Origin of the sequence: Kluyvera intermedia (genome assembly GCF_034424175.1) — a bacterium.
GTDB lineage: Bacteria > Pseudomonadota > Gammaproteobacteria > Enterobacterales > Enterobacteriaceae > Kluyvera > Kluyvera intermedia.
Map to the genome: position 1 here is coordinate 2241960 of NZ_CP139986.1, position 57671 is coordinate 2299630.

53 protein-coding genes, 1 other RNA gene, 2 pseudogenes and 1 other annotated feature (1 of these 57 only partly in view) are annotated in these 57671 nt (G+C 50.2%); of the genes and pseudogenes, 39 read left to right on the top strand and 17 right to left on the bottom strand.

What is annotated here, in order from left to right; translation table 11 throughout:
- On the top strand, window positions 1-340 hold the 3' portion of the coding sequence (locus U0026_RS10865; RefSeq protein WP_062778983.1) for a DUF481 domain-containing protein. Its footprint begins 419 nt before the window's first position; the window shows 340 of its 759 coding nt (coding positions 420-759); its start codon lies beyond the left edge, outside the window; its stop codon occupies window positions 338-340.
- A 268-nt stretch (window positions 341-608) separates the two neighbouring features.
- On the top strand, window positions 609-854 hold the full coding sequence (locus tag U0026_RS10870) for a YdgH/BhsA/McbA family protein (protein ID WP_062778987.1): 246 nt from the start codon (window positions 609-611) through the stop codon (window positions 852-854).
- 267 nt (window positions 855-1121) lie between these two features.
- Here U0026_RS10870 and yniD read toward each other — a convergent pair whose 3' ends face one another.
- Window positions 1122-1232: a small membrane protein YniD gene (gene yniD / locus U0026_RS10875; protein ID WP_126440732.1), complete on the bottom strand. Its 111-nt coding sequence runs from the start codon at window positions 1230-1232 to the stop codon at window positions 1122-1124.
- A 288-nt stretch (window positions 1233-1520) separates the two neighbouring features.
- Here yniD and thrS point away from each other — a divergent pair, with 288 nt between their 5' ends.
- The 14 genes from thrS to selO all read left to right on the top strand — a co-directional run bounded on the left by thrS (window position 1521) and on the right by selO (window position 14149).
- Window positions 1521-3449: a threonine--tRNA ligase gene (gene thrS / locus U0026_RS10880; RefSeq protein WP_062778993.1), complete on the top strand. Its 1929-nt coding sequence runs from the start codon at window positions 1521-1523 to the stop codon at window positions 3447-3449.
- A gap of 3 nt (window positions 3450-3452) precedes the next feature.
- Entirely contained in the window at window positions 3453-3995 is a 543-nt protein-coding gene (infC, locus tag U0026_RS10885) for a translation initiation factor IF-3 (RefSeq protein ID WP_071830666.1), read from the top strand.
- Between the two features lie 96 nt (window positions 3996-4091).
- Window positions 4092-4289 carry a 50S ribosomal protein L35 gene (gene rpmI / locus U0026_RS10890; protein ID WP_012017121.1) on the top strand — a complete coding sequence of 66 codons (198 nt, stop codon included), beginning with the start codon at window positions 4092-4094 and terminating at the stop codon, window positions 4287-4289.
- Between the two features lie 50 nt (window positions 4290-4339).
- Window positions 4340-4696: a 50S ribosomal protein L20 gene (rplT, locus tag U0026_RS10895; protein WP_052284424.1), complete on the top strand. Its 357-nt coding sequence runs from the start codon at window positions 4340-4342 to the stop codon at window positions 4694-4696.
- 118 nt (window positions 4697-4814) lie between these two features.
- Window positions 4815-4938, top strand: a sequence feature (Phe leader region).
- Entirely contained in the window at window positions 4820-4864 is a 45-nt protein-coding gene (gene pheM / locus U0026_RS10900) for a pheST operon leader peptide PheM (RefSeq protein WP_001386830.1), read from the top strand. Its footprint overlaps the feature before it by 45 nt.
- A 40-nt stretch (window positions 4939-4978) precedes the next feature.
- Window positions 4979-5962 (top strand): phenylalanine--tRNA ligase subunit alpha, encoded by a 984-nt coding sequence (gene pheS / locus U0026_RS10905; RefSeq protein ID WP_062778996.1) that lies wholly within the window; start codon window positions 4979-4981, stop codon window positions 5960-5962.
- A 15-nt stretch (window positions 5963-5977) separates the two neighbouring features.
- Window positions 5978-8365, top strand: a complete 2388-nt coding sequence (pheT, locus tag U0026_RS10910; protein ID WP_062778998.1) for a phenylalanine--tRNA ligase subunit beta — start codon at window positions 5978-5980, stop codon at window positions 8363-8365.
- Window positions 8366-8369: 4 nt separating this feature from the next.
- Window positions 8370-8669: an integration host factor subunit alpha gene (ihfA, locus tag U0026_RS10915; RefSeq protein WP_003030571.1), complete on the top strand. Its 300-nt coding sequence runs from the start codon at window positions 8370-8372 to the stop codon at window positions 8667-8669.
- Between the two features lie 100 nt (window positions 8670-8769).
- On the top strand, window positions 8770-9750 hold the full coding sequence (gene btuC / locus U0026_RS10920; RefSeq protein ID WP_062779000.1) for a vitamin B12 ABC transporter permease BtuC: 981 nt from the start codon (window positions 8770-8772) through the stop codon (window positions 9748-9750).
- A 28-nt stretch (window positions 9751-9778) separates the two neighbouring features.
- Complete coding sequence (locus tag U0026_RS10925; RefSeq protein WP_062779003.1) at window positions 9779-10333, top strand: glutathione peroxidase; 555 nt, start codon at window positions 9779-9781, stop codon at window positions 10331-10333.
- Window positions 10330-11091, top strand: a complete 762-nt coding sequence (gene btuD, locus U0026_RS10930; protein WP_062779004.1) for a vitamin B12 ABC transporter ATP-binding protein BtuD — start codon at window positions 10330-10332, stop codon at window positions 11089-11091. The genes U0026_RS10925 and btuD overlap by 4 nt, the downstream gene beginning before the upstream one ends.
- Before the next feature lie 97 nt (window positions 11092-11188).
- The gene (locus U0026_RS10935; protein ID WP_062779006.1) at window positions 11189-11653 is read left to right on the top strand and encodes a C40 family peptidase; all 465 of its coding nucleotides are present in this window, start codon (window positions 11189-11191) and stop codon (window positions 11651-11653) included.
- A gap of 278 nt (window positions 11654-11931) precedes the next feature.
- On the top strand, window positions 11932-12645 hold the full coding sequence (locus U0026_RS10940; protein ID WP_126440736.1) for an EAL domain-containing protein: 714 nt from the start codon (window positions 11932-11934) through the stop codon (window positions 12643-12645).
- A 61-nt stretch (window positions 12646-12706) separates the two neighbouring features.
- Complete coding sequence (selO, locus tag U0026_RS10945; RefSeq protein WP_062779067.1) at window positions 12707-14149, top strand: protein adenylyltransferase SelO; 1443 nt, start codon at window positions 12707-12709, stop codon at window positions 14147-14149.
- Between the two features lie 36 nt (window positions 14150-14185).
- On the opposite strand, the gene hemP is transcribed toward selO, so the two are convergent.
- The 3 genes from hemP to ppsR all read right to left on the bottom strand — a co-directional run bounded on the left by hemP (window position 14186) and on the right by ppsR (window position 16533).
- Window positions 14186-14410, bottom strand: coding sequence for a hemin uptake protein HemP (gene hemP / locus U0026_RS10950; protein ID WP_062779070.1), 225 nt, complete (start codon window positions 14408-14410; stop codon window positions 14186-14188).
- A gap of 90 nt (window positions 14411-14500) precedes the next feature.
- Entirely contained in the window at window positions 14501-15547 is a 1047-nt protein-coding gene (gene aroH / locus U0026_RS10955) for a 3-deoxy-7-phosphoheptulonate synthase AroH (protein WP_062779073.1), read from the bottom strand.
- A 152-nt stretch (window positions 15548-15699) separates the two neighbouring features.
- Window positions 15700-16533 (bottom strand): posphoenolpyruvate synthetase regulatory kinase/phosphorylase PpsR, encoded by an 834-nt coding sequence (gene ppsR / locus U0026_RS10960; RefSeq protein WP_062779076.1) that lies wholly within the window; start codon window positions 16531-16533, stop codon window positions 15700-15702.
- 329 nt (window positions 16534-16862) lie between these two features.
- On the opposite strand from ppsR, the gene ppsA reads away from it, so the two are divergent.
- Both ppsA and U0026_RS10970 read left to right on the top strand, forming a co-directional pair.
- The gene (gene ppsA / locus U0026_RS10965; RefSeq protein ID WP_062779079.1) at window positions 16863-19241 is read left to right on the top strand and encodes a phosphoenolpyruvate synthase; all 2379 of its coding nucleotides are present in this window, start codon (window positions 16863-16865) and stop codon (window positions 19239-19241) included.
- 224 nt (window positions 19242-19465) lie between these two features.
- Window positions 19466-21835 carry a glycoside hydrolase family 3 N-terminal domain-containing protein gene (locus U0026_RS10970; RefSeq protein WP_062779081.1) on the top strand — a complete coding sequence of 790 codons (2370 nt, stop codon included), beginning with the start codon at window positions 19466-19468 and terminating at the stop codon, window positions 21833-21835.
- Window positions 21836-21894: 59 nt separating this feature from the next.
- On the opposite strand, the gene rprA is transcribed toward U0026_RS10970, so the two are convergent.
- An RNA gene (gene rprA, locus U0026_RS10975) (antisense sRNA RprA) lies at window positions 21895-21994 on the bottom strand.
- Between the two features lie 176 nt (window positions 21995-22170).
- Complete coding sequence (gene ydiK / locus U0026_RS10980; protein ID WP_062779084.1) at window positions 22171-23292, bottom strand: AI-2E family transporter YdiK; 1122 nt, start codon at window positions 23290-23292, stop codon at window positions 22171-22173.
- 259 nt (window positions 23293-23551) lie between these two features.
- Here ydiK and ydiJ point away from each other — a divergent pair, with 259 nt between their 5' ends.
- Together ydiJ and menI are read left to right on the top strand one after the other, a co-directional pair.
- Entirely contained in the window at window positions 23552-26608 is a 3057-nt protein-coding gene (gene ydiJ / locus U0026_RS10985) for a D-2-hydroxyglutarate dehydrogenase YdiJ (RefSeq protein WP_062779087.1), read from the top strand.
- On the top strand, window positions 26605-27018 hold the full coding sequence (gene menI, locus U0026_RS10990; RefSeq protein WP_062779090.1) for a 1,4-dihydroxy-2-naphthoyl-CoA hydrolase: 414 nt from the start codon (window positions 26605-26607) through the stop codon (window positions 27016-27018). The genes ydiJ and menI overlap by 4 nt, the downstream gene beginning before the upstream one ends.
- A 97-nt stretch (window positions 27019-27115) precedes the next feature.
- Here menI and U0026_RS10995 read toward each other — a convergent pair whose 3' ends face one another.
- Window positions 27116-28813 carry a penicillin-binding transpeptidase domain-containing protein gene (locus U0026_RS10995; RefSeq protein WP_370922467.1) on the bottom strand — a complete coding sequence of 566 codons (1698 nt, stop codon included), beginning with the start codon at window positions 28811-28813 and terminating at the stop codon, window positions 27116-27118.
- Window positions 28814-29233: 420 nt separating this feature from the next.
- Between U0026_RS10995 and U0026_RS11000 the strand changes: the two genes are divergently transcribed.
- From U0026_RS11000 to U0026_RS11040, 9 genes and pseudogenes are all read left to right on the top strand, one after another.
- Complete coding sequence (locus U0026_RS11000; protein WP_062779096.1) at window positions 29234-29653, top strand: translesion error-prone DNA polymerase V autoproteolytic subunit; 420 nt, start codon at window positions 29234-29236, stop codon at window positions 29651-29653.
- A 201-nt stretch (window positions 29654-29854) separates the two neighbouring features.
- Window positions 29855-31042 carry an OmpP1/FadL family transporter gene (locus U0026_RS11005; RefSeq protein ID WP_062779099.1) on the top strand — a complete coding sequence of 396 codons (1188 nt, stop codon included), beginning with the start codon at window positions 29855-29857 and terminating at the stop codon, window positions 31040-31042.
- Between the two features lie 364 nt (window positions 31043-31406).
- Window positions 31407-33029, top strand: a pseudogene (locus tag U0026_RS11010) (alkyl/aryl-sulfatase); the annotation flags it as partial.
- A gap of 84 nt (window positions 33030-33113) precedes the next feature.
- Window positions 33114-33983, top strand: a complete 870-nt coding sequence (locus tag U0026_RS11015) for a hypothetical protein (RefSeq protein WP_062779102.1) — start codon at window positions 33114-33116, stop codon at window positions 33981-33983.
- Window positions 33984-34098: 115 nt separating this feature from the next.
- The gene (locus tag U0026_RS11020) at window positions 34099-34728 is read left to right on the top strand and encodes a helix-turn-helix domain-containing protein (RefSeq protein WP_062779105.1); all 630 of its coding nucleotides are present in this window, start codon (window positions 34099-34101) and stop codon (window positions 34726-34728) included.
- A 160-nt stretch (window positions 34729-34888) separates the two neighbouring features.
- A complete protein-coding gene (locus tag U0026_RS11025) occupies window positions 34889-36031 on the top strand; it encodes a BamA/TamA family outer membrane protein (RefSeq protein ID WP_073971233.1) in 1143 nt (380 codons plus the stop codon).
- 32 nt (window positions 36032-36063) lie between these two features.
- A complete protein-coding gene (locus U0026_RS11030; RefSeq protein ID WP_062779133.1) occupies window positions 36064-37002 on the top strand; it encodes a porin family protein in 939 nt (312 codons plus the stop codon).
- Window positions 37003-37043: 41 nt separating this feature from the next.
- Window positions 37044-38132 carry a BamA/TamA family outer membrane protein gene (locus U0026_RS11035; RefSeq protein ID WP_241973991.1) on the top strand — a complete coding sequence of 363 codons (1089 nt, stop codon included), beginning with the start codon at window positions 37044-37046 and terminating at the stop codon, window positions 38130-38132.
- Complete coding sequence (locus tag U0026_RS11040; protein WP_062779110.1) at window positions 38133-39239, top strand: DUF4056 domain-containing protein; 1107 nt, start codon at window positions 38133-38135, stop codon at window positions 39237-39239.
- Window positions 39240-39276: 37 nt separating this feature from the next.
- On the opposite strand, the gene U0026_RS11045 is transcribed toward U0026_RS11040, so the two are convergent.
- The 6 genes from U0026_RS11045 to U0026_RS11070 all read right to left on the bottom strand — a co-directional run bounded on the left by U0026_RS11045 (window position 39277) and on the right by U0026_RS11070 (window position 43571).
- Window positions 39277-40545, bottom strand: a complete 1269-nt coding sequence (locus U0026_RS11045) for a Y-family DNA polymerase (protein ID WP_062779113.1) — start codon at window positions 40543-40545, stop codon at window positions 39277-39279.
- A gap of 222 nt (window positions 40546-40767) precedes the next feature.
- Window positions 40768-40971, bottom strand: coding sequence for a putative selenium delivery protein YdfZ (ydfZ, locus tag U0026_RS11050; RefSeq protein WP_062779116.1), 204 nt, complete (start codon window positions 40969-40971; stop codon window positions 40768-40770).
- A gap of 173 nt (window positions 40972-41144) precedes the next feature.
- Entirely contained in the window at window positions 41145-41486 is a 342-nt protein-coding gene (locus U0026_RS11055) for a hypothetical protein (protein ID WP_062779119.1), read from the bottom strand.
- A gap of 616 nt (window positions 41487-42102) precedes the next feature.
- Window positions 42103-42660, bottom strand: a complete 558-nt coding sequence (locus tag U0026_RS11060) for a LuxR C-terminal-related transcriptional regulator (RefSeq protein WP_062779125.1) — start codon at window positions 42658-42660, stop codon at window positions 42103-42105.
- A gap of 97 nt (window positions 42661-42757) precedes the next feature.
- Window positions 42758-42820, bottom strand: a complete 63-nt coding sequence (locus U0026_RS22770) for a hypothetical protein (RefSeq protein WP_412099046.1) — start codon at window positions 42818-42820, stop codon at window positions 42758-42760.
- Window positions 42821-42873: 53 nt separating this feature from the next.
- Window positions 42874-43571, bottom strand: a protein-coding gene (locus U0026_RS11070) for an IS1-like element IS1B family transposase (RefSeq protein ID WP_241973917.1) whose coding sequence is annotated in 2 segments (ribosomal slippage) — window positions 42874-43322 and window positions 43322-43571 — 699 coding nt in all. Because the reading frame shifts where the segments join, the coding sequence is not laid out codon by codon here.
- Window positions 43572-43780: 209 nt separating this feature from the next.
- Here U0026_RS11070 and U0026_RS11075 point away from each other — a divergent pair.
- The 8 genes from U0026_RS11075 (at window position 43781) to ldtE (ending at window position 52304) form a co-directional block, all read left to right on the top strand.
- Window positions 43781-44928 (top strand): IS3 family transposase gene (locus tag U0026_RS11075; RefSeq protein ID WP_126440740.1). Its coding sequence is split into 2 segments (ribosomal slippage): window positions 43781-44018 and window positions 44018-44928, totalling 1149 coding nucleotides; the frame shifts between segments, so codons are not numbered across the junction.
- 714 nt (window positions 44929-45642) lie between these two features.
- Window positions 45643-46011, top strand: a complete 369-nt coding sequence (gene sufA, locus U0026_RS11080) for a Fe-S cluster assembly scaffold SufA (protein WP_062779545.1) — start codon at window positions 45643-45645, stop codon at window positions 46009-46011.
- Window positions 46012-46021: 10 nt separating this feature from the next.
- Window positions 46022-47509, top strand: a complete 1488-nt coding sequence (gene sufB, locus U0026_RS11085) for a Fe-S cluster assembly protein SufB (RefSeq protein ID WP_062779547.1) — start codon at window positions 46022-46024, stop codon at window positions 47507-47509.
- Between the two features lie 40 nt (window positions 47510-47549).
- Window positions 47550-48296 carry a Fe-S cluster assembly ATPase SufC gene (gene sufC / locus U0026_RS11090; RefSeq protein ID WP_062779549.1) on the top strand — a complete coding sequence of 249 codons (747 nt, stop codon included), beginning with the start codon at window positions 47550-47552 and terminating at the stop codon, window positions 48294-48296.
- Entirely contained in the window at window positions 48271-49542 is a 1272-nt protein-coding gene (gene sufD, locus U0026_RS11095) for a Fe-S cluster assembly protein SufD (RefSeq protein WP_062779551.1), read from the top strand. Before sufC ends, sufD begins: the two co-directional genes overlap by 26 nt.
- A complete protein-coding gene (gene sufS, locus U0026_RS11100; RefSeq protein ID WP_062779553.1) occupies window positions 49542-50762 on the top strand; it encodes a cysteine desulfurase SufS in 1221 nt (406 codons plus the stop codon). The genes sufD and sufS overlap by 1 nt, the downstream gene beginning before the upstream one ends.
- A gap of 13 nt (window positions 50763-50775) precedes the next feature.
- Window positions 50776-51195, top strand: coding sequence for a cysteine desulfuration protein SufE (gene sufE / locus U0026_RS11105; protein WP_062779555.1), 420 nt, complete (start codon window positions 50776-50778; stop codon window positions 51193-51195).
- A gap of 122 nt (window positions 51196-51317) precedes the next feature.
- Window positions 51318-52304 carry a L,D-transpeptidase LdtE gene (ldtE, locus tag U0026_RS11110; protein WP_062779557.1) on the top strand — a complete coding sequence of 329 codons (987 nt, stop codon included), beginning with the start codon at window positions 51318-51320 and terminating at the stop codon, window positions 52302-52304.
- A 65-nt stretch (window positions 52305-52369) separates the two neighbouring features.
- On the opposite strand, the gene lpp is transcribed toward ldtE, so the two are convergent.
- The 3 genes and pseudogenes from lpp to ynhH all read right to left on the bottom strand — a co-directional run bounded on the left by lpp (window position 52370) and on the right by ynhH (window position 54630).
- Complete coding sequence (gene lpp, locus U0026_RS11115; RefSeq protein ID WP_062779559.1) at window positions 52370-52606, bottom strand: murein lipoprotein Lpp; 237 nt, start codon at window positions 52604-52606, stop codon at window positions 52370-52372.
- A gap of 310 nt (window positions 52607-52916) precedes the next feature.
- Window positions 52917-54328, bottom strand: a pseudogene (pykF, locus tag U0026_RS11120) (pyruvate kinase PykF).
- Window positions 54325-54630, bottom strand: a complete 306-nt coding sequence (gene ynhH, locus U0026_RS22835; protein WP_421666529.1) for a protein YnhH — start codon at window positions 54628-54630, stop codon at window positions 54325-54327. The pseudogene pykF and the gene ynhH overlap by 4 nt, the downstream one beginning before the upstream one ends.
- 164 nt (window positions 54631-54794) lie before the next feature.
- On the opposite strand from ynhH, the gene fumD reads away from it, so the two are divergent.
- Window positions 54795-55010 (top strand): fumarate hydratase FumD, encoded by a 216-nt coding sequence (gene fumD / locus U0026_RS11125; RefSeq protein WP_062779561.1) that lies wholly within the window; start codon window positions 54795-54797, stop codon window positions 55008-55010.
- A 20-nt stretch (window positions 55011-55030) separates the two neighbouring features.
- On the opposite strand, the gene U0026_RS11130 is transcribed toward fumD, so the two are convergent.
- Entirely contained in the window at window positions 55031-55669 is a 639-nt protein-coding gene (locus U0026_RS11130) for a TetR family transcriptional regulator (protein ID WP_062779563.1), read from the bottom strand.
- A 133-nt stretch (window positions 55670-55802) separates the two neighbouring features.
- On the opposite strand from U0026_RS11130, the gene U0026_RS11135 reads away from it, so the two are divergent.
- A complete protein-coding gene (locus tag U0026_RS11135) occupies window positions 55803-57653 on the top strand; it encodes a bifunctional sugar phosphate isomerase/epimerase/4-hydroxyphenylpyruvate dioxygenase family protein (RefSeq protein WP_062779585.1) in 1851 nt (616 codons plus the stop codon).
- Window positions 57654-57671 lie beyond the last annotated feature (18 nt).

A 57671-nucleotide genomic window follows, 5' to 3' on the forward strand; every position in this document is an offset into this window, starting at 1 on the left:
CCAGTTCTTGAATGGACCTGTCCACAGCCTCCGTTTTGAATTTGGTCCCGGCGTTCGTTATGACGAGTTCACCGACGGTAATACCGAAACTCAGGCACTGGGCTATGCTTCGGGAGCTTATGCCTGGCAGATGACTGACACCGCGAAATTTACGCAAGGTGTATCGGTACTGGGCGCTGACGACACGACCGTAAACTCAGAAACCGCGTTGAATGTGGCCATCAATGCTCACTTCGGCCTGAAGGTTGCTTATAGCGTTACCTGGAACTCCGAGCCACCGGCATCGGCGCCAGATCATACCGATCGTCGTACCTCGTTGACGTTAGGTTATACCATGTAATTATTTCAGGCCGGGGAATACTCGGCCTGTGTTCTGATATTTATCGTTTGGTGTTATTATTTAATACAACCGCTGTTTTATTTAATTAAAAATACAAGTTCTCCATAATATCTCCACATTCGTGCCTTTATACATATATTCAATAAATTTGACACGAATAGCTAAATATTTTGACTAGCCAAAAGTGTGATCTAGATCTACACTGTGTGCATGGGCAATATGATGCCTTAGCGTTTCAAAGTCTTAATCAAGTTAGAGAATAAACATTATGAAAAATATCAAAATCGCATCTGCAGCTATTTTGCTGTCTGCACTTTCTTTTGGCGTATTTGCCGCTGAACCTGCAACACAGCCAGCCAGTTCCACGACGGTAACAACTGCCCAGCACGTCGGTATCTCCAGTGCTTATGACGTCGAAGCAGGCTCCAACATCGCCCCAGGCTCTCAGTCTACCGGTCAGTCCATGGATGACGCGTTTAACGTGCATACTCTGGTTGCAGGCGGCTGGTCCTAATATTTCTGTGCTGTAATAATTTGATTTTCTATTGATTATTAATTTCGGCAGAGAAAACCGGGTAGAGTAGTACCGGTTTTTCTTGCTGCTATTATCTTTCGTAAGAAAATTAAATTTTTGTATTTTATTTGTCAGTATGAATCGTTTTAATTCGCACGTATTGTCAATTAATATTGGCTCAGCGCATTTTTTGTATATATTTTAATTCCCTGACCGTAACGTAGAAAGGTTTTTAGCGTGAACTGTTTCTGCGGTATCAATCACCGCTTACTCCCCCCAAATCATCGCAGCCCACCGGAGCAACAACATCGCCCCGCAGATGGCTATTAGCACCAGCACCATTTTCCAGTGTTTTTTTGCAAATCGATCAGTAGGCATTGTCAGATCCCTTTTTCTACAACAGTTGACTCAGTGTACCAGAATCGCGGGTAAAAATAGCAATGCGCACAGGGAAGGGCAATTGCGTCTTTTATCACGTACTGATGATGTGTAAACTATCCAACGGTATTATCAACACGCGGATGTAGGTGGCTCTGGGTACATGTACTCGTTGCTCATTTTTCGCAGAGTGAAGCGGAAATCAGTCCTTAACGTGTTGATAAATTTAATCATATAGTTTTGTATGTGCTCTTTCGTGTGGGGCACCACTGCAAATAAGGACATTAAATGCCTGTAATTACTCTTCCTGATGGCAGCCAACGCCATTACGACAACGCTGTTAGCCCAATGGATGTCGCTCTGGACATTGGCCCTGGTCTGGCAAAAGCCACCATCGCTGGGCGTGTTAACGGTGAACTGGTTGATGCTTCCGATTTGATTGAAAACGATGCCAAACTTTCGCTCATCACCGCAAAAGATGAAGAAGGTCTGGAGATCATTCGTCACTCGTGTGCTCACCTGCTTGGTCACGCCATCAAACAGCTTTGGCCAAACACTAAAATGGCCATCGGCCCGGTTATCGACAACGGCTTCTATTATGACGTTGACCTTGATCATACGCTGACCCAGGAAGACATCGACGCGCTCGACAAACGTATGCATGAGCTCGCCGAGACAAACTATGACGTCGTCAAGAATAAAGTCAGCTGGCATGAAGCCCGTGAAACTTTCGTGAAACGTGGTGAAAACTATAAAGTTGCCATTCTTGATGAAAACATTTCGCATGATGACAAGCCTGGCTTGTACCATCACGAAGAATATGTCGACATGTGCCGTGGTCCGCACGTGCCGAATATGCGTTTCTGCCACTACTTCAAGTTGATGAAAACCGCTGGTGCTTACTGGCGCGGCGATAGCAACAACAAGATGCTGCAGCGTATTTATGGTACCGCATGGACGGACAAAAAGGCCCTCAATGCCTACCTGCTGCGCCTTGAAGAAGCGGCGAAGCGCGATCACCGTAAAATTGGTAAGCAGCTCGACCTGTATCATATGCAGGAAGAGGCGCCGGGTATGGTGTTTTGGCATAATGATGGCTGGACAATCTTCCGTGAACTGGAAACCTTTGTGCGCTCTAAGCTCAAAGAATACCAGTATCAGGAAGTGAAAGGCCCGTTCATGATGGACCGTGTGCTGTGGGAAAAAACCGGCCACTGGGACAACTATAAAGATGCGATGTTCACTACCTCTTCTGAGAACCGTGAATACTGCATCAAGCCAATGAACTGCCCGGGGCACGTACAGATCTTTAATCAGGGTCTGAAATCTTACCGCGATCTGCCGCTGCGTATGGCAGAGTTCGGCAGTTGCCACCGTAATGAACCGTCAGGTGCTCTGCATGGCCTGATGCGCGTACGTGGCTTTACTCAGGATGACGCCCACATCTTCTGTACAGAAGAACAGGTGCGTGATGAAGTTAACGCGTGCATTCGTTTAGTCTATGATATGTACAGCACTTTCGGCTTCGAGAAAATCGTCGTCAAACTTTCAACGCGTCCGGAAAAGCGTATCGGTAGCGATGAAACGTGGGATCGTGCGGAAGCGGATCTGGCTGTTGCGTTGGAAGAGAACAACATCCCGTTTGAGTATCAACTGGGTGAGGGTGCATTCTATGGCCCGAAAATTGAATTTACCCTTTATGACTGCCTCGATCGTGCATGGCAGTGCGGTACTGTACAGTTAGACTTCTCTCTGCCGTCTCGTCTAAGCGCCTCATATATTGGCGAAAGCAACGAGCGTCAGGTACCGGTAATGATTCACCGTGCAATTCTGGGTTCACTGGAGCGCTTTATTGGCATCCTGACCGAAGAGTTCGCCGGTTTCTTCCCAACCTGGATTGCACCAGTACAGGTTGTAGTGATGAATATCACCGATTCTCAAGCTGAATATGTCAACGAATTGACCCGTAAATTGCAAAATGCAGGCATTCGTGTAAAAGCAGACTTGAGAAATGAGAAGATTGGCTTTAAAATCCGTGAGCACACTTTACGTCGTGTCCCTTACATGTTGGTCTGTGGCGACAAAGAGGTAGAAGCAGGCAAAGTTGCCGTGCGTACCCGTCGTGGCAAAGACTTGGGCAGCCTGGACGTAAATGAAGTTATCGAGAAGCTGCAACAAGAGATTCGCAGCCGCAGTCTAAAACAACTGGAGGAATAAGGTATTAAAGGCGGAAAACGAGTTCAAACGGCACGTCCGAATCGTATCAATGGCGAGATTCGCGCCCTGGAAGTTCGCTTGACAGGTCTGGAAGGCGAAGCTTTGGGTATTGTGAGTCTGAGAGAAGCTATCGAAAAAGCTGAAGAAGCTGGAGTAGATTTAGTTGAAATCAGCCCTAACGCCGAACCGCCAGTTTGTCGTATCATGGACTACGGCAAGTTCCTTTATGAAAAAAGTAAGTCTTCTAAGGAACAGAAGAAGAAACAAAAAGTTATCCAGGTTAAGGAAATTAAATTCCGTCCTGGTACCGATGATGGCGACTACCAGGTAAAACTCCGCAGCCTGGTTCGCTTTCTCGAAGAGGGTGATAAAGCTAAGATCACACTGCGTTTCCGCGGTCGTGAGATGGCTCACCAGCAGATTGGTATGGAAGTGCTTACGCGCGTCCGTGACGATCTGAGTGAACTGGCAGTGGTCGAATCCTTCCCTACGAAGATCGAAGGCCGCCAGATGATCATGGTGCTCGCCCCTAAGAAGAAACAGTAAGGCCTTCAAGTAGCAACGTTCGTGAAGCCTTTGGGCTTCACGAGTATTGTTCGCCTACGTTTCGTTTATTAACAATGCGAAGTGGAAGTTATTAAAATGCCAAAAATTAAGACCGTACGCGGTGCTGCTAAGCGCTTCAAAAAAACCGGTAAAGGTGGTTTTAAGCACAAACGCGCTAACCTGCGTCACATTCTGACCAAAAAAGCTACCAAGCGTAAACGTCACCTGCGTCCAAAAGCCATGGTTTCTAAAGGCGATCTGGGCCTGGTAATCGCGTGCCTGCCGTACGCATAAGTCGTTAACCCTTTTAACTTTTTAATTAGAATAGATACAGGAGAGCACATATGGCTCGCGTAAAACGTGGTGTAGTTGCCCGTGCACGTCACAAGAAAATTTTGAAACAAGCTAAAGGTTACTACGGTGCGCGTTCTCGCGTATACCGCGTTGCCTTCCAGGCTGTTATCAAAGCAGGTCAGTACGCTTATCGTGACCGTCGTCAGAAAAAGCGTCAGTTCCGTCAACTGTGGATTGCGCGTATCAACGCAGCAGCACGTCAGAACGGTATTTCTTACAGCAAATTCATCAACGGCCTGAAAAAAGCCTCTGTTGAAATCGACCGTAAGATCCTGGCTGACATCGCAGTATTCGACAAAATCGCGTTCACCGCGTTAGTTGAAAAAGCGAAAGCAGCACTGGCGTAAGCCAGTTGGAAGAGGGAGCTTGTCTCCCTCTTTTCATTTTAACTGCTTCAGTGCATTGACATTTATCTCTGTAGCCCTTTCAATAAAGGTTCTACAATTCTTACCACACAAGGTAACGCAAGCATGAATGCTGCTATTTTCCGCTTCTTCTTTTACTTTAGCACCTGAAAACAGGGGGCTTGCGCGTGAAAGAAGAAACGGAAAACAGCGCCAGAAAGCCTCCTGATGGAGGCTTTTTTTGTTTATGCCGCTTATGAATATCGCCACATAACGAGGAAAACCATGTCACATCTCGCAGAGCTGGTTGCCAGTGCAACAGCCGCCATTAATCAGGCTTCAGATGTTGCCGCGTTAGACAATGTCCGCGTCGAATATTTGGGCAAGAAAGGGCACCTGACCCTTCAAATGACTACCCTGCGCGAACTGCCGCCGGAAGAGCGTCCAGCAGCGGGTGCGGTGATTAACGAAGCGAAAGAACAGGTACAGCAGGTGCTGAATGCGCGCAAAGCCGACCTGGAAAGTGCTGCGTTAAATGCTCGCCTGGCCGCGGAGACGATCGATATCTCCCTGCCGGGTCGCCGCATCGAAAATGGTGGTCTGCACCCGGTTACGCGCACCATCGACCGTATTGAAAGTTTCTTCGGTGAGCTCGGTTTTACCGTTGCAACGGGCCCAGAAATTGAAGATGACTACCATAACTTCGATGCGCTGAATATCCCAACGCACCACCCGGCACGCGCTGACCACGACACTTTCTGGTTTGATGCCACTCGTCTGCTGCGTACGCAGACCTCCGGCGTACAGATCCGTACCATGAAGGATCAACAGCCGCCAATTCGTATTATCGCGCCGGGCCGCGTGTATCGTAACGACTACGATCAGACGCACACTCCGATGTTCCATCAGATGGAAGGGTTGATTGTTGATAAAAACATCAACTTCACCAACCTGAAAGGGACGCTGCACGATTTCCTGCGCAACTTCTTTGAAGAAGATTTGCAGATTCGTTTCCGTCCATCTTACTTCCCGTTCACCGAACCTTCCGCTGAAGTGGATGTGATGGGCAAGAACGGCAAATGGCTGGAAGTACTGGGCTGCGGTATGGTGCACCCGAATGTACTGCGTAATGTTGGCATTGATCCGGAAGTCTATTCCGGCTTTGCATTTGGCATGGGTATGGAGCGTTTAACCATGCTGCGTTACGGTGTCACCGATTTGCGTGCGTTCTTCGAAAACGATCTGCGTTTCCTCAAACAGTTTAAATAAGGGCAGGATAAAATAATGAAATTCAGTGAACTGTGGTTACGCGAATGGGTTAACCCGGCCATTGATAGCGAAGCGCTGTCAGGACAAATCACCATGGCTGGCCTGGAAGTTGACGGCGTTGATGCCGTAGCGGGAAGCTTCAATGGTGTTGTGGTGGGCGAAGTGGTGGAATGCGGTCAGCATCCAAACGCCGACAAACTGCGCGTCACAAAAGTGAACGTCGGCGGTGAACGTCTGCTGGACATCGTCTGCGGTGCACCAAACTGCCGTCAGGGGCTAAAAGTTGCCGTGGCGACTATCGGCGCGGTACTGCCGGGTGATTTTAAAATTAAAGCCGCTAAACTGCGCGGTGAGCCATCAGAGGGGATGCTGTGCTCTTTCTCTGAACTGGGTATTTCCGACGATCACGCTGGCATCATCGAACTGCCGGCCGATGCGCCGCTCGGTACAGATATCCGTGAATATCTGAAGCTTGATGACAACACCATCGAAATCAGCGTCACGCCAAACCGTGCTGACTGCTTAGGTATTATTGGTGTCGCGCGCGATGTCGCTGTACTTAACAAGCTGCCACTGAATGCACCAGAAATCGCGCCTGTAGCCGCGACTATTTCTGATGTGCTGTCTATTGACGTTGAAGCCGCTGACGCGTGTCCACGTTACCTGGGCCGTGTGGTTAAAGGAATTAACGTTAAAGCGCCAACCCCGCTGTGGATGAAAGAGAAACTGCGCCGCTGTGGCATCCGCTCTATTGATGCGGTTGTTGATGTGACCAACTATGTCCTGCTGGAACTGGGTCAGCCGATGCATGCGTTCGACAAAGATCGCATCGAAGGTGGGATTAAAGTTCGTATGGCAAAAGAAGGCGAAACGCTGGTACTGCTGGACGGCAATGAAGCGAAGCTTAGCGCGGATACGCTGGTGATTGCTGACCACAACAAAGCGCTAGCGATGGCGGGTATCTTTGGCGGTGAGCACTCTGGTGTGAACGACGAAACCCAAAATGTCCTGCTGGAATCTGCATTCTTTAGCCCACTGTCCATTACCGGACGTGCTCGTCGTAATGGTCTTCATACCGACGCATCTCATCGCTATGAGCGCGGCGTTGATCCGGCGCTGCAACATAAAGCGATGGAGCGTGCGACTCGTCTGCTTATTGATTTGTGTGGCGGTGAAGCCGGCCCGATTGTTGATGTGACCCACGAAGTGGCATTGCCGAAGCGTGCAACCATTACCCTGCGTCGTAGCAAATTAGATCGCCTCATTGGCCATCACATTGCGGATGATCTGGTCACCGATATTCTGACCCGCCTGGGTTGTGAAGTGACCGTAGGGACTGACGAATGGCAGGCCGTTGCTCCGACCTGGCGTTTCGATATGGAAATCGAAGAAGATTTAGTTGAAGAAGTAGCACGTGTCTACGGCTACAACAGCATTCCTAATGAACCGGTTCAGGCTGGTCTGATTATGGGAAGCCATAGAGAAGCGAACCTGTCGCTTAAGCGTGTGAAAACCATGCTGAACGACAAAGGCTATCAGGAAGTGATTACCTATAGCTTTGTTGACCCGAAAGTTCAGCAATGGGTACACCCTGGCGAAGAAGCGCTTATTTTACCAAGCCCAATCTCCAGCGAAATGTCCGCAATGCGCCTGTCTCTGCTGACCGGTTTGTTGTCAACGGTGGTGTATAACCAAAATCGTCAGCAAAATCGTGTGCGTATTTTTGAAGCCGGTTTGCGTTTTGTTCCGGATACTCAGGCCCCATTAGGCATCCGTCAGGATGTGATGCTGGGGGGAGTAATGTGTGGCAACCGCTATGAAGAACATTGGAATCTGGCAAAAGAGTCTGTTGATTTCTATGATTTGAAGGGCGATTTGGAGTCTGTTCTTGAACTGACCGGTAAATTATCTGAAATTCAGTTCAAAGCAGAAGTTAACCCAGCGCTGCATCCGGGGCAGTCTGCGGCGATTTATCTGAAAGGTGAACGCATTGGTTTCATTGGTGTTATCCATCCGGAACTTGAGCGTAAACTGGATCTGAATGGTCGTACATTGGCATTCGAACTGGAATGGAACAAGCTTGCAGACCGCGTCGTTCCTCAGGCTCAGGACGTTTCCCGCTTCCCGGCAAACCGCCGTGATATCGCCGTTGTTGTCGCGGAAAATGTACCTGCTGCTGATATTTTAAACGAATGTAAGAAAGTTGGCGTAAATCAGATAGTTGGCGTAAACTTGTTTGACGTGTACCGTGGTAAGGGTGTTGCGGAGGGCTTCAAGAGCCTTGCTATCAGCCTGATTTTACAAGATACCAGCCGTACACTCGAAGAAGAGGAGATTGCCGCTACCGTCGCCAAATGTGTAGAGGCATTAAAAGAGCGATTCCAGGCATCACTGAGGGATTGAACCTATGGCGCTTACAAAAGCTGAAATGTCAGAATATCTGTTTGATAAGCTTGGGCTTAGCAAGCGGGATGCTAAAGAGCTGGTAGAGCTATTTTTCGAAGAGATCCGTCGTGCTCTGGAAAATGGCGAGCAGGTTAAGCTTTCCGGTTTTGGGAACTTTGATCTGCGTGATAAGAATCAACGCCCGGGACGTAACCCAAAAACGGGTGAAGATATTCCCATTACAGCCCGGCGTGTGGTGACCTTCAGACCAGGACAGAAGTTAAAAAGTCGGGTCGAGAATGCAACACCCAAAGAAGAGTAATCTGAACTAACTAAAAAGGCCGCTTATGCGGCCTTTTTCTTTTCTTTGAAAGCTCTTCCACCGTAAAATCAAATGCTTCTTAGCAAGCTCCTGGAGCATTATGCAGGTCTATGTACATCAACAGCAGCGGCGAAACCGTTGCTGGCTAACCGGGTTGACGCTGGTACTCCTCGTCATGTTGGTTATTGGTCTGTGTGCAGGGGACCAATGGATTTCCCCGGCACAATGGTTCACGCCAAAAGGACAACTCTTCATCTGGCAAATTCGCTTACCGCGCACGTTGGCGGTGTTGCTGGTTGGGGCTGCGCTGGCACTTTCCGGCGCGGTAATGCAGGCTTTGTTCGAAAATCCGCTGGCTGAACCTGGCTTGCTGGGTGTCTCTAATGGTGCGGGCGTTGGCCTTATCGCGGTGATTATGCTCGGTCAGGGCACTTTACCCGGCTGGGTGCCGGGTCTGGCTGCTATTGCTGGCGCACTGCTTATTACCGGGATCCTGATGCGTTTTGCGCGTCGACATTTATCGACCAGCCGCCTGTTACTGGCAGGCGTGGCACTCGGTATTATCTGTAGCGCGTTGATGACCTGGGCGGTCTATTTCTCAACGTCGTTCGACTTGCGGCAGTTAATGTACTGGATGATGGGCGGTTTTGGTGGTGTCGACTGGCAGCAACTGTGGCTCATGATTGCGCTTTTACCGGTGATTTTGTGGGTCTGTTTACAATCGCAGCCACTCAATCTGTTAGCGTTAGGAGATACCTCCGCACGCCAGCTAGGCGTTCCCATCGCGCTGTGGCGAAAGCTGCTGGTGATGGCGACAGGTTGGTTGGTGGGTGTTAGTGTGGCACTGGCCGGTGCTATCGGCTTCGTTGGTCTGGTGGTGCCGCATATGCTGCGTCTGTGTGGTTTAACCGATCATCGCGTGCTGCTGCCCGCTAGCGCCCTGGCAGGGGCAAGCGTGCTGCTGTTTGCTGATATTGTGGCGCGTCTGGCGCTGTCAGCGGCTGAGTTGCCAATAGGCGTTGTCACAGCAACGCTAGGCGCGCCGGTATTTATCTGGTTACTATTGAAGTCCGGGCGTTAGACCCGGCTTAACCTGGAAAGAGGATGCTATGCAAACCACCATTCTGAACACGCCTGTCACAACGATAGATGGCGAAAACACCACCCTGGACGCTTATAAGGGTAAGGTGCTCCTGATTGTTAACGTCGCTTCTAAATGCGGGCTGACGCCACAATACGAGCAGCTGGAAGCATTACAGGAGTCCTTACAAGATCAAGGGTTCACCGTTCTTGGTTTCCCATGCAACCAGTTCCTGGGGCAAGAGCCTGGTAGCGCTGACGAGATTAAAACTTTCTGTAGCATGACCTATGGCGTGACGTTCCCGCTGTTTAGCAAAATTGAGGTGAATGGCGAAAACAGTCACCCCCTCTATAACCAATTGAAACGCATTGCACCAAAGGCTGTTACACCACAAGGGAGCGGTTTCTACGAGCGTATGGAGAGCAAAGGGCGCGCTCCTGGGCATCCAGGCGATATCCTGTGGAACTTTGAAAAATTCCTTATCGGCCGTAACGGTGAAGTGATCAATCGATTTTCACCGGATATGACGCCAGACGCTCCTGAGTTGGTCGCCGCCATTAAACAGGCTCTCGCTCAGTCATGATGCCGTTGATGCAGCTTCAGGATATCAGTGAAAACAACCGGCTTCAGGGCATAAGCGCTGATGTTGGTTACGGCGAGATTATCCATCTGGTTGGGCCGAACGGTGCAGGTAAAAGCACATTGCTGACGAGAATGGCGGGACTGAGCCGGGGGAAAGGCGTCGTCACACTAGACGATCAGCCGTTAGACTCATGGTCGCCTTCTGCGCTTGCACATCATCGAGCCTACCTTTCTCAGCACCAATCGCCGCCTTTTGCCATGCCGGTCTGGCAGTTTCTGACGCTGCATCAACATACTCCTCATTCCTCACCGCTGGCCGTTCATGTGACGGATGCTCTGGGTTTAAACAATAAACTGGGGCGGAACGTCAGCCAGCTGTCGGGGGGCGAATGGCAACGTGTTCGCTTGGCGGCGGTGATATTGCAGATTCATCCCGGAGATAATCCACAGGGCCAGCTGTTGCTGCTCGATGAACCGATGAATAGCCTTGACGTTGCCCAGCAGGCGGCATTGGATAAACTGTTGGCGGAGCTTCGTACGGCAGGTGTCACGATTGTGATGAGCAGTCATGATCTTAACTATACGTTACGCCACGCGGACCGGGTCTGGTTATTATGTGAGGGTAAACTGATTGCCAGCGGTAGAACCGATGCCGTACTGCAGCCGGAAAATTTAGCGGCAGCGTATAATATGACTTTCCAGAAGCTAGAAATAGCCGGTCACCAAATGCTCATTTATGCTGAGGACTGTGAAAAATAATCCATATTCGGTCTTGAGTCGGGGGGCATTGCTTGCCAGCCTATCGCTTATCGATATAATTTGTTAGCAGATTAAAAAAACAGAGGATGCGCTGGATATGCGTTTCTGGGCTATTTTCCTTTTAGCATTCATTTTGGCTGGTTGTAGCAGCCACCGTCCGCCTCCGCCGAATCCTCGGCTTGCGGATTCAATTACCGTGATTGCCAACTTAAACGATCAACTACACCATTGGCACGGCACGCCATATCGCTATGGTGGAATGAGCCGTCGTGGCGTAGATTGCTCGGCGTTTGTTCTGATGACATTCCGCGATAAATTCGAAATGCGTTTACCCAGAGAAACGCGCCAACAGGCTAAATTGGGAACGGAAATAGATAAAGAAGATCTCTTGCCGGGCGATCTGGTGTTCTTCAAGACCGGTTCGGGTGAAAGCGGATTGCATGTCGGAATCTATGACACTGATAATCAGTTTATCCATGCCTCAACAAGCCAGGGGGTCACGCGGTCCTCGTTAAACAACGTTTACTGGCGAAAGAACTTTTGGCAGGCCAGGCGAATTTAAAAAAATAGTAAGGGAGGCGAAATGCCTCCTTTTTTTATCGTATTGATAAAATTTAAATTAAATCGTGAACGATATACTCATTTTGTTAGGCGAGATCATGGAACTTAAGGTGGATTGTGCTAATCCATTAGTTTCGATTACAATCATTACGATCCAGTGACGGACAAAATGAATTAAAAAGGAACCGATGAACGGAATAACCACAGCACCCATTACCGTAGGTTTTCGCTTTGTGACGTCAGGAACCCGGACATGACTTTTAGTGAAGGGCAGTCGCAATGATTATATCGCTGGATAATACGTATTGTTCTCAGTTGTTTTTTCTTCCCGCAAGGAATAGCGAGGAACAGTTGGTGGGCCTAAAAGTGGTCAGTCATTTTAGCGGCGTTAATAATCACGTGCGCATCCCAACCAGTCTGGTTCTGCCGCGTTTGACCCCGCAAGAAGAAATTATTTTATTTCAGGAAAAACTCGCTCTCCTGATGACCTATCAGTTTTTTTTCCTACAGCATGGGCTTAAAGCATGGGTCACCATTCCTCCCGGTGTCGTTGATGCATTACTCACACAAGATGATCTTGCTGCCGATGCACTGCGTTTTCCTTTTCTTGAACTGGCCATCAGCGAAAGTTTCCCCGGACTTGATCAGGTGGATGAACAGCACCCGCTAGCCCAACTGTGTCAACGGTTTCCGCTGGTACTCAGTGATTTTGGTTCTGGAGACGCCTCGACAAAAGCCGTTTTCGCCGGGCTTTTTACTCGCGTGGTGCTTGATAGAAACTTTGTCCAACGCCAGGTCAAATCGGTCTCTTTTGAGCCGTTTATGCGGGCAATTGTCAGCCAGATTCAGCCCTATTGTCAGGCGATTATGATCTCTGGCGTTGATGAAGAATCTACCCGGCAGCGCATTGCATCGTACGGTTTTAGTGGCATGCTGGGTAGCTTGTGGCCGGTCGTGTCTGAGTCATCATTAATAACATTGGTGCAACAATAACCCTGCATTTACCCGGGTGTTTAACCTACAGTAACCCAATACACTACCGACAGGAGGAACCATGAACCTGTCATTTAACACCCGCTGGCGCGATGAGTTGCCAGAGTTTTACACCGCACTTCGGCCAACGCCGTTGCACAATGCCCGTTTGGTCTGGCACAACGAGCCGTTGGCACAGGAATTAGCCATTCCCGATGAACTCTTCACCCCTGAACATGGCGCGGGCGTCTGGGGCGGTGAAGTGTTGCTCCCTGGCATGTCGCCACTGGCACAGGTTTACAGTGGCCATCAATTTGGCAATTGGGCCGGTCAGCTTGGCGATGGCCGTGGAATTTTACTGGGCGAACAGCAATTACCAAACGGTAAGGCGGTAGACTGGCATCTGAAAGGGGCCGGGCTAACGCCTTATTCGCGGATGGGGGATGGTCGCGCAGTTCTGCGTTCAACATTACGGGAAAGCCTGGCATCAGAGGCGATGCATTACCTGGGGATCCCCGGCACGCGCGCGCTGTCTATCGTGGCCAGCGATACGCCAATACAGCGCGAAACCGTTGAGACGGGGGCGATGTTGATGCGCATTGCCGAAAGTCATATTCGCTTTGGCCATTTCGAACATTTCTATTACCGCCATGATATCGACAATGTGCGCAAGCTCGCTGATTACACTATTCGCCACCACTGGTCGCATTTAGTGAATGACGCCAATCGCTACGTGCTGTGGTTTCAGGATGTGGTCACCCGCACGGCACAGATGATTGCCCGTTGGCAGACGGTCGGTTTTGCCCATGGCGTAATGAATACGGACAATATGTCGATTCTTGGCCTGACAATGGATTACGGTCCCTTCGGCTTCCTCGATGATTATAATCCGCAATATATCTGCAACCATTCTGACTATCAGGGGCGCTACCGTTTTGATAATCAACCGGCGGTAGGACTGTGGAATTTGCAGTGTCTGGCACAGGCGCTGTCGCCGCTGATTGCGACTGATGCACTTAATGCCGCGCTGGATAGCTATCAGACAATTTTATTCCGCGAATATGGTCAGCGGATGCGTAAAAAGCTGGGGCTGTTTAGCGAAGAGAATGGCGATAATGACTTGCTGAACGGTCTGTACGCACTGATGGAGCGGGAGAGTTGTGATTACAGCCTCACATTCCGTATGTTAAGTGAGACCGAGCAAAAGAGTCCGGCGTCGCGTCTGCGCGATGAGTTTATCGATCGTGCGGCATTTGATGACTGGTTTACGCAATATCGGACACGACTACAGCATGAACAGGTCGAGGATGCGACACGCCAGCAGGCAATGAAGCTGGCGAATCCGGCGATGGTACTGCGTAATTGGCTGGCACAGCGGGCCATAGAGCAGGCTCAGAAGGGTGACTATTATGAATTACACCGTTTACATGAAGCGCTGCGTGACCCCTGGTCTGATCGTCATGATGATTACGCTCGTCGCCCACCGGACTGGGGTAAGCATCTGGAAGTTAGCTGTTCGAGCTAGTTAATGAGCGATTGCGTCGTCGCACTGGCGACGCATTTACTTCGTTAAAATGAGTTTGCCTGCCTGGGTTTGACGCAGCAGATATTGCTGTTCGCCGTGTTCAATAACCACCCGACCTTCCTGACCTAGCAGCGTCTCGCTGTCGATCCGCCGATCGTTTGAGAGTGGACGAGGGGTATTATCCTTGGGAAATTCCAGTTCTGCGCAGGTATCCATGAGCGTCATTTTTATAATGAAAATCAATGTAACAATGATAACCATTATCAATAATGCGCTGATTAACCGCAAGTATTTTTTGCAATATGTGTGGATTCGGGGAAATAGCCCGCCTTTGCATGGCGGGCGGGGATATTACAGGCGAGTTGCGACGGCTGCTGCCAATTTTTCCAGCAGGAGTTCGGTATCTTCCCAGCTCAGGCAAGGGTCGGTAATAGACTGACCGTAGGTGAGAGGCTGACCCGCGACAATTTTCTGCGTGCCCTCACGCAGGAAGCTTTCCGCCATGATACCGGCAATGGCGGAAGAGCCGTTGCGGATCTGCTGGCAGATATCGTCACACACTTCCAGTTGACGGCGGTGCTGTTTCTGGCAGTTACCGTGGCTGAAGTCGACAACCAGATGCTCAGGCAAATCGAACTCGTGCAGTGTATCGCAGGCGACAGCAATATCATCCGCATGATAGTTCGGTTTCTTGCCACCTCGCATAATGATATGACCATAGGGGTTACCGCTGGTTTGGTAGATGGTCATCTGACCGTTTTTATCCGGCGACAGGAACATATGGCTGGCGCGAGCGGCGCGAATCGCATCGACCGCGATACGTGTATTGCCATCCGTACCGTTTTTAAAACCCACCGGGCAGGAAAGCGCCGAGGCCATTTCACGGTGGATCTGGCTTTCGGTGGTGCGCGCACCAATGGCACCCCAGCTAATCAAATCGGCGATAAATTGACCGGTCACCATATCGAGAAACTCGGTGGCGGTAGGGACGCCTAGGGTGTTGACTTGCAAAAGTAATTTACGCGCCTGTTCAATACCATGATTCACCCGATAGCTACCGTTAAGATCGGGATCAGAGATTAATCCTTTCCAGCCGACCACGGTACGAGGTTTTTCAAAGTAGGTACGCATCACGACTTCCAACTCACCTTGGTGTTTTTCGCGCAGTGCCTGTAAACGGCGGGCGTAATCCATTGCAGCGTCAAGATCGTGAATAGAGCAGGGGCCAACAATCGCCAGCAGTCGACGATCTTCACCGTTGAGAATTTTCTCGATGCGGTGGCGGGAAGCGGTAACATGCGCCGCAACGTCCGGTGATACCGGGTGGCGCTCGGCAAGTTCAGCAGGCGTAATCAGGCTCTCAATTCGGGCCGTACGCAATTCATCGGTCTTATTCATGGGGTTCTCAGAATTTGTTGCTTCGCCAGTCAATATGCTGGGAAGTGATGCACATCACGATAAACCAATCTCCGCTGATTTCAAGCGCGGAGCGTAACGTGCGCTCAATCACACTGCTATGATAAACAAATCCGATGCATTGTACTAGTGTGTTAGTACATTCTGCGGCTTAATCCCATGATGTCCATGATTTTAGTAGCAATTTCTTCAACCGAATAATTAGTGCTGTTGATCCATGGGATCTGGTTTCTGCGGTATAGCGCCTCAACCTCGGCGACTTCCATACGACACTGACGCATGGAGGCATAACGGCTGTTCTCACGTCTTTCCTCACGGATAGCCGCCAGACGCTCTGGGTTAATCGTCAGGCCAAACAGCTTATGTTGTAGTGGTTTAAGCGAGGCGGGGAGAATCAGGTTATCCATATCGTCGGCGATAAACGGGTAGTTTGCAGCACGGATCCCAAACTGCATAGCCAGATAGAGGCTGGTCGGGGTTTTTCCACAACGAGAAACGCCCAGTAAAATGACCTGCGCCTGATCGAGATTGCGCAGTGAAATTCCATCATCGTGTGCCAGGGTGTAATCAATGGCGGCGATTCGAGCATCATATTTAGTGAGATTGCCGGGCGTTAATCCGTGGGTTCGGTGAGCGATAGGAGTAGGGTCGAGTTTGAGTTCTTCTTGTAACGGGGCAACCAATGCTTGCACGATATCCTGACAAAAGCCTTCACATTGCAGAATAATGTGACGAATTTCGGGAATAACGATGGAATAGAAGACTAACGGACGTATACCGGTTTGCTGATAAATCGCGTCGATCTGTTCCTTCACCGCCTTCGCCCGGCTTTCACTTTCAATAAACGGCAGCGTGATGCTATTTATCGCCACCGGGAACTGAGACATCACCGCATGGCCAAGCACCTCTGCCGTAATAGCGGTGCCGTCGGAAATATAAAACACCTGACGATCGACTGCGTTATCCATATTGTATTTCCCCGTTAATTGCCTGAAAGCGTAAATTAAATTTAAACACAAGCCTGTAGCGTTTGTCTTAAAAATAAAAATGAAACGGTATTTTTATTTTTTATGAACTACCCATTTCATTTTCTGAAGACCACCAGTAGACCGGATGTAATTGTGGCTTTTTAGCCTAATCAGTAAGTTATGAATAAACGGGGATCACTCCTAAAAAGTAAAAAAATAATCTGCTTACTCGATTCACCGTTTTTTTTGGCCGTTTAAATATGCGAGGATATTTTAAGTAGTCAGTTGTTACTTATCACTGCTTCTTAAATCAAAAAAGGATTGTCTCGATGTCCAACAATGGCTCGTCACCGCTGGTGCTTTGGTATAACCAACTCGGCATGAATGATGTAGACAGAGTTGGAGGCAAAAATGCCTCCTTGGGTGAAATGATTACGAATCTCTCCGGAATGGGTGTTTCTGTCCCTAACGGATTTGCCACCACCGCCGATGCGTTTAATCAATTCCTCGACCAGAGCGGCGTGAACCAGCAGATTTATCAACTGTTGGATGACACCGATATTGACGATGTTACCGCCCTGGCGAAAGCCGGCGCCCAGATCCGTCAGTGGATTATCGACACTCCTTTCCAGAGCGAACTGGAACAGGCTATTCATGAAGCGTATGACCAGTTGGCTGCGGATAACGCCAATGCCTCTTTTGCCGTGCGCTCATCCGCAACCGCAGAAGATATGCCAGACGCGTCTTTCGCCGGGCAGCAGGAGACCTTCCTCAATGTCCACGGCTTTGACGCCGTACTGGTTGCGGTGAAGCACGTATTTGCTTCATTGTTTAATGACCGCGCTATCTCTTATCGCGTTCACCAGGGCTACGATCACCGTGGCGTCGCGCTCTCTGCGGGCGTACAACTGATGGTCCGTTCTGACCTGGCCTCTTCCGGCGTACTGTTCTCTATCGATACCGAATCTGGCTTCGACCAGGTGGTATTTATCACCTCCGCGTGGGGCTTAGGTGAGATGGTGGTGCAGGGCGCAGTGAACCCTGATGAGTTCTACGTGCACAAACCGACGCTGGCGGCAGGACGTCCGTCCATCGTGCGCCGTACCATGGGTTCGAAAAAAATCCGTATGGTCTATGCGCCGACTCAGGAACACGGGAAGCAGGTACGTATCGAAGATGTGCCGCAAGCACAGCGTGATATCTTCTCGTTGACCGACGACGAAATACAAGAGTTGGCGAAGCAGGCTGTGCAGATTGAAAAACACTACGGTCGTCCGATGGACATCGAGTGGGCGAAAGACGGTCACACCGGCAAACTGTATATCGTCCAGGCGCGCCCGGAAACCGTGCGTTCGCGTGGACAGGTGATGGAGCGTTACACGCTGCATTCACAAGGCCGCATTGTGTCCGAAGGCCGAGCCATCGGTCACCGTATTGGTGCCGGTAGCGTGAAGGTGATTCATGACATCAGTGAAATGAATCGTATCCAGCCGGGCGATGTGCTAGTTACCGACATGACCGACCCGGATTGGGAACCGATCATGAAAAAAGCGGCGGCGATTGTCACCAACCGTGGCGGTCGAACCTGCCATGCGGCGATTATCGCGCGTGAACTGGGCATCCCGGCCGTTGTCGGCTGTGGTGATGCCACTGAGCGTATGAAAGATGACGAAAAAGTCACTGTGTCTTGTGCTGAAGGCGACACTGGCTACGTTTATGCTGACTTGCTGGACTTCAGCGTCAACAGCTCCACCGTGGATACCATGCCGGATCTGCCGCTGAAAATCATGATGAACGTCGGTAACCCTGACCGTGCATTTGATTTTGCCTGCCTACCGAATGAAGGCGTGGGTCTGGCGCGTCTGGAATTTATCATTAACCGTATGATTGGCGTTCACCCGCGTGCGTTGCTGGAATTTGATGACCAGGAACCGAAGCTGCAAAACGAAATCCGTGAAATGATGAAAGGTTTTGACTCGCCGAAAGAGTTTTACGTTGGCCGTCTGACCGAAGGGATCGCGACGCTGGGCGCCGCATTCTATCCAAAACGCGTGATTGTCCGTCTTTCTGACTTTAAATCTAACGAGTATGCCAACCTGGTGGGCGGTACACGTTATGAACCGGAAGAAGAAAACCCAATGCTCGGCTTCCGTGGCGCGGGTCGTTACGTTGCTGACAGTTTCCGCGATTGCTTTGCGCTGGAGTGCGATGCGGTGAAACGCGTTCGTAACGAGATGGGACTGACCAACGTTGAGATCATGGTGCCGTTTGTCCGTACCGTTGAGCAGGCGAAAGCGGTAGTGGATGAACTGGCGCGTCAGGGGCTTAAGCGTGGAGAAAACGGGCTGAAGATCATCATGATGTGTGAGATTCCGTCCAATGCCTTGCTGGCAGAACAGTTCCTTGAACATTTCGATGGTTTCTCTATCGGTTCGAACGATATGACGCAGCTGGCGCTGGGTCTTGATCGAGACTCCGGTGTGGTTTCTGCACTGTTTGATGAACGCAATGAGGCGGTGAAAGCACTGCTGTCCATGGCGATTCGCGCGGCGAAGAAACAGGGTAAATACGTGGGCATTTGTGGTCAGGGACCGTCCGACCATGAAGACTTTGCGGCCTGGTTGATGGAAGAAGGGATCGACAGTCTGTCACTGAACCCGGACACCGTCGTACAAACCTGGCTGAGCCTGGCCGAACTGAATAAATAAGTTGTTATGCTGTTGAAATCCCGGGCCCTGTGCCCGGGATTTTTTTGACCATCGTGGGTTGCGGTCGATCACACTTTGGCAAAGAAACCAAAAATCATAAATCTGCTGGCAATTTCTACAATTGTTCCCCGCCTGGCACTTCTGAATACTGATTTGTAATTGCCACTACCCGTCATCATAACTGAATGATTTCGGTGAGCTATCAGCGACTCAGGAGAACGGCTATGACCCCGATTTACAAAGATCCCCAGCGCCCGATTCAGGAACGCGTAACCGATTTATTGGCGCGCATGACGCCAGAAGAAAAATATGCCCAGATGCACGCCTGGTGGCTGGTGTTATCTGAAGATGGTCAACACCGTGAACGCACGGATATGAGCGATGAATTTGCTGGCGTTAGCGAGCAGGCTGCGCTGAGTGAGCGGTTGAAACTGGGTGTCGGGCAGATTACCCGCCCGCTGGGAACGCATATTGTGGATGCAAAAACGGGTGTGCGCGCGGCTAACCGTCTGCAAAAAATGATGATGGAAGAGACGCGGTTGGGCATCCCGGCGCTGTTCCATGAGGAGTGTCTGGTTGGATTATTGTGTAAAGACGCGACGCTGTTTCCCTCGTCATTGAACTACGGTTCCACCTGGGATCCTGAACTGGTAAAACGTGCGGCGCAGCAAATTGGTGAAGAGGCGCGTTCTACCGGCTGCAAGCAGGGGCTGGCTCCTGTGCTGGATGTCTCCCGCGATGTGCGCTGGGGGCGTACAGAGGAGACGTTTGGCGAAGACCCGTGGCTGGTGGGGGTGATGGCCTGCGCTTATGTCGACGGATTACAAGGTGAGAAGCGTGATGTGCTGGCGACGCTCAAACATTATGTCGGTCATTCCTTTAGCGAAGGTGCGCGCAACCATGCACCGGTGCATCTGGGCTTCCGCGAACTCAATGACACCTTTTTACTGCCGTTTGAAATGGCGGTGAAACGGACGCATGCCGGTTCGGTGATGCCGGCCTATCACGATATTGATAATCAACCTGGACACAGCGACAACTTCTTATTGACCACGGTACTGCGCGAACGCTGGGGCTTTGATGGCATTGTAGTCGCGGATTATGGCGGCGTCAGTCTGCTGCATCAACACCACGGTGTCGCGCAGGATGCAGCGGAGTCGGCGGCGCTGGCCTTTAACGCCGGTCTGGATGTGGAATTGCCAAAAGATGACTGCGCTCGTCATCTGGCCGAAGCGGTTGAACGCGGTCTGATAACACCAGCGAAAATTGATGAAATTGTGGGGCGTACGCTAACAGAGAAATTCCGCCTTGGGCTGTTTGAACATCCTTATACCGATGAGAATGCGATTTCCCTGCAATCCGATACCACTCGCCAGGTGGCACGAGAAGTGGCAACACAGTCGATAACGCTACTGGAAAATCGCGGTGTGCTGCCGCTCGCCGGTAAACCACGCGTAGCAGTGGTGGGCCCTACGGCGGATGATCCTCTGGCGCTATTAAGCGGCTACAGCTTCCCGGTGCATTTGATAATCAGCGATATGCTGGAAAAAACGACCCAGGTGACGACACCGCTTGCGGCACTATGCCATTATCTTGGCGAGAGTCAGGTTCGCTATGCCAAAGGTTGCCATATCATCGAGCAGCGTATGGCAGGGGCACCGGTCTTCCCGGGTGATAGCTCAGGTAAACCGATACAGTCTTCACCGGTATCTCATGATCTCAGTCTGATTCCAGACGCCGTTCTTGCTGCACAAAACAGCGACGTTATTGTGGCCTGTGTGGGCGATCTTGCTGGTTTGTTCCAAAGCGGCACCGTGGGTGAAGGTTCTGATACCGATAGCCTTAATCTTCCGGGCGTACAGCAGCAACTGTTACAAGCGTTGGTGGACACCGGCAAACCGGTCGTGGTCGTGATGACCGGCGGGCGTCCCTATAATCTACAAGGACTTGAGTCCAAAGTGGCGGCGTTGATGCTGGCCTGGGCACCTGGTCAGGAAGGCGGCTGGGCGATTGCCGATGTATTGACCGGTCGCGCTGAACCACAGGGAAGGCTGGTCGTCAGCGTACCGAAGAGCGCAGGTGCAATGCCGTTTTACTACAACCATAAGCTAAAAAGCGGCGGCACGCCGTTTGCCTTCCACTTCGGCGCACTGTACCCGTTTGGCTACGGCAAAGGTTGGGGGGAGTTTAGCTACGATGAGCCGCAGCTCGCGAAGCCTCAGGTGGCTATCGACGGGGACATCACCGTTAGCGTAACGGTTAAAAATACCGGTGAGCACAGCGGTAGTGAAGTGGTGCAGGTTTATGTACGCGATGTCGTGGCTTCCATGGTGCGTCCGTTGCAGGAGCTTAAAGCCTTTGAGCGCGTAACCTTGTCTCCCGGTGAGCAGAAAACGCTGACCTTCACCCTGCCAGTCGATATGCTGAACTTTACCAGCTATGAAGGGCAGCGCATTGTCGAACCCGGTGAATTTGAACTGCAGATAGGTAACTCATCGGCGGATATTCGCGGGCGCGTTACGGTACAGGTGACCGGTGAAACCCGCACGCTGCCGTCAGACTGGCGAATGATGAGTCACTGTGACGTGAAATAACGGAGAGTCCTTACGGTTCTGGCCTGGCGCGCCAGTGCCGGAAGGGCGGCGTGCGATAGACAAAAAAAAGCCCATCGTGGGAGATGGGCAAAGACTACACACAGCAATTCTTTGTTTCACTCAGGGGATATATAAATCAAGGGGTTGATTTACTACCTTGTGACTTATAATAGGTATGTGCCTTTTTTGCGTCGATCGGATTCCTCTCAATAGTTAAATAAATGTGAATAATTTCCGAGGCATGTCGTGAATGGCGGGGGATTTTGTCGATGTGGTGCAAGGGAATGGTCAATTTTTCTTAACTAAAAGGCGGGGAATTCCGCCTTTTGTCTATCTTACTGTTTCGGATAGTTATTCTGTTCCAGCTCGGCAAGTTCCTCCAGAACCTGTTCCGGGTCTGAAGACGGTGGTGGAACTTCATGTAGCCAGGCATCAAACAGACGCCAGGAGACGGCCAGCAATACCGGGCCGATAAACAGACCAATCATCCCGAATGCCACCAGACCACCAATAACACCTGAGAGGATCAGGATCATCGGCAAGTCGGCACCCATACGAATCAACATCGGACGTATTACGTTATCCATCGTACCGACCACCACGCTCCACACCAGCAGCACCGTGCCCCAGGTGGTATCACCCGTCCAGTAGAGCCAGACAATGCAGGGTACCAGCACGATAAGCGGCCCCAGTTGCACCAGGCAGGAGAAGATCATCACCACGGTCAACAGCGTGGCGTAAGGTACGCCTGAAATGCCCAGACCAATCCCGCCGAGCACGGCCTGTACAAGGGCTGTTACTACCACACCCAGCGCCACGGCGCGAATCGCCTGGCCTGCCAGTAGCACCGCGGCATCACCCCGTTTGGCGGCCAGACGGGTGGCGAAGTAACGCATCCCAAAGGCCACTTTCTCACCTTGCCAGTACAGCAGGGCGCTAAAGAGCAGCATCAAACCGCTGTGCAGCAGAAAACGCCCGACGTGTGCAGCCTGACCGACAAACCAGGTGGTCGTGGTGCCAAGATAAGGGCGAACTTTTGCCATTAAGGCGCTGCCGCCCATATCGAGCAGACTGTGCCAGCCGCTGTACAGCTTGGCGCCGGCAAACGGAATACTGTTAAGCCAGGCAAAATCAGGCAGCGTCAACGTTCCGCTGGTAATGGCGTGAACCAGCGGCGTACTGCCATCCACCAGACTATTGACCAGTAGGGCGATAGGAATGACAAACAGTAAAAAAAGCAGAAGCGTCATGACCAGCACGGCAAGTGAGCGGCGGCCAAAAAGGATGCGCTGGAGCCAAATCAACACCGGCCAGGTGGCGATAACGATAGTTGATGCCCAGGCGAAGCCCAGAATAAACGGCTGAACAATCCATAAACAAGCGATGATCATCAGTGCAATAAACAACACTGATAGCAGTATTTGCGGAATATCCCGTGGCTTAAGAACCGTGTTCATAAATAAGCATTACCTTCTGTTGCGCGTCCGAGCGTTGACGTCGCGTAAATCCGTTCATTGATAATAATATCAATAAATTCCCGCGGCTGATTCTGCGGCAAAATCTACCGGGCGCATAAGAAAAAAATGTGATAAAACGATAATGGCACGACGCAAACGATTAATCATTTATACACATCATCTTTGCCGTTTGTCGTATTCATACGAATCGGGAAGATTTTGTGCGTACAACACAACATTCAAGAAAGGGTCAAACCTAATGATCCCACTGATTTCCCAGGCACCCGGCGAAATACCGCTGGTATTGAATTATTTAAAAGCACTGGAGCAACAAGGCTTTACCGGCGATACGGCCACGCGCTATGCCGATAGGCTGACGATGGCGACGGATAACAGTATCTATCAGCTTCTTCCCGATGCGGTAGTCTTTCCACGCTCTACGGCCGATGTCGCGCTGTTGTCGCGTATTGCCACGGAAGAACGCTTCCAGTCCCTGATCTTCACGCCGCGCGGCGGCGGTACTGGCACCAACGGCCAGGCGCTGAATCAGGGCATTATCATTGATATGTCCCGTTATATGAATCGCATCATCGAAATTAACCCGGAAGAGGGTTGGGTGCGCGTTGAAGCGGGCGTTATCAAGGATCAACTGAACCAGTATTTAAAACCCTACGGCTACTTTTTTGCCCCTGAGCTGTCGACCAGTAATCGTGCGACGCTGGGGGGAATGATCAACACCGATGCTTCTGGACAGGGCTCGTTGGTGTATGGCAAAACATCAGACCACGTCCTGGGTGTACGGGCTGTTTTGATGGGGGGCGATATCCTCGATACCCAGCCGGTGCCTGTGACGCTTGCGGAAATGCTGGCTAAAGAACAGTCGGCGGCGGGGCGAATTTACCGTACCGTTTTTGAACGCTGCCGTGACAATCGCCAACTGATAATCGACAAGTTCCCAAAACTTAACCGCTTCCTGACCGGTTATGACCTTCGCCATGTCTTTAATGACGATATGTCCGAGTTTGACCTCACGCGCATTCTGACCGGCTCCGAAGGGACGCTGGCCTTTATCACGGAAGCGCGTCTGGATATCACGCGCTTGCCGAAGGTGCGTCGGTTGGTCAATATCAAATACGACTCCTTTGACTCCGCGCTGCGTAATGCGCCGTTTATGGTCGAAGCGCGCGCGATGTCGGTAGAAACCGTGGATTCGAAGGTGCTGAACCTGGCGCGGGAAGACATTGTCTGGCATTCGGTCAGTGAACTGATTACCGATGTCGCGGATAAAGAGATGCTGGGACTCAATATTGTTGAATTCGCCGGTGACGACGATGCGCTGATTGAGAGTCAGGTTGTGGCGTTGTGTCATCGTCTTGATGAACTGATTGCCGGGCAGGAAGGCGGTGTGATCGGCTGGCAGCGCTGCAATGAACTTGACGGTATCGAACGAATTTATGCGATGCGTAAAAAAGCGGTCGGTCTGTTGGGCAATGCTAAAGGCGCTGCGAAACCGATCCCCTTTGCGGAAGATACCTGCGTGCCGCCGGAGCATCTGGCGGACTACATCGTGGAATTCCGCGCGCTACTTGATAGCCACGGCCTGAGCTACGGAATGTTCGGCCACGTTGATGCGGGCGTGTTGCACGTCCGTCCGGCACTGGATATGTGCGATCCGCAGCAGGAGATTCTGATGAAAAAGATCTCCGACGATGTGGTGGCGCTAACCGCTAAATACGGTGGTCTACTGTGGGGTGAGCACGGCAAAGGTTTCCGCGCCGAGTACAGCCCGGCGTTTTTCGGCGAGCAGTTGTATAGCGAGCTGCGTAAAGTCAAAGCGGCATTCGATCCGAACAACCGCCTGAACCCGGGGAAAATTTGTCCACCGGAAGGCGTCGACGCGCCGATGATGAAGGTGGATGCGGTCAAACGCGGCACCTACGACCGGCAAATTCCTATCGCGGTACGCGCATCCTGGCGCGGAGCGATGGAGTGTAATGGTAACGGTCTGTGCTTTAACTTTGATGTGAAAAGCCCGATGTGCCCGTCGATGAAGATCACCAATAATCGTATGCATTCACCGAAAGGTCGCGCCACGCTGGTGCGTGAATGGCTGCGCCTGCTGGCGGATCGCGGCGTAGATCCAGAGCAACTGGAAAAAGAGTTGCCGGAAAAACGTGCGAGCCTGCGTACGTTGGTGGAACGTACACGCAATAGCTGGCATGCCCGCAAGGGCGAATATGATTTCTCGCATGAAGTCAAAGAGGCGATGTCCGGCTGCCTGGCCTGTAAAGCCTGCTCTACCCAATGCCCGATTAAAATTGATGTGCCGGAATTCCGTTCTCGTTTCTTGCAGCTGTATCACACCCGCTATTTACGCCCCGTGCGCGATCATCTGGTGGCAACGGTCGAGAGCTATGCGCCATTGATGGCGCGAGCGCCTAAGACCTTCAACTTCTTTATGAGCCAACCGTGGGTTCGCAAGCTGTCTGAAAAACACATTGGCATGGTTGATTTACCGATGCTGTCCGCGCCGTCTTTGCAAAAACAGATGGTGACGCACCGCTCGGCAAACCTCACGCTTGAACAGCTGGAAACGCTGACCCCGGAGCAAAAGGCGCAGACTGTGCTGGTGGTGCAGGATCCGTTTACCAGCTATTACGATGCGCAGGTGGTAGCAGATTTTGTCCGTCTTATCGACAAACTGGGTTATCAGCCGGTGCTGTTACCGTTCTCGCCGAACGGCAAAGCGCAGCATATCAAAGGCTTCGTCAATCGTTTTACAAAAACGGCGCAGAAAACGTCAGATTATCTGAACCGGGTGGCTGCGTTAGGAATGCCGATGGTGGGGGTCGATCCGGCGCTGGTGCTGTGTTATCGCGATGAATATAAGCAGGTTCTGGGCGATAAACGTGGCGATTTCAACGTGATGCTGGTTCATGAGTGGTTGCCGCAGGTGCTGGAAAATACACAGGGTTCGCAACCTGCTGGCGAGCCATGGTATCTGTTTGGTCACTGTACGGAGGTGACGGCGCTGCCAACGGCGACAAAACAGTGGGCATCCATTTTTGCCTGCCTTGGGGCAACGCTTGAGAATGTCAGTGTAGGTTGTTGTGGCATGGCCGGTACCTACGGTCATGAAGTGAAAAATCATTCGAATTCGTTGGGAATTTACGAGCTTTCCTGGCATCAGGCGATGCAGCGGTTGCCGCGTAATCGCTGTCTGGCGACGGGCTATTCCTGCCGTAGTCAGGTGAAGCGGGTTGAGGGTAACGGCGTTCGCCATCCATTGCAGGCTTTACTGGAGATGATGGGATGATCTGGAAACGACAAGCGACGCTTGAGGCTCTGAATGCGATGGGTGAAGGCAATATGGTTGGCCTGCTGGATATTCAGTTTGACCGTATTGCCGAGGATTCGCTGGAGGCAACTATGCCGGTCGATAGCCGCACGCATCAACCTTTCGGCCTGCTGCACGGTGGGGCATCGGTGGTGCTGGCGGAGACCCTGGGTTCGGTGGCTGGATATTTGTGTACCGAGGGTGAAGACAGGGTGGTTGGGCTTGAGGTTAACGCGAACCATATCCGCTCTGCACGCAGCGGGCGAGTACGGGGTGTTTGCAAGGCGTTGCACGCCGGGCGTCGGCACCAGGTCTGGCAGATTGAGATCTTCGATGAGCAGGGGCGTTTATGCTGTTCATCGCGGCTTACCACCGCCGTTGTGAGTTAGGAGAGATTACCGGATGGGCGGCTACGCCTTATCCGGCCTACACCAATCGATAGCCCGGCCAAGCGCAGCGCCGCCGGGAACCTCTCTGGCGTCAACGTTATTGCAACGCATCCGGCGCAATATTCATATTTTTCAGTACCGGCCCCATGATATTGCCAAATATCGGTGCCGCTACCGAACCACCAAAGTGCGTGCCTGCCGTCGGGTTATTGACCACGACGACCAGCGCCACTTCTGGATGACTGACCGGAGCAACGCCTGCGGTATAGTTCACATAGCCACCATCATATTTTCCGCTATCGCCAAGCTTCTCCGCCGTACCGGTTTTGGTCGCCAGCCGGTATCCCGGTACCGCTGCTCGCACGCCGCTACCACCGGGGAGAACGTCGCTCTCCATCATTCTCACGACCGTTTTCACCGTATCTGGGTTGGCAATTTGCTGACCCAATACCGGTGGCGTAACCTTGGTTATCGAAAGCGGACGATAAATCCCGTACGACCCCATGGTGGCGTATTCGCGGGCAATTTGCAGCGGCGTCACGCGCAGACCGTAGCCGAAAGAGAAGGTCGCGCGTTCGATGTCAGCCCACTGCTGGCGATGAAGCGGGAAATAACCTACGCTCTCACCGCTCAACCCAAGTTCGGTGGGCTTGCCAAGACCAAACGCCTGATAGGTATCAACCAGCGCCTGTGCGGGCATTGCGAGCGCAATATGGGAAACCCCGATATCGCTCGATTTTTGCAAAATACCGGTAGGCGTCAGCTGAGGCCAATGACCGACATCGCGGATCAAGTGTCCGTTGACGCGATACGGCGTGGTATTCAGCAGTGTATTAGGCTGGATGATATTTCTCTCCAGCCCTTCAATGATCACCAGTGGCTTGACCGTTGATCCGGGTTCAAAGCTGTCATTAATCGCCACGTCGCGCATTTGGGTCTGGGTGGCGTTATCAAAGTTATTGGGGTTATAGGACGGGTAGGACGCCATAGCGAGGATCTCGCCGGTATCAATTTTCACCAGCACCGCTGCGCCAGAATCGGCTTTATTCAGCAGCACGCCATCGCGCAGTTTGCTGTACAGCGTGTACTGGTCGAATTTATCAATACTCAGTTGCACGGTAGGGGCCTGGCGTGGCGCATCGTAATTTAATACGCTGATAATTCCGCCGGAGCCATCTTTACGGTAAATCTCTTTTCCCGGTTCGCCCTGAAGAATATTGTCGTAGCCTTTTTCGACGCCATTCAAGCCGATATTATCGGCACCAACGATGCCAATTAACGGCGCGGCGGATTCCCCCATTGGGTAGTAGCGACTATCGTCATAAACTTCGCTAATTCCTTTCATATGCAGATTTGAAATATCTTTAGCAATGCCGAGTTCAATTTTTCGCCCAAGAAACAGAAAATGGCGATGTCCATTTTCATAGATTTTGTTCGCTATTTGATCGGTGGTGGTGTTGAGCGCAGAAGCCAGATATTGCCATTTAGGATCGTGGAAGTTAGGGCTAGCAGCCACAATTTTCATCGGGTCTGCCACGATATCTCTGGATGGCACACTCATTGCGAGCGCTTCGCCGTTACGGTCGACCAGCGTGCCACGGTTTGTCGGCAGCACCACCGTACGCAACGAGCGCTGATCGGCCTCACGCGCCAGCATCGGGTGGTTCAAAAACTGCAAATCTGCCACCCGAATTAATAAAACAGCAAGGCAAAATAGAATACCCAAACAGAGTATTATGTAACGAGATGTAATAAATGATTCTTTATTTTTCTTTTCTGTTGAGTTTCTTTTCATTTGTAACATTAAACCACGTGAGTATTATTTTTTATTATCAGATACCAGACGACAACGATTAACGATGAGCGTAATGATTCGGTATAAATATCAATTTTCAGGTGAACTGGAGAAACAGTTTACAGATAATGTCATTGATAACAAGCCATTAAGTTGACAGATTATTTCAACTTGATTCATCTATTTAAGAGAGGTTAGCGTGACTGGTTACGTTATGTAATTATTTTGTCCGTTATTATCCTGCGGCGATGTTCGCGGGCACAGACCTGTAAACCCTCACAATATTTTTTATCATCGATAAGCCCTTAAAATGGGGCGATTTTGTGGGTATTTCGGCGTTTTCCGCTCGCGTGGTCACTTGATGGCACCGTACAATGCGTATACTGTATATAAATACAGTATATTGATTTGGCGGTTATCATGCGTTTTTTTACCCTTTCTGATCTGCGTGAAGTGATCGCACTACCGCTGTTTACAACGTCAGTTTCGTGCGGTTTCCCCAGCCCCGCGCAAGACTATGTTGAGCAGCGAATCGACCTCAATGAGTTGCTTGTCCAGCATCCTTCGGCCACCTATTTCGTTAAGGCCTCCGGTGACAGCATGATTGACGGTGGGATTAGCTCCGGCGATTTGCTGGTGGTCGACAGTGCCGTGAAGGCAAAGCAAGGGGACATTGTGATTGCAGCGGTGGATGGAGAGTTTACCGTTAAGCAGCTACAGCTTCGGCCTGTTATTCAGCTTAACCCGATGAATGAGGCCTACAGTCCGATTATTATCGGCAATGAAGGCATCCTCGATATTTTTGGTGTGGTAACGGGAATTATAAAAATCAGACGTTAATTAAAAGTCGTAATATTTATTATTGAATGAACTTGATGCGGACGCCCATCTGCCAGGTTGTTAATATATGCTGAAAATTTAATATCATAATCTTTGCGAAAGAAAAATATAGCCCTATAGTTTTATAGGGCTATCGAGACGTTGTGCCTCACTGTAACTCACCGAAAAGATTACCGATTTTTTGCATATACAGGTAACTCAATGAATAAAAAAATAATACTTCTCTCTGGGCTGTGTTTTTCAACGCTAAGTCATGCCAGCGCACTTTATTTTTATGAGATCGGCACCGAGGATACGGCACTGGCGGGAGCCGGGCAGGCGGCTCGTGCTCAGGATGCCTCTACGCTGCTGACGAACCCGGCAGGGATGACGCGTTTGCCCGATCATATGGTTACCGGCGGATTACAAGCGATGGGGGGAGATATTCCCTATTCACTGGACGATGAATCTTCCGGGCGTCAGAGTCCGGGTAACGTGATGAAGCTCTTTCCCAATGCCAGTATGTTCTACACCCAACGTCTGAGTGATAACGTTTTTGCCGGACTCGGCCTGTATGGCAATTATGGGTTAGGTATCGACTTCGGCAATTGGGCGGGCGATAGACTTATTAAAAAAAGTACGATGGTTGCCATGACGCTGAGCCCCGGCATAGCGTGGAAGCTGAATGATAAAATTTCTATTGGTGCGGCTGCTGGGTTGAATTACGGTTTTCTTTCCCTGACGCGAAACGTTGATGGGAATGATGAAAAACAAAACGATCATGATTGGGCGATGAATTATCGGCTGGGTTTATTGATGGATTTAACCGAGCAGACCCGTGCCGGGATAACCTGGACCAGTAAGACGGACTATCATTTTAATATTGATGGCAAAGCGCGTTTCCCGAACCTTCCCAATGTTGAATATGATCTGCCAATTTCCGCGCAAGTTCGTGCGCCGCAGCAGGTTATGCTGAGTCTGGTGCACGATATGAATAAGCAGTGGTCGGTGATGGGGGATTTGGGCTGGCAAGACTGGAGTCAGTTTGGTAGCCCGCAGATTGTCGTAAATGGCCAAACCAGCGATCGATCAAATCGCCTGAAGGATACCTGGCATACTGCGTTAGGTGTTCAATATCGCCCGGATGAACAGTGGCGAGTGAATGCCGGGGTCGCCTTTGACAGCACCCCGTATAAAACACAAAGCGATGTTGCCCTTTCACTGCCTACTGGCGATGAGTGGCGTTTTGCTACCGGGGCACAGTATCAAATCACCCCCGCCAGCAATATTGGATTTGCCGTAGCGTACTTGCATATGCAGTCTTCGAAGGTCAAAACGGCAGCATTCGAAGGCGAATACACGAATCCCTGGCTGTGGTTTGCGAGCGTGAACTACAGCTATCAGTTCTAATCACGGGCCCTTATCCCATCCATTCTGAATAGTATCCTCGGTAGAATGTTATCGCCGGGGATATTTACCTCCCATATAATTCAAAAAACGTAATTATTAGCGTTAATTGACAATTCGTAAAAACCATCACCATTCGTGCATTAACACCTATTCCATTTCATTTTTTTTGAACCCTGCCATTAAATTCAGCTAGTCGATAAATGCCATGTTGTCAAATGGCCTGAAAGATTAATGCTTTTTATTAATTCCTTTGATTTCAGTGTTTTATGTTTATTTGCTTGCAATTGACGTTAAGAGAAATAAATCCATGTCAATTAAATTAGATTATTTGGATTGTCGATGTTGCAAAATGTAAGGAAAAGGTGATGGGGTATATCAGATTCGTAATCTGGATCTCTCCAATATGACCATTATGGAAGGGAAAGAGGGGATTACGGTTATTGACCCGCTGGTTTCGGCTGAAACGGCTAAAGTGGGGCTGGATCTCTATTATAAGAATCGTGGTAAAAAACCGGTCGTTGCGGTGATCTTTACCCACAGTCATGTTGACCACTATGGTGGTGTGCGTGGGGTGGTAGATGAAGCTGACGTGAAATCCGGGAAAGTGAAAGTGTATGCGCCAGCCGGTTTTATGAAAGAAGCGGTCTCTGAAAATATTATGGCCGGGAACGCGATGAGTCGTCGTGCGAGCTATATGTACGGCAACTTACTTAAACCTGATGCGAAAGGTCATGTTGGCGCAGGTCTGGGCACCACGACTTCTGCGGGCACCGTAACACTAATTGAGCCGACCGATTATATTACGCATACCGGTCAAAAAGAGGTCATTGATGGCCTGACCTATGACTTTATGATGGCCCCAGGCTCGGAAGCACCGTCAGAAATGCTGTGGTATGTCGAAGAGAAGGGAATGATTGAAGCGGCTGAGGACGTGACGCATACCCTGCATAATACCTATTCGCTTCGCGGCGCGAAAATTCGCGATCCTCTGGCATGGTCGAAGTATGTCAACGATGTTATCGATCGTTGGGGTGGCAAAGCAGAGATCATTATTGCTCAACACCACTGGCCAACCTGGGGTAATGAAAATGTGGTCAAGCTGATGAAGAGCCAGCGCGATATGTATCGTTATATTAACGATCAGACTTTGCGTATGGCAAATCAGGGGCTGACCCGCGATGAAATCGCCGCAAACTTCAAGCTGCCATCGGGTCTGGCAAATTCCTGGGCCAGCCGAGGTTACTACGGCTCGGTCAGTCATGATGTGAAAGCGACCTATGTCTTCTATCTCGGGTGGTTTAACGGCAATCCAGCCACACTGGACGAACTGCCTCCGGTGGATGCGGCGAAGAAATATGTTGATTACATGGGGGGCGCGGATGCCATTATGCAAAAGGCAAAAGCGGACTATGCCCAGGGTAATTACCGCTGGGTTGCACAGGTGACCAACAAAATTGTCTTTGCCGACCCCGCGAATAAGGCGGCACGCAGCCTGGAAGCGGATGCACTGGAGCAGTTAGGTTACCAGGCAGAATCTGGCCCATGGCGTAACTTCTACCTGACCGGCGCGCAGGAATTGCGTAATGGCGTGGTGAAAGGCGCTACGCCAAATACCGCCAGCCCAGATACAGTAAAAGCGATGTCGCCGGAAATGTTCTTCGACTATCTGGCTGTACATATTAACGGTGAAAAAGCGGCGCATGCCAAAGCCGTATTTAACGTTGATTTAGGCAGCGATGGTGGCAAGTATAAACTGGAACTGGAAAACGGCGTGCTGAATCACAGTGCAAACGTACAGGCCAGCGATGCTGACGCCTCCATTGTATTGAACCGTGCAACCTTGAATAAAATTATTCTTAAAGAAGAAACATTAAAACAAGCGGAAGCGCAGGGGGATGTTCGCATCACCGGTAATCACGCTAAGCTTGATGAGTTGCTCAGCTATATGGATAAATTTGAGTTCTGGTTTAACATGGTGACGCCTTAATCGATTAAGGTTGGAATAAAAACCGCCGTTGGGCGGTTTTTTACTTCCTTTAAAAATCAACGAATAGAATGTTAGAGAGCAACTATGTTTATAGAATCATGGATTGCAAAATTCAAAAATAAGTTATGGGCATACTTTTTACCGATGTTTGTAGCGGGTGATGCAAAGAGTGGTAAAACGTATAATTATTATGGTGTGTATTTTTCCGATGTTAACCAGGGTAAGTATCAATTAGCCAATGTTATCAACAGAAACGTCATTCTGGAAAAATGGCATCCAGAGCAACATTCCTACATAGAGAAAATTAATTTTCGGATAAATGATATCGAAAGTATGAATGTTGAAATTATTCATTGGCGCAAGCATGGGCCATTACGGTTTGATTCGATTGTATTGTTCGCGGTGAGCTATTTTACACGTTTTGCCTATGTTAAAAACATCATCACCAGAGTGAAAAATAAAGTCTTTTCTCCGTTCTCTCATCATCAGGAGATGAAGGGGCTTGAGCGAATCATGTTGCTGCATATGCTGGTTAATGAATATGTGCAGCAATCCCCAGAAAAAACGCATTCCGGGGTGACGACCGACGAGGTGATTGATCTACTTTACGGAACATTATGGTATCAACATATCAAGAATGAAACGTTTAGAAGAAAAATATTCCTGCTTCTACAGTCGCTTACCATTACTGAAGATTTGAAATTGAGTGAAGGTAAGTACTATATCCAGGGTAAAGCTATATCAACGATTGTCTCATGGGAAGCGGACGAGCGCCGTAACAAACAGCAGCTTAAAACACAGCAAAATATCAACCGCTTGATGTTGATTATCACGGCCTCAACCTTAATGATAACCCTAGCAATACTCGCCCAGGCCGGAATTGTTAATCTGCACCACCTTTGGGCGTACCTATCGCAACTAAAACCTGTGCGCGTATTATTCAAACTATTATAGGGTGATTAATTCCCGTTAATTGCACCCTGGTGATTCAATCAGCAGTCTTTTTTAGGATGAGTTTTTTAAAATGCATGATGGTTAATTTTATTTAACCGTAACTGAGTCTATTGTTATGAACATCCAGCCTCCGGCAAAACCAGAAGAAATTACTCAGCGTCTGATTACCTATTTTACACCAGTCGCTAATACCGTCGATTTGATGCCGCAAGAATGCATCACATTGACCGAACAAAATCAGCAGTCAATCTTTATCTTGATTGAGGGGGAGCTGTCGGTATTAAGAGCCAGCGATGGTTTACTCGTTTCGACGCTCTATACGCCGAACATTGTAGGACTGTCAGAAATGTTGCTTCCTGTCTATGGCTATCTGCTGCGGGCAGAGACAGAAAATAAGATGCTGAGTCTTAACAAGTGCGAGGCGTTAAAAATTATCCAGAAAAATCATCTCTGGCATGATGTGGCAATGGTCCTGGCATATAACTCGGCTTCGCTATTCTACAGAAATACCATGGTCATTCAGCCACGGACTTATTTTGTGGTTCGTAATCATTTGCAGGAGATGATGACATTGTCAGATGATATCCGTATGCGGATTACCATTCTTGATTACATCCAGGAACGCACTCATTTATCGCGCAGCAGTATTTTAAACGTATTGGCGGTACTGAAAAATACCAATCACATCATGTTTAAACGGGGCGGCTATCTGACCCATATTGTTAGCCTACCGGAAAATCTATAGCGAGTAGAACGCCATTTTACCCTGTGTCACGCGATACCAATGGCGCTCACACTGGCTCATCTTGAATTAATATCGAAGTGGTCTAAGCTCAAAAGAGCTTGGGCAATAGAGTGGCTTTTGCGCTGAAAAATAACAATAAAATTATTTTTGGGTGAGTGCGATGAATCGGATTTTTTCCCCATTTTTACCCTGGATACTTCTTTTGCTGGCATCTCCATTGCTTTTCTGGCGCGCAGAGGCTGCCGGCCTACTCGATCCTGAAGATGGCATGCTGGATATGAGTCATTACCTGCAGGAAAACCCTTATGGTTTTTTGCCTGTTCCCGTCGTGATTACTGAACCGGCCGTCGGCTATGGCGGGGGATTATTTGGTCTGTTTTTGCACGGTAAAGGCAAGCGGGGCGAAGGACGTTATATCCCACCGGCCATCAGCGCTTTTGGCGGCGGTGGTACGCAAAACGGCACCTGGTTTGTTGGTGGGGGACACCGACATACCTGGCAAAATGACAATATTCGCTATCTTGTTGCGGCAGGCTATGCCGATGTTAACCTGGATATTTATACCGGTGATGTTATCGGATTCGGCAACAAGGCCATTAATACGCAAACCAAAGGCTATGGCGGGATGCAGAAACTGCTCTTTCGCTTGGGTGATTCGGCGATGTTTCTCGGGGCATCGCAATTCTGGGCAAAAATGGACATCTCGGCCAAAAATAATCAGCTGGTCGACAGTCTCTGGAAACGCGTCCTCGGAGAGAGCAGTACCTCATCGGCCATGGGTATCGTTGCTGAATATGATACGACGGATAATTTCTTCTGGCCGGGGCGCGGCGTTTCACTCAGCGGCGAATACCAGTTTTACGGAAAACAGCTGGGTGGAGATTACCGCTACGATTTACTCACCCTGGATGGCAAAGTCTTTTTACCGCTTAATCCAACATGGACGCTCTCGCTAGCGGGTGATTATCAAACCTTATCCAACCAGGATAAATATCTGCCGCCAATGGCTCGCCCTTATATTGAATTGCGAGGGATCTCGCGCTACCGCTATCAAGGTGATGCGGTCAGTACCGTACAAGCGCAGCTTGCCTGGCAGGTGACACCGCGCTGGATCCTTCAGGGATTTATAGGGGCGGGTAGTGCCGCTGACAATACCTCTGATTTGTACCGTGATGTCCAGGTGGCGTGGGGGAGTGGATTTCGCTATCTCATCGCGCGTGAATATGGATTACGAACGGGTATTGATATCGCTTTTAGCGATAACGAGCAGGCGGTTTATTTTAATGTGGGCTCAGGGTTGTAAATGGGCCGCAGCACCGATGGGAAAAATAGATGATGAGATGGATTAATACCGTCGCGCCGTTGCTGTTATTTTCAGGCGTTGCGCTGGCGGCCGACAGCGACGAACAGACCTTCCCGATTTGGGGGGATGAGGCCAGAGCGAGAGGGTATTCCATACCATTACCTTTCGGCGTTAACGTCAACTATATGAATATGCGGCAGAATATTGACGTCGACAGCATCGGGTTTTCAGGACTGGCGCTGGGAAATCATCCTATTCCTGTTGATATGTTTAATATTGATGCCGGGCATACTCGCGAACAAAGCAAATCAGAAACGCTACGCCTTGATATGTGGGTCTTTCCGTTTCTTAACATCTATGGTCTTGTCGGGCACACGAGGGGCTCTTCGGTATCGAATGTTTCTGTGGATGCCGACCCCTCGCGCTATACCGGTATTGATCGATTAATTGCTAGCTCGGTACATCAGCTTTATGAAAGTGGCGAACTACAGGATATTGATTTCACCCTCGATTTTAAAGGCACCACTTGGGGAACAGGAATCACGCTGGCGGGCGGCTATGAAAACTGGTTTGCGCTGGTGGACACCAACTATACCCGAACCGACTTTGATATTCTCGACGGCAAAATCTCCGCGCTGACCGTTTCTCCACGCGTGGGGTATCGCTTTAATTTTCAGGGTCCGGCAGGCCCCTCGCATTTGAGCGTGTGGCTGGGGAGCATGTACCAGGATGTACAGCAGGAATTTAAAGGCAGTCTGGCCGACCTGCATATGCCGGCATCGTTACAGCCGCTGATCGATACGGTCAATCAAAATGGCGAAGGGCGGTTTGATGTGAAACAGCGTCTGACATCACCCTGGAATATGCTTATTGGCACGCAATATGAAATTACGCCGCATTTCAATGTGCTGACCGAGATAGGATTTAATGAGCGGAATAGCTTCTTTATCGCCGGTGAATATCGCTTCTGATGAAAAACCACCCATTCGCGTTAACAGGGTTAATGATGCTGATGACGTTTCAGTCGAGCGCCGTTTCCCTTGACCAGAAATCGGTGGATGCATTTTTGTCGACGCTCGGGGCGGATAATCAATACGACCCGCAGAAAGGAATGAACTGGAGCGTTTTACCCGGCCCCTTTTATACGCCGGAATTAAAGCTCGGCCTGGGAATGGCCGTTGCGGGAATTTACCGTGTCGATCCCAACGATCGTACCACGCAAAACTCATCTCTCTCTTTTACCGGGTTTGTGAGTGCGAGCGGTGCGCTGGGTATAGGGCTTAGCAATTACACCTTTTTTTCTGACGATCGCTGGCGATTATTTGTTGATGGTTCCATCGCCAAAGTGCCAACCGGCTTCTGGGGCGTGGGTTATGATGCCGCTCAGGATAATGAGCAAAAATACACCAATAATTCGGTGCGTCTGCATCCGGTTTTCTTTCGGGAAATCATTCCTGATCTCTACGTAGGCATTGGCTGGGATTTTTCATCAATGCAGGCGAGCATTGAAGACCCTCACCCCGGAGACACCTTTTCGCGATACAACGCGCAATCTTCACCGTTGTCATCCGGGGCGACGCTTAGCGTGAATTATGACTCCCGTGATGTTGTGACCCGGCCTGAACGGGGACATTTTTTGAAAGCGGAATACACCGTTTTCGATCCCTTAACGGGGTCGGATACGCATTTCACGGCCACCGAGCTGCAATATGATTACTACCATCTGCTCAATGAAAAAAGCGTGCTCGCTTTTGACCTGTGGGGGCGCTTTACCCACGGTGATGTTCCCTGGGACATGCTTTCCATGGCAGGCGACGATCGTCGTTTACGCGGCTATTATCAGGGGCGCTATCGGGATAAAAATGTGATCAGTGGCCAGGTGGAATATCGCCGTAAACTGAACTGGCGACACGGTTATGTCCTTTGGCTGGGTGCCGGGGCCTTGGGTGATAAGGTGAGCGATATGGATAATCATCCGCTGCTGCCTACCGCCGGGATTGGCTACCGGTTTGAAGTTAAACCCGCAATGAATATTCGATTAGATTTAGGATTTGGTAAAGAAAGCGCTGGATTTTACTTCCAGGTCGCGGAGGCATTTTGAATGGGTAAGTGGCTATTATTTCTTATTTTTGCGATGGGTTGTGCTCAGGCGAGCGATCGCCTTTTCCCTATCAATCAAGCCCACCGCGTTTCACCGGTCGCCACCGATCTGAGTGCGCCGGAATCGCTACGCCCATGCTGTGCATTTGGTCATGACCTTCATGTTAAAGCCGCGGGAATTCCGGTTCCTTTATACCAGATTGGCAATGTGCTTACGCTGGAGACATTGGGTCAACATCAATACAACGATAATGCACTGGGCGCGGTTAAAAACATTATTGGACTCAGTCAGGAAGGCGACGGGTTGATTTATACTCATCGCGGCGGCTTTATTGATATTGCCCATGTCCGCGATACGGCAGATAACACCTTCTACCTTTTTTCCCAGCTTTACCCTAAGCTCGGCCAGCGCTGGCGCTATTTTTATAGCAACGAGCTCGGCGTTCGGCGCATGCAGTTCAAGACTTTCACTCCACCGGCATCAATGACTGAACGCTATACCATTGCCGCATGGCTGGCAGGGCATTTAGCCTTTGAGTTGGCCCAATGGCATGAAATTGCCCAGTGGTATGGCTTCCAGTCTGTTCCTGGATTCTCAGAGGAAATTTCGGCGTTTTCCCCCGAGGACCTGTATTCCAACCTTCTGGGCGCACGGTTAGCCGTTACGTTGATTCTTGAGGGGAAGGCCGGTTCGGTTGATGAGTACAATGTCGCCATGACGACGGCATTAAAAGAGGCATTGCTGCGGCTGGATGTTGCGACGCAGACTGAGACGGAAACTAAATTCCGTGAGCTGGATGGCGACTGGTGGAACAGTAAAAGGAGAGTGCCGGATAAGTTTCTGGTCTTAAAGCGAAACTACAACCTGGAGGCCAACCGACTACCGACACCGGTGGCCTATGAGACTGCAGAACCGTATCTGCTGACGTTCCCGGCATGGGTGAAAGGATATCAACTCAGCCGATTGGGAGAGCTGCAAATCTATCCGGGTAATGATATGCAGATGTTACCGGTTCCAGCCTCACACTATAGCCCGCCGCAGTTTAAGGCGCTGGCGGAGACGGCAGAACAAGCGGACAAAAATGTGCTGGCGACCCTACAGAAGTAATCGACGGTCGCCTTTTCACGCGTCAATGACATACGCGCTATGCCTTCACGATCGGGAGATCGGCATATCGCGTGGTATAGCGCGGCGAGAGCATTGCTCGCTTCATCTGCCAGTGCTGCTGGATCCCTTGGCCAGCAAAATAGAGTGTGCCGCGTCCTTCCTGTGAATTGAGTTTATCCAATACAGCCATTAGCTTCTGGCTATTTCTTCGTGGGGAATTTTCATCAAACAGATCGAGCTGGGCGACTCCCTGGCTATAAAAATCGCCCAGCATGACGCCCGCTTTTTGATAGCGATAGCCCTCTTTCCAGATAGCCTCCAGGCAGTGCATGGTGGCGGAGATAATATCTCTGCTGTCCTGCGTGGGAGTGATTAACTTCACGGAGGCACTATTCGCGTAATAGGGGGCATTTGGCGCAAAGGGTGACGTTTTCACAAATGCGGAGACAAAGCGGCAATATTGATGTTCATGACGCAGTTTTTCCGCCGCCCGCGCGGCGTAGCTACAAATGGCTTGTCGCATGGCATTGTATTCGGTGATGCGCTCACCAAAGGAGCGCGAGCAGATAATCTCTTGTTTGAGCGGGGCAAACTCTTCCAGCTCAAGACACGGTTCTCCGCGTAGTTCGCGAACGGTTCTTTCCAGCACCACGCTGAAATGCTTTCTGATAAATCGGATATCGGTCTCTGCCAGCTGTAACACGGTTTTGATCCCCATCGACTCTAGCTTTTTCGCGATCCGCCGACCGATCCCCCATACTTCTTCAACGGGTAGTGCTGCCATAAGCTTTTTTTGCCGTTCGAGATTAGACAGGTCAACCACGCCATCAGTTTGCCGTGGCCAGTGTTTCGCCGCATAGTTCGCAAGCTTGGCCAGGGTTTTCGTTTGTGCGATACCGACACCAACGGTCAGGTGCGTGCGCATGAGGACCTTATCTCTGATTTCGTGACCAAATTCAGTTAAATCGCGGCACTGACGGACGCCGGTAATATCACCAAAAACTTCATCAATAGAATAGATTTCACAACGAGGTAATATCTCCTCGAGCGTAGTCATCACTCGGTTGGACATATCTGCGTAGAGTTCATAATTGCTGCTAAAGCAGACAACGCCACGCTGCCGGAAGAGATCTTTTTGCTGGAAGTAGGGGGCTCCCATTTTCACAAAAGGCTTCGCTTGCGCGTTACGGGAAATGACGCAGCCGTCGTTATTGGACAACACCACCACCGGTCGCTCTTTGAGATCCGGACGAAATACCGTTTCGCAGGATGCGTAAAAGGTGTTCACATCGCAGAGAACAAACATGCAAAGCTCGCAGGCGTTAGGCGTACCGCGCCGAATGTGTAATCTCCGTCGCTGTGACGGGGCTTTGTGGAAAGACAAAACGACATGGTTGCCACCATAAAATAACTGTGTTTATATACAGTATTCCGTGTGTGTCAGGAGATCAAGCGGAAATTGTGGGGATGGCGATGATAAGGACTTATCGCAGTAAGGCCACCGCGGTGGCCTTACGCAGTGTCACGATCAATTAAAACCGAGGCGAACCAGTTCCAGCGGGCAATACACGCCATCACATCCCTCAATTTCAATACAATCAGAACGTCGAAGTTGCTCAGCGGTTTTACCTTCACCGCGGATAGCGCGAATTACGCCCGTTGCGCCATTGCTAGCAATCATGACATGGCTACCAATTGTGATAGCGTTACGGTTACGATCGTAGGTTTTCATCGTTTCCTCCTTTCACTTGTTTGGATTTTTTGGGGTGAATTAATAATACGGTGACAGCCATTATTATTTTTTGAGTTTCATCAAAATGACCATTTTTAAATAGGGGCTGTTACAGGGAATTCAAGAGAGGAAAAGAGCCGATACAAAACTCCCAGCCATTGATGAAAACGTTATTAACCAAAGTTTGGGTAAATAGCTTTTTCATTCAGTTTGATACAATGCTTAACGCGTTCCTCACCATCATAGATGTAGGCGAAAGTATCTGTCGACACGCGATGGAGGAGGGTGTCGCCGTTAGCAAAGGGGATTATTTCAATATCGCCCACACGTTTGTGGCCAGCGCCGGTTTCAAAATTATCACGCCATGCTTCCTGAGTATGCCCATAGACATGCAAAATGACTTCAACCAGCCCACGTTCCGGACAATTTAACTTCAGAATAGTTGATGAGAAATTGAGCGAAAAAGCTTGAGAAGGAATAATAACGAGAAGAAAATATAACTTGAAGAAATTCATAAACGAGATACTTTTATTGAAAACAAAAAATTATTCCCCGATTTTGTTAATCAAGTTTTGTTATTGATCAATATAAGGATTTAAGAAGGCCCTCGGTTGCAATAGTTGGTGTAAAAATATACGATTTAACAGAAGTTTCAAGCTTAAGCCGGACTAAAAATGTTGGAGATTATGATTTCTGATAGGTTATATACCAGAGTATAAACCCTAACACAGCCCCCAAACCGGCCATCGTCAGAAAGAACGGTGTATGAGACGCTAAATATGTCGTTATGGATAAATGACCATTCCAGACGTCTTCCGTCGAGTCACCAATAGCAAGATCAATAAATACCATAAGAAAGAAGACCATCAGCGCATATGAAAGCGTCATGTAGCAAAAAGAGTAAAACTTGAAACGGCTATGGCTCTTCACGGATACGCTCCGGTGTGGTGTGGACAGCTAAGATAGCCTACTGTGAGTCATATGGCTAATGAACAAAACACGCAGATAGAAACCTCTGGAGGAGTAGGACAGAGGGCAGCTCGATGCCAGAATTTTCTCTGGCATCAAAGGATATCATGATTCCCTTCGTTGACGGCCTTCCACGCGGTTAAGCAGTAGACCAAAAAGAAGCTAGTTAATTTGTGTAGGAGTCTGCATTAGCCAGGTCTTAAAAACATCTTTTCTGAGCGTATGCAGGAAATCAATCACCCCCGAGCAACCTAGCTTGCTGATTAAATTTTTTCTAATAAGATATATTGTCTTAAAATGGAGTTGCATCAACTCAGCGATCTCGTTAACTTTCTTTCCTTCGCAGAAGTAATTTAGCAAGGTTTTATCTCGCTCACTAAGGACAACGGTCTGCAAGTCGGCTTTCGGTGCTTTATCATGTCGCTGAGTTGCATTTACTATCACTTTTTCCATCTCAGAAAAAGATGATTTTTTTTGCATCCGATAAATACCCGCATCATCAAGAAAATTATACATGTGCCCTTCAGTGAGTAGGATGAGACGATGCGCAGACGAATTGTAACGTTGTTTTTTGACCTGACTATATTGGTCAATGGTAAAAAAAACCAATCGAATATTGGGATCGAGAACGGATGATTTATTGATTGTCCTTTCCAGTCCTAATTGAAGGAAGCTATCGTCAACCCAAAAGTCAATATTGCCGGTTCGTACTGGTAGCATATCAGTTTTCCTTCTTTTAAAACTTATGAATGCCGTCGGGTGCCAACGGCAAGCTTAGAGGATATAGCCTTAAGACCCCCTTGAGGGCCGGGCGTTTCTAAATATCATCGACGGTATGATTGACAACGATTTCAAGCGTATTACGGACGACATGCGCCATCACGATATCATCAGTGCACTCTAATGTTTGAATCAAGTGGTAATGACTCCAACTTATTGATAGTGTTTTATGTTCAGATAATGCCCGATGACTTTGTCATGCAGCTCCACCGATTTTGAGAACGACAGCGACTTCCGTCCCAGCCGTGCCAGGTGCTGCCTCAGATTCAGGTTATGCCGCTCAATTCGCTGCGTATATCGCTTGCTGATTATGTGCAGCTTTCCCTTCAGGCGGGATTCATACAGCGGCCAGCCATCCGTCATCCATATCACCACGTCAAAGGGTGACAGCAGGCTCATAAGACGCCCCAGCGTCGCCATAGTGCGTTCACCGAATACGTGCGCAACAACCGTCTTCCGGAGCCTGTCATACGCGTAAAACAGCCAGCGCTGGCGCGATTTAGCCCCGACGTATCCCCACTGTTCGTCCATTTCCGCGCAGACGATGACGTCACTGCCCGGCTGTATGCGCGAGGTTACCGACTGCGGCCTGAGTTTTTTAAATGGCGGAAAATCGTGTTGAGGCCAACGCCCATAATGCGGGCAGTTGCCCGGCATCCAACGCCATTCATGGCCATATCAATGATTTTCTGGTGCGTACCGGGTTGAGAAGCGGTGTAAGTGAACTGCAGTTGCCATGTTTTACGGCAGTGAGAGCAGAGATAGCGCTGATGTCCGGCGGTGCTTTTGCCGTTACGCACCACCCCGTCAGTAGCTGAACAGGAGGGACAGCTGATAGAAACAGAAGCCACTGGAGCACCTCAAAAACACCATCATACACTAAATCAGTAAGTTGGCAGCATCACCAGAAAACGTATAAATTACACAGCCAACCTACATATGACAAGGTTGTTGCTTTAAAGATAACTACAGTTGAGCGTGGGTTAATTAATTCTTTTGAATCGCCACGGGTTTAACAGACACCTCAGAGTCATTTAAGATGGCTTAAAGAGAGGTGCCCATGAGCGGTAAGCGTTATCCCGAAGAGTTTAAAACTGAAGCAGTCAAACAGGTTGTTGATCGCGGTTATTCTGTTGCCAGCGTTGCAACACGTCTCGATATCACCACCCACAGCCTTTACGCCTGGATAAAGAAGTACGGTCCGGATTCTTCCGCTAATAAAGAACAGTCAGATGCTCAGGCCGAGATCCGCCGTCTCCAGAAAGAGCTGAAGCGGGTTACCGACGAACGGGACATATTAAAAAAAGCCGCGGCGTACTTCGCAAAGCTGTCCGACTGAGGTACGCCTTTATCCGTGACAACACCTGTTGCTGGCCTGTTCGCCTGCTCTGTCGGGTGCTGGATGTTCATCCCAGTGGTTTTTACGCCTGGCTTCAGCAGCCGCATTCACAACGCCATCAGGCAGACCTGAGACTGACAGGACAGATTAAACAGTTCTGGCTGGAATCGGGATGCGTCTATGGTTATCGCAAAATCCATCTGGATCTGCGGGACAGCGGGCAACAGTGCGGAGTGAACAGAGTCTGGCGACTGATGAAACGTGTCGGGATAAAGGCTCAGGTCGGATACCGGAGCCCGCGGGCACGTAAAGGCGAGCCCAGTATCGTGTCGCCCAACAGGCTCCAGCGACAGTTCAATCCGGATGCTCCGGATAAGCGTTGGGTAACGGACATAACCTACATCAGGACCCACGAAGGCTGGCTGTATCTTGCCGTGGTTGTTGATCTGTTCTCACGCAAAATTATCGGCTGGTCCATGCAATCCCGGATGACAAAGGACATTGTCCTGAACGCACTGCTGATGGCTGTATGGCGCCGTAATCCCCAAAAACAGGTGCTGGTTCATTCGGATCAGGGCAGTCAGTACACAAGCCATGAGTGGCAGTCGTTCCTGAAATCACACGGCCTGGAGGGCAGCATGAGCCGTCGCGGTAACTGCCATGATAATGCGGTTGCAGAAAGCTTTTTCCAGTTGTTGAAACGCGAACGGATAAAGAAAAAGAGCTACGGAACGCGGGAAGAAGCCCGCAGCGATATTTTTGATTACATCGAAATGTTTTATAACAGTAAGCGTCGGCATGGTTCCAGCGATCAGATGTCACCGACAGAATATGAAAACCAGTATTATCAACGGCTAGGAAGTGTCTAGATTATCCGTGGCGATTCATTTCTTATCGGGTTTAGACATCTCGCAGCTCTCAAAGGAAACGGGTAAGGCCGTTAAAACTTTATATGCGATACGTCGGAATATCATGGAAAAAACAGGATTTAGATCAATGATTTTCTTGCAGTATATTTATATCCGAAACTATAATTATATGCAAACAGTAATATATCCTGAAATGAGAGGTCTGATACATTGACCTTACTGCCCCTAGATTTTTAGATAATATTTACTGGTGTAAGATAAAATTTGTGTACCTGCGGATAATCTTACTGTGGGTCACGCTCTGTCATTGCTAAGGTGTCCTGGCGTTGGCAAGTTTACCGGCTCTTTATCTAACTCAATCGCAGAGTCTAAATGAGGCATTCAGTTTGAAAAATGTATCAGCCGATGATGCTGAAAACCAAAGAGCCTTACAGAAAGAGAAAGCCACAAAACCAATCAAATAAATAGGTATTATCTATACATCTTTTGCACAACCGCACCCATCACCTATCACTTCAGATAAATCCATTATTTTTCAAAGCATTGTAAAAATTAATCTATATCAATCACCCCAGACTGCAGGGTCTATGCTTATAAAAAGCCCCAATGACAAAGGCGAGTGCAGAATACCCCCACCCGACAGGGGTTGAAGTGATAATCATTATCACTAACATGGTGTTAACGCTTATGTAGCTTCATCGATGAGGTAGACCTATGGAATTGCATTCTGGAACCTTTGATCCCAATGACGCAGCGTGGCAGGGCGTCACGCTGACGCCCTCCGCAGCAGCGCATATCCGGACGCTGGTAAAGCAGCAGCCGGGGATTCAGGGCGTAAGGCTTGGCGTGAAGCAAACTGGCTGTGCAGGGTTTGGTTACGTGCTGGACGCGGTAAGCGAGCCGGATAAAGACGATCTACTGTTTGAATCCGACGGCGCGAAGCTGTGGGTCCCTTTACGCGCCATGCCGTTTATTGACGGCACCGAAGTGGATTATGTGCGCGAAGGTTTAAATCAGCTGTTTAAATATCATAACCCGAAGGCGCAGAACGAATGTGGCTGCGGCGAAAGCTTCGGGGTATAGGCGGTACATAATGACGCGCAATACTGAAGCAACTGACGATGTCCAGACCTGGGCGGATGGCCCGCTGAACTATAAAGAAGGGTTCTTCACCCAACTGAAAACAGACGAACTGGCACAAGGCATCAACGAAGAGGTGGTGCGGGCGATCTCTGCCCGTCGCAACGAACCCGAATGGATGCTGGAGTTCCGACTCAAGGCTTTCCGAGCCTGGCTTTCAATGGAAGAACCGCACTGGTTAAAAGCACACTACGAGGGGCTTAATTACCAGGATTACAGTTATTACTCCGCGCCATCGTGTGGGAACTGCGATGACAGTTGCGCCTCGGAACCTGGAGCGCAACAGCAAACTGGCCCAGCCAGCTTTTTGACAGATGAGGTTGAAGCGGCATTTAACCAACTTGGCGTACCGGTGCGAGAAGGTAGAGAAGTGGCCGTTGACGCCATTTTTGACTCCGTTTCCGTTGCCACTACCTATCGGGAAAAACTGGCCGAGCAGGGCATTATTTTTTGCTCCTTTGGCGAAGCGATTCACGATCATGCTGAGCTGGTAAAGCGCTACCTCGGCACGGTAGTACCGGAAAACGACAATTTCTTTGCCGCGCTAAACGCGGCGGTGGCATCTGACGGTACCTTTATCTACATCCCGAAAGGCGTGCGCTGCCCGATGGAACTGTCGACCTATTTCCGCATTAATGCGGAAAAAACTGGCCAGTTTGAACGCACGATCCTGATTGCCGATGAAGGCAGTTATGTCAGCTATATCGAAGGATGTTCGGCACCGGTACGCGACAGCTATCAGCTGCATGCTGCGGTCGTCGAGGTGATTATTCACAAGGATGCGGAGGTGAAATATTCCACCGTGCAGAACTGGTTCCCTGGCGATAACAACAGCGGTGGGATCCTGAACTTCGTCACTAAACGTGCGCTGTGCGAAGGTGAAAACAGCAAAATGTCGTGGACGCAATCGGAAACCGGTTCGGCGATTACCTGGAAATACCCAAGCTGCATTCTGCGCGGCGATAACTCGGTCGGTGAGTTCTTCTCGGTGGCGCTGACCAGCGGTCATCAGCAGGCAGATACCGGCACCAAAATGATCCACATTGGTAAAAACACCCGATCGACCATTATCTCTAAAGGGATCTCCGCAGGTCACAGCCAGAACAGCTATCGTGGGTTAGTGAAAATCATGCCGACAGCGACCAATGCGCGCAACTTTACCCAGTGTGATTCCATGTTGATTGGTCCGGACTGTGGGGCGCATACGTTCCCCTACGTGGAGTGTCGGAACAATAGCGCACAGCTAGAGCATGAAGCGACGACCTCACGTATTGGAGAAGATCAGCTGTTTTACTGCCTGCAACGTGGAATCAGTGAAGACGATGCAATCTCCATGATCGTCAACGGCTTTTGTAAGGATGTTTTCTCTGAGCTGCCGCTGGAATTCGCCGTGGAAGCGCAAAAATTGCTGGCTATTAGCCTTGAACACAGCGTCGGTTAAGAGCCTGTCCCATTAGGCTCTAAGTATTAAGGGATAAGATATGTTGAGTATCAAAGATTTGCAGGTCTCGGTTGATGATAAAGCGATTCTGCGCGGGGTCAGCCTTGAGGTGCGCCCTGGCGAAGTTCACGCCATTATGGGGCCAAACGGCTCGGGGAAAAGCACGCTCTCAGCGACGCTTGCAGGACGTGAAGACTATACCGTGACCGGCGGTGAGGTTAACTTCAACGGTAACGATCTGCTGGCAATGTCGCCGGAAGAACGTGCCGGGGAAGGTATTTTTATGGCGTTTCAGTACCCGGTGGAAATCCCAGGCGTCAGCAACCAGTTTTTCCTGCAAACCGCACTGAATGCGGTGCGCGGGCATCGAGGGCAGGAGCCGCTGGATCGTTTTGATTTTCAGGATCTGATGGAAGAAAAAATCGATCTCCTGAAAATGCCCGCCGATCTTCTCACCCGCTCGGTTAACGTTGGCTTCTCCGGTGGTGAGAAAAAACGTAATGATATCCTACAGATGGCAGTGCTTGAACCGTCCTTGTGCATTCTTGATGAAACGGATTCCGGGCTAGATATTGACGCTCTTAAAGTGGTCTCCGACGGTGTGAACTCTCTGCGCGACGGTAAGCGTGCGTTTATTATCGTCACCCACTATCAGCGTATTCTCGACTATATCAAACCGGATGTGGTGCACGTGCTTTATCAAGGACGCATCGTCAAATCGGGTGATTTTACGCTGGTGAAGCAACTGGAGGAGCAGGGCTATGGCTGGCTTAGCGAACAACAGTAGCGCACTGCAACAGTGGCATGAGCTGTTTCAGGCGCGCGGCGGGCAGGCATCACCGCAGGCTCAACAGCATCTTCAGCAGGTTCAACGGCTGGGATTACCATCGCGTAAAGATGAGGACTGGAAATACACCTCGCTGGATAAACTGCTAGCGAGCACATTTGTTGCGCCCGCACTACCGGGCTTAACGGCAGTTGAGCGTGACACACACTCACTAGCGCTGGATGCCTGGCGCCTGGTTTTCGTCGATGGACAGTTTGATGCGAGCCTGAGTGACTCTCTCGCGGACAGCGGCTTTGATGTGACGGTAGATAACCAGCGGCAATCGCTGCCAGAGGCCGTTCACTGCGAGGTTTTTCTGCATCTGACGGAAAGTCTGGCGACCTGCGTGACGCATATTCGGGTTCGGCGTAATCAACATCCGGCCAAACCCTTGTTGCTGCTGCACATCACCCGGGGGCTGGAAACCGATGAAATGAATACCGCGCACTATCGGCACCACATGCAATTGGAAGAAGGGGCGCAGGCAACGGTCATCGAGCAATATGTGAGTCTTAATGAGACGCGCCATTTTACCGGCGCGCGGTTCACCGCCGAGGTGGCCGACAATGCTCAGCTTCAGCATCTCAAACTGGGTTTTGAAAATGCTCAGAGCTATCACTTTGCGCATAACGATCTCAGGCTGGGGCGAGATGCGGCGGCGTTCAGTCACAGTTTTTTACTGGGGGCGGCGGTAACGCGTCACCACACCAGCACGCAGTTAAATGGTGAAAACAGTACCTTGCGGGTTAACAGCCTGTCGATGCCGGTCAATACGGAAGTCTGCGACACTCGTAGCTGGCTTGAGCACAACAAAGGCTACTGTAATAGCCGTCAGCTGCATAAAACTATCGTCAGCGATAAAGGTCGAGCGGTGTTTAACGGCGTGATTACCGTCGCACCGCACGCGATTAAAACCGACGGTCAGATGACCAACAATAATCTCCTGTTGGACCGTCTGGCAGAAGTGGACACCAAGCCGCAACTAGAAATCTACGCTGATGACGTGAAATGCAGCCACGGTGCCACGGTCGGTCGGATTGACGATGAACAACTCTTTTATCTGCGCTCACGCGGTATTTCATCAGATGAGGCCAGAAAGATAATTCTCTATGCCTTCGCCGCAGGGCTTACAGATGCGATAACCCTGGATCCGCTCAAGCAGCACGTTCTGGCGCGTATTGGGCGACGTCTGGCTGGAGGTAAGTAATGACTTTTTCCGTACAACAAGTGCGTGGTGATTTTCCGGTTCTGGCCCGTGAAGTGAACGGTCAGCCGCTGGTCTATCTTGATTCTGCCGCCAGCGCGCAGAAACCTGAGCAAGTGATCCATGCTGAAGCGTCCTTTTATCGTCACGGTTATGCCGCCGTGCATCGCGGAATTCACACGCTCAGTGCCGAAGCCACACAGCGCATGGAAGAGGTGCGGCAGAAAGTCGCCAATTTCCTCCATGCGGCTAGCGCAGAAGAGATTGTATTTGTGCGCGGTACTACCGAGGCGATAAATCTGGTGGCGAATAGCTGGGGTACCAGTAACGTCAAGGCGGGCGATAATATCGTCATTACCGCGATGGAGCATCATGCCAATATTGTTCCCTGGCAAATGCTTTGCGCCAGAAACGGTGCTGAGCTGCGGGTGATCCCGCTCAATGCGGATGGGACTTTGCAAATGGCATCCGCGCCCTCGCTGTTTGATGAACGGACTCGGCTGTTGGCGGTGACACAGGTGTCGAACGTACTGGGCACTGAAAACCCGTTGGCCGAATTGATTACCCTGGCGCATCGGCATGGCGCGAAAACGCTGGTGGATGGCGCGCAGGCGGTGATGCATCATCCGGTAGATGTCCAGGCGCTGGACTGTGATTTTTACGCTTTCTCCGGCCATAAACTCTATGGGCCAACCGGAATTGGTGCGCTGTATGTCAAGGCCGATATTCTAAAGGATATGCCGCCGTGGGAAGGGGGCGGCTCGATGATTGCGACCGTCAGCCTGACGCAGGGCACCACCTGGGCAAATGCGCCGTGGCGGTTTGAGGCAGGTACGCCGAATACCGGTGGCATTATCGGTTTGGGTGCGGCGCTGGATTACGTCAGCGAACTGGGGCTTGTGCAAATCGCTGAATATGAACAGACGCTGATGCGATATGCGCTGGATGCGTTATCCCATGTTCCTGACCTGCATCTCTACGGCCCGGCCGACCGTCTGGGCGTCATCGCCTTTAATCTGGGTAAACACCATGCCTACGATGTGGGCAGCTTTCTTGACAATTACGGGATTGCCGTTCGTACCGGGCATCATTGTGCCATGCCGCTGATGGAGTTCTACCAGGTACCGGCTATGTGTCGGGCGTCGCTGGCCATGTACAACACGGTGGAAGAGGTGGATCGACTGGTGGCGGGTCTCCAGCGTATTCAACGTTTATTGGGATAAAAGGGAACTTACGATGGCCGCTTTACCGGATAAAGATAAATTGCTGCGTAACTTTAACCGTTGCGCGAACTGGGAAGAGAAATATCTCTATATCATTGAGCTTGGCCAGCGCCTCCCACCGCTAAGCCCGGAAGAACACTGTGCGAAAAATAGTATCCAGGGCTGCCAAAGCCAGGTATGGATTGTCATGGGTACCGATGCACAGGGGCGAATGACGCTGCGTGGTGATAGTGATGCCGCAATCGTGAAGGGGTTGATTGCCATCGTATTTATCCTCTACGATGAAATGACCGCCGCGGATGTCGAGGCATTTGACGTTCGTCCCTGGTTTGAAAAGATGGCACTGACGCAGCACCTGACCCCCTCACGAGCTCAGGGGCTGGAAGCCATGATCCGTGCAATTCGCGCGCGTGCAGCGGCGAGGTCTCACTAATTTAGCTACTATAGAAAAGACAGCTTCCAATCTGTTACAAAACAAGGCGGGCTACCTGCCCGCCCACTGGTGGTTCAGCTTTCTGGCAATGTTGTCAGTGAATATGAATAAGGAATCCAGATATGAAGCGCGCGTCTCTTATCACACTCAGCATTTTAAGCGCACTCAGCGCGTTTTCTAGCGCCTGGGGCGTTGACTACCCATTACCCCCAGCCAATAGCCGTTTAATCGGTCACAACCAAACCTACACCGTTCAGGAGGGGGATAAGAACCTCCAGGCTATCGCACGACGTTTTGACACTGCCGCGATGCTCATCCTCGAAGCCAATAACACCATCGCGTCCTCACCTATGGCGGGTACGGTCGTGACGATTCCTTCGCAGATGCTGTTACCGGATGTGCCACGCGAAGGTATTGTGGTCAATCTTGCCGAACTGAGACTGTATTACTTCCCGCCGGGCGAGCAGATGGTGCAGGTGTTCCCTATTGGGATCGGTCAACAGGGTCTTGAGACTCCAGAAATGACGACTCGGGTTGGACAAAAGATCTCCAATCCAACATGGACACCGACGGCAGGCATCCGGGCTCGCTCACTGGAGCGCGGCGTTACGTTACCAGCCGTCATTCCTGCAGGGCCGGGGAACCCGTTGGGTCTGTTTGCCCTGCGTCTGGCATACGGTAACGGCGAGTATCTTATTCACGGAACCAACGCGCCGGATAGCGTAGGGCTGCGCGTGAGCTCCGGCTGTATTCGGATGAACGCGCCAGATATCAAAGCGCTGTTCGCTCAGGTTCGCAGTGGGACGACGGTCAGGGTGATCAACGAGCCGGTGAAATATTCCGTGGAACCAAATGGCGCACACTATCTGGAAGTACACCGTCCGCTGTCGCCGAACGAAGCGCAGGATACGCAAACCATGAAGATTACGCTGTCGCCAGACTTTAAGCAGTTTGTTGAACAGACAGGGGTGAGCGAAGAATTGGTAACGAAAAGCTTAGCGCGTCGTGCGGGATATCCGATGATGGTTTCAGATTCGAAGGCTGCCACAAGGACGTCGGTGCTGTCGGCGCAAAATGGTGAAGCGTCGTCAGAAAAAATGATGCAGTAAGCGGAAAGGAATTTCAGGCAAAAAAATGGCGCACAATGTGCGCCATTTTCATTACACAGATACTATTACTTACGGTATTTAGTAGCTGCGTTATCCAGACGCTGGTTAGCGCGTGCTGCGTCATCTTTAGCAGCCTGAACGTCGGAACGCACTGCGTTCACGTCGTTGCTCAGCTGGTCAACTTTAGCGTTCAGAGTCTGAACGTCAGAAGACAGCTGATCGATTTTAGCATTGCTGGAGCAACCTGCCAGCAGAGTAGAACCCAGGATTACCGCGCCCAGTACCAGTTTAGTACGATTCATTATAAATACCCTCTAGATTGAGTTAATCTCCATGTAGCGTTACAAGTATTACACAAACTTTTTTATATTGAGAAGATATTTTTATTCGTTTTCCCTTATTTTTGATCGTTCGCTCAAAGAAGCATCGACTACCGGCTTTTTTAGCGAAAAAGTCTGTGAAAACAGATAACTTCCATCGGATTCATCTTAGATAATCGCGTTTTAAATAGTGGGAGCCTATTTGATTTTTATTCAGCAATGTTATCTGTAGGTATAAAAAAAGCGCCCGATGGGCGCTTTTTTAAGCAAACTATAATAAGTATGTGAATTATTACAGTACGTGCACAGAGGCAGTGTTGGTTGTTCCGCTTGGTACCAGGGCACCAGAAACCATGACAACAACGTCACCTTTCTGAGCCAGACCGCTTTCTACAGCAACTTCTTTACCCAGACGGTAGAAATCATCGGTAGAGCTGATTTCTTTAACGACCTGTGCAACAACGCCTTTGCTCAGCACCAGCTGACGCGCGGTGGTTTCGTTGGTAGTCAGAGCCAGGATGGTGGCATCCGGGAAGTATTTACGGATAGCACGAGCTGATTTACCGCCCTGGGTAGCAACCACGATCAGTGGTGCGTCCAGTTTTTCTGCAGTTTCAACCGCGCCACGGCAAACGGCTTCGGTGATACGCAGTTTACGGCTGTCGTTGTTGAAGTCCAGACGGCTGGTCATCACGCGGTCGGTACGTTCGCAGATGGTGGCCATGATGGTCACAGCTTCCAGCGGGTATTTACCTTTAGCGGATTCACCAGACAGCATAACGGCATCGGTACCATCAAGGATGGCGTTAGCGACGTCGCCGGCTTCTGCGCGGGTAGGGCGTGGGTTTTTGATCATGGAGTCCAGCATCTGGGTCGCAGTGATAACCACTTTGCGCGCACGGATACATTTTTCGATGATCATTTTCTGGGCGAAGATAACTTCTTCAACCGGGATTTCAACGCCCATATCGCCACGAGCAACCATGATGCCGTCAGACGCTTCGAGGATTTCGTCGAAGTTGTTCAGGCCTTCCTGGTTTTCGATCTTGGAGATGATCTGGATGTTTTCGCCGCCGTGAGCTTTCAGATGCTCGCGGATTTCAACAACGTCAGAACGTTTACGGATAAAGGACGCAGCAACGAAATCAACGCCTTGTTCGCAACCGAAGATCAGATCCTGTTTGTCTTTCTCAGCCAGTGCTGGAGCGCGATAGAAACGCCAGGCAGGTTAACGCCTTTGTTTTCGCCCAGGTCACCGTTGTTCAGAACTTTACAGATAACTTTGTTACCTTCGATAGCGGTAACTTCCATGCCGATCAGACCATCGTCAACCAGGACAGTGTTGCCCACGGTCAGGTCGGTGGTGAAACCTTCGTAAGTTACAGCAACGGTTTCGTTGTTGCCCACAACAGATTTGTCGGTGGTGAAAGTGAAGGTCTGGCCAGCTTTCAGGGCAACGTCGTTACCGCCTTCCAGCTTGATGGTGCGAATTTCTGGGCCTTTGGTATCCAGCAGGATAGCGGCTTTCTTACCGGTTTTGCTCAGCACGTTACGCAGGTTTTTGATGCGCTGGCCGTGTTCTGCGTAATCACCGTGGGAGAAGTTCAGACGCATTACGTTCATGCCAGCGTCAAGCATTTTGCCTAACATCTCTTCGGATTCAGTTTTTGGTCCGATGGTGCAAACAATTTTGGTCTTTTTCATGACAGTCTTAGTCTTTTAGGTTGAGATTGAGAAGGATTGGGATTTTGAATTTTCGCTCCATGCCCACATGGCCATAGAGCTAAAGCTGTATTACGAAAGTTGCTATGCCACGCCATAAGGATAGGTGACATAAAAAAAGCGTGCAGAGGAAAGTGTGCTAGAGGTTCAGCATAGTGAAATAGGCGATGTTTTAATCGTTTATTAATGCAGTCCAATGAGCTGAAACCATTCAAGAAAGAAACGCCGCAGATTATACGATGTAATGCGCAAAAAAGAAAATGAAAACGCTGTTTCAAAATCAAAACTCGCTAATTAACAAAATAAAAACGAATATCTTGCCAAAACGTAACAGTTGCGATGCGCAACGAACGAACTCAGGTCATAGAGCATTACGCGTTGATTTGCTTTATCGGCAGAACAAAACAATAATAAACTGATTATTAATGGAAAATAGCGAGTGTAAACAATGGGAAATCAAGCAAAAGACGATTTTTTATACCAGGAGATGTGCCGCGTTGTGGGTAAGGTCGTACTGGAAATGCGTGATTTAGGCCAGGAGCCAAAGCACATGGTTATTGCGGGAGTCGTGCGAACGGCGCTGGCGAATAACAAGATCCAGCGCTCGGAATTGACGCGCGATGCGATGCAAAAGGTAGTGACTGCACTTTCTGGTCAGTCATAACACACTGAAATAATGGATAATCAGGCGATGACGAAGCGCAAAATAGCTTTAACCGCCAGCTCGCTGTGGTGAGTAATAAGCGCTTCATCATCAATATCCGGAAGTGGACCATCCAGATAGAGGCTATTGAAGCTATAAAAGTTGGAAACCTGATAGAAGCTGAAGCTGCTTATCAACCGGTGAACATCCCGGGCTTCCAGCGCAGGCTGAAACATTCCTTGTTCCTGCCCACGGTGCAGAATGTGTTCCAGTAATGAGAGGGCGCTTTTGTTTAACCGTTTCAGGTCACCAGATGCCAATAGCCATTTGCCGCGCTGCATATTTTCCATACAGATAATCCGCATAAAATCTGCATGCTCAGCGTGATAACGCACACTCCATTTAACCAACTGCACTAATGCCTCAACCGGGGGCTGATTTTCTAACCCCAGCTGTTGCTCCGTTTCCCGGATACGCGTGTACACATATTGCAGTACCGCCTGGTACAGCAACTCTTTGGTTTTGAAGTAGTAGACCACCATTCGTTTGGTCGTTTGCGCTTCCCCGGCAATTTGTTCCATTCTGGCGCCAGCCAGCCCATGCTCGGCAAAAACGGCGATCGCAGCGGTAAAAATACGTGTTTTGAGCGATTGTGCTTCATCGTGAGCCATGGCGGACATAACAACTCCTGTTAACTTTTCCAATGGAACAAAAAATACACACAATGATCACAATTTGGCAACCAAATCTGGCGCGATTGAACCAAATGATTCATATTCGATGCAACTGTTACAGCGTAAACCAGGTGAAACTATGTTGCGTTCGATTGCTACTGTGTCTATTTCCGGAACCCTGCCTGAAAAACTGAGCGCGATTGCAGCGGCCGGTTATCAGGGCGTGGAAATCTTCGAAAATGATTTGCTCTATTATACCGGTACGCCAGCAGATGTCCGTACTATGGCCGACGAACTTGGGCTAAAAATTACGCTATTTCAGCCATTTCGTGATTTTGAGGGAGGCACGCGCGAACAATTTGCCGCTAATCTGGCGCGGGCTAAACGCAAATTTGCGCTGATGCATGAACTGGGCTGCGATACGATGCTACTGTGCAGCAACGTTCAGGCAGACTGCAGCGCTGATTTTGAACAGCAGGTTGCGGACCTGCGTGCGCTGGCGACGCTGGCTGAACAAGAGAATATAAAGGTGGGTTACGAAGCGCTGGCGTGGGGCACTCACGTTAACCGCTGGTATCAGGCCTGGGAGCGCGTAAAAGCCGTTGATAGCACGGCGCTGGGTATTGTGCTCGACAGTTTCCACATCTTGTCATTAGGCGATGATTTGACGCGTCTGCATGAAGTCCCGATGGAAAAAATCACCTTCCTGCAACTGGCTGACGCGCCGATTATGAAAATGGACGTTCTTGAATGGAGCCGCCATTTCCGCTGCTTCCCTGGGCAAGGTGAACTGCCGTTGGTGGAGTTTACCCGTAAACTCACGCAATTGGGTTATCGTGGGCCGTGGTCGCTGGAAATTTTCAACGACGGTTTTCGTGCATCACCTAATGGGGCGACGGCGAAAGATGGCTACCGCTCGTTGTTGTGGCTGGAAGAACAGACCCGTCGGGCGCTCGATAATACCCATGCTGATTTATTCCAGGCGGCTGACTTACCTACCTTCAACGGTACCGAATTTATTGAATTTGCCGCCAGTCCAGCAGAGGCAAAAAAACTCAGCACAATGCTGGGCGGGATGGGATTCCGATTGGCGGGAATGCACCGGACAAAACAGGTCGCGCTATGGAGCAACGGCGGTGCGCGGGTGATTATCAATTATCAGCCCCACAGCTGGGCCGATCATTTCTATCAGCGTCACGGCACTTCGCTTTGTGCCATGGCGTTGCGGGTCAGTGAGAGTGCGCCAATCGTCGCGCGGGCTAAAGCCTACGGTTACGCCACCTGGCAAGGCGATGCCGGGCCGAATGAAAGTGCTATCCCGGCAGTTTGCGCGCCTGACGGCAGCCTGATTTATCTGGTTGACGATCATCAGGATATTTACGCACAAGACTTCAATCTGACCGCGGATAGCAACGGCGGGAGGCTGTTGGGTATTGACCATCTGGCCCTCGGAATGGACGCAGACAGCCGGGATAACTGGGTCATGTTCTGCCGCACGGTGCTCGGCTTTACGCTGGAGCACGAGCAAACGATGCCCGATCCGTACGGTCTGGTGCGAAGCCTGGCGGTGCAAAGTCCTCAGGGTACTATCCGACTCGCGCTGAACATTTCTCAAAGCCGCGCCACGCAAATCGCGCGGTCGGTGGCTTGCTACCAGGGGGCAGGGTTGCAGCATGCCGCTTTTGCCTGTCACGATCTTCCGGTGCTGCTGGAGACCGACCCGCTGGATGCCTCGCTCTCGCTGCCGGTACCGGCGAACTATTATGAAGACCTACTGGCGCGCTTCGGCGCTGCCGTGCAAACCGACATCCTCCAGCGCCAGCAAATCCTTTACGACCGTGACAGCACAGGCGGTGAATTCTTACATCGTTACACCTGGCCGTTTAGTGAAGGCCGTTTCTTCTTTGAATTGACGGAAAGACGTCACGGATACACGCAATACGGCGCAGTGAATGCCGCCGTGCGGCTTTCAGCAATGCAGTACCGTTAAATCATAAAATGTACCACC

Excerpts from the sequence above, each read along its gene's own strand:
- ldtE (WP_062779557.1), top strand. The coding sequence starts at position 51,318 with ATGAAGCGCGCGTCTCTTATCACACTCAGCATTTTAAGCGCACTCAGC.
- U0026_RS11020 (WP_062779105.1), top strand. The coding sequence starts at position 34,099 with ATGAACATCCAGCCTCCGGCAAAACCAGAAGAAATTACTCAGCGTCTG.
- U0026_RS11035 (WP_241973991.1), top strand. The coding sequence starts at position 37,044 with ATGACGTTTCAGTCGAGCGCCGTTTCCCTTGACCAGAAATCGGTGGAT.
- lpp (WP_062779559.1), bottom strand. The coding sequence starts at position 52,606 with ATGAATCGTACTAAACTGGTACTGGGCGCGGTAATCCTGGGTTCTACT.
- thrS (WP_062778993.1), top strand. The coding sequence starts at position 1,521 with ATGCCTGTAATTACTCTTCCTGATGGCAGCCAACGCCATTACGACAAC.
- selO (WP_062779067.1), top strand. The coding sequence starts at position 12,707 with ATGAACCTGTCATTTAACACCCGCTGGCGCGATGAGTTGCCAGAGTTT.
- aroH (WP_062779073.1), bottom strand. The coding sequence starts at position 15,547 with ATGAATAAGACCGATGAATTGCGTACGGCCCGAATTGAGAGCCTGATT.
- U0026_RS10870 (WP_062778987.1), top strand. The coding sequence starts at position 609 with ATGAAAAATATCAAAATCGCATCTGCAGCTATTTTGCTGTCTGCACTT.
- ydiJ (WP_062779087.1), top strand. The coding sequence starts at position 23,552 with ATGATCCCACTGATTTCCCAGGCACCCGGCGAAATACCGCTGGTATTG.
- U0026_RS11060 (WP_062779125.1), bottom strand. The coding sequence starts at position 42,660 with ATGCTACCAGTACGAACCGGCAATATTGACTTTTGGGTTGACGATAGC.
- fumD (WP_062779561.1), top strand. The coding sequence starts at position 54,795 with ATGGGAAATCAAGCAAAAGACGATTTTTTATACCAGGAGATGTGCCGC.
- U0026_RS11000 (WP_062779096.1), top strand. The coding sequence starts at position 29,234 with ATGCGTTTTTTTACCCTTTCTGATCTGCGTGAAGTGATCGCACTACCG.
- rpmI (WP_012017121.1), top strand. The coding sequence starts at position 4,092 with ATGCCAAAAATTAAGACCGTACGCGGTGCTGCTAAGCGCTTCAAAAAA.
- sufE (WP_062779555.1), top strand. The coding sequence starts at position 50,776 with ATGGCCGCTTTACCGGATAAAGATAAATTGCTGCGTAACTTTAACCGT.
- sufC (WP_062779549.1), top strand. The coding sequence starts at position 47,550 with ATGTTGAGTATCAAAGATTTGCAGGTCTCGGTTGATGATAAAGCGATT.
- U0026_RS10925 (WP_062779003.1), top strand. The coding sequence starts at position 9,779 with ATGCAAACCACCATTCTGAACACGCCTGTCACAACGATAGATGGCGAA.
- U0026_RS11130 (WP_062779563.1), bottom strand. The coding sequence starts at position 55,669 with ATGTCCGCCATGGCTCACGATGAAGCACAATCGCTCAAAACACGTATT.
- U0026_RS11045 (WP_062779113.1), bottom strand. The coding sequence starts at position 40,545 with ATGTTTGTTCTCTGCGATGTGAACACCTTTTACGCATCCTGCGAAACG.
- rplT (WP_052284424.1), top strand. The coding sequence starts at position 4,340 with ATGGCTCGCGTAAAACGTGGTGTAGTTGCCCGTGCACGTCACAAGAAA.
- btuD (WP_062779004.1), top strand. The coding sequence starts at position 10,330 with ATGATGCCGTTGATGCAGCTTCAGGATATCAGTGAAAACAACCGGCTT.
- menI (WP_062779090.1), top strand. The coding sequence starts at position 26,605 with ATGATCTGGAAACGACAAGCGACGCTTGAGGCTCTGAATGCGATGGGT.
- U0026_RS10935 (WP_062779006.1), top strand. The coding sequence starts at position 11,189 with ATGCGTTTCTGGGCTATTTTCCTTTTAGCATTCATTTTGGCTGGTTGT.
- hemP (WP_062779070.1), bottom strand. The coding sequence starts at position 14,410 with ATGGTTATCATTGTTACATTGATTTTCATTATAAAAATGACGCTCATG.
- U0026_RS11135 (WP_062779585.1), top strand. The coding sequence starts at position 55,803 with ATGTTGCGTTCGATTGCTACTGTGTCTATTTCCGGAACCCTGCCTGAA.
- U0026_RS10940 (WP_126440736.1), top strand. The coding sequence starts at position 11,932 with ATGATTATATCGCTGGATAATACGTATTGTTCTCAGTTGTTTTTTCTT.
- sufD (WP_062779551.1), top strand. The coding sequence starts at position 48,271 with ATGGCTGGCTTAGCGAACAACAGTAGCGCACTGCAACAGTGGCATGAG.
- ppsA (WP_062779079.1), top strand. The coding sequence starts at position 16,863 with ATGTCCAACAATGGCTCGTCACCGCTGGTGCTTTGGTATAACCAACTC.
- pheT (WP_062778998.1), top strand. The coding sequence starts at position 5,978 with ATGAAATTCAGTGAACTGTGGTTACGCGAATGGGTTAACCCGGCCATT.
- ydfZ (WP_062779116.1), bottom strand. The coding sequence starts at position 40,971 with ATGAAAACCTACGATCGTAACCGTAACGCTATCACAATTGGTAGCCAT.
- sufA (WP_062779545.1), top strand. The coding sequence starts at position 45,643 with ATGGAATTGCATTCTGGAACCTTTGATCCCAATGACGCAGCGTGGCAG.
- pheS (WP_062778996.1), top strand. The coding sequence starts at position 4,979 with ATGTCACATCTCGCAGAGCTGGTTGCCAGTGCAACAGCCGCCATTAAT.
- U0026_RS11030 (WP_062779133.1), top strand. The coding sequence starts at position 36,064 with ATGAGATGGATTAATACCGTCGCGCCGTTGCTGTTATTTTCAGGCGTT.
- ppsR (WP_062779076.1), bottom strand. The coding sequence starts at position 16,533 with ATGGATAACGCAGTCGATCGTCAGGTGTTTTATATTTCCGACGGCACC.
- sufS (WP_062779553.1), top strand. The coding sequence starts at position 49,542 with ATGACTTTTTCCGTACAACAAGTGCGTGGTGATTTTCCGGTTCTGGCC.
- btuC (WP_062779000.1), top strand. The coding sequence starts at position 8,770 with ATGCAGGTCTATGTACATCAACAGCAGCGGCGAAACCGTTGCTGGCTA.
- U0026_RS10970 (WP_062779081.1), top strand. The coding sequence starts at position 19,466 with ATGACCCCGATTTACAAAGATCCCCAGCGCCCGATTCAGGAACGCGTA.
- U0026_RS11015 (WP_062779102.1), top strand. The coding sequence starts at position 33,114 with ATGTTTATAGAATCATGGATTGCAAAATTCAAAAATAAGTTATGGGCA.
- ydiK (WP_062779084.1), bottom strand. The coding sequence starts at position 23,292 with ATGAACACGGTTCTTAAGCCACGGGATATTCCGCAAATACTGCTATCA.
- sufB (WP_062779547.1), top strand. The coding sequence starts at position 46,022 with ATGACGCGCAATACTGAAGCAACTGACGATGTCCAGACCTGGGCGGAT.
- U0026_RS10995 (WP_370922467.1), bottom strand. The coding sequence starts at position 28,813 with ATGAAAAGAAACTCAACAGAAAAGAAAAATAAAGAATCATTTATTACA.
- U0026_RS11040 (WP_062779110.1), top strand. The coding sequence starts at position 38,133 with ATGGGTAAGTGGCTATTATTTCTTATTTTTGCGATGGGTTGTGCTCAG.
- yniD (WP_126440732.1), bottom strand. The coding sequence starts at position 1,232 with ATGCCTACTGATCGATTTGCAAAAAAACACTGGAAAATGGTGCTGGTG.
- U0026_RS11005 (WP_062779099.1), top strand. The coding sequence starts at position 29,855 with ATGAATAAAAAAATAATACTTCTCTCTGGGCTGTGTTTTTCAACGCTA.
- ihfA (WP_003030571.1), top strand. The coding sequence starts at position 8,370 with ATGGCGCTTACAAAAGCTGAAATGTCAGAATATCTGTTTGATAAGCTT.
- U0026_RS11025 (WP_073971233.1), top strand. The coding sequence starts at position 34,889 with ATGAATCGGATTTTTTCCCCATTTTTACCCTGGATACTTCTTTTGCTG.
- U0026_RS11055 (WP_062779119.1), bottom strand. The coding sequence starts at position 41,486 with ATGAATTTCTTCAAGTTATATTTTCTTCTCGTTATTATTCCTTCTCAA.